The organism is Mesorhizobium sp. P2_F8, from assembly GCF_056403655.1.
Map to the genome: position 1 here is coordinate 1 of NZ_JBFUFB010000014.1, position 55,023 is coordinate 55,023.

The 55,023-nt window shown below is 64.2% G+C and carries 58 protein-coding genes, 1 tRNA gene and 1 riboswitch; of the genes, 33 read left to right on the forward strand and 26 right to left on the reverse strand.

What is annotated here, in order from left to right:
* Window positions 1-342: KUP/HAK/KT family potassium transporter (locus tag AC1DZP_RS28285; RefSeq protein WP_477306966.1), on the forward strand; the 342-nt coding region annotated here is incomplete at its 5' end.
* A 35-nt stretch (window positions 343-377) separates the two neighbouring features.
* Window positions 378-1,418 carry an SDR family oxidoreductase gene (locus AC1DZP_RS28290; RefSeq protein ID WP_477306967.1) on the forward strand — a complete coding sequence of 347 codons (1,041 nt, stop codon included), beginning with the start codon at window positions 378-380 and terminating at the stop codon, window positions 1,416-1,418.
* A 43-nt stretch (window positions 1,419-1,461) separates the two neighbouring features.
* Here the strand turns inward: AC1DZP_RS28290 and AC1DZP_RS28295 are convergent, their stop codons facing one another.
* Window positions 1,462-2,352, reverse strand: coding sequence for an SDR family oxidoreductase (locus AC1DZP_RS28295; protein ID WP_477306969.1), 891 nt, complete (start codon window positions 2,350-2,352; stop codon window positions 1,462-1,464).
* Between the two features lie 134 nt (window positions 2,353-2,486).
* Between AC1DZP_RS28295 and AC1DZP_RS28300 the strand changes: the two genes are divergently transcribed.
* Together AC1DZP_RS28300 and AC1DZP_RS28305 are read left to right on the forward strand one after the other, a co-directional pair.
* Window positions 2,487-2,897 carry a winged helix-turn-helix transcriptional regulator gene (locus AC1DZP_RS28300; protein ID WP_457150249.1) on the forward strand — a complete coding sequence of 137 codons (411 nt, stop codon included), beginning with the start codon at window positions 2,487-2,489 and terminating at the stop codon, window positions 2,895-2,897.
* Window positions 2,898-2,959: 62 nt separating this feature from the next.
* The gene (locus tag AC1DZP_RS28305; protein WP_477306971.1) at window positions 2,960-4,225 is read left to right on the forward strand and encodes an FAD-dependent oxidoreductase; all 1,266 of its coding nucleotides are present in this window, start codon (window positions 2,960-2,962) and stop codon (window positions 4,223-4,225) included.
* On the opposite strand, the gene AC1DZP_RS28310 is transcribed toward AC1DZP_RS28305, so the two are convergent.
* Window positions 4,188-4,901, reverse strand: coding sequence for a glutathione S-transferase family protein (locus tag AC1DZP_RS28310; RefSeq protein WP_477306973.1), 714 nt, complete (start codon window positions 4,899-4,901; stop codon window positions 4,188-4,190). The genes AC1DZP_RS28305 and AC1DZP_RS28310 overlap by 38 nt on opposite strands.
* Entirely contained in the window at window positions 4,898-5,206 is a 309-nt protein-coding gene (locus AC1DZP_RS28315) for a Rieske (2Fe-2S) protein (protein WP_477306975.1), read from the reverse strand. Before AC1DZP_RS28315 ends, AC1DZP_RS28310 begins: the two co-directional genes overlap by 4 nt.
* Window positions 5,207-5,302: 96 nt before the next feature.
* Here AC1DZP_RS28315 and AC1DZP_RS28320 point away from each other — a divergent pair, with 96 nt between their 5' ends.
* Window positions 5,303-5,761 carry a MarR family winged helix-turn-helix transcriptional regulator gene (locus AC1DZP_RS28320; protein ID WP_477306977.1) on the forward strand — a complete coding sequence of 153 codons (459 nt, stop codon included), beginning with the start codon at window positions 5,303-5,305 and terminating at the stop codon, window positions 5,759-5,761.
* Window positions 5,762-5,775: 14 nt separating this feature from the next.
* Here AC1DZP_RS28320 and AC1DZP_RS28325 read toward each other — a convergent pair whose 3' ends face one another.
* Window positions 5,776-6,210, reverse strand: a complete 435-nt coding sequence (locus AC1DZP_RS28325; RefSeq protein WP_477306979.1) for an anthrone oxygenase family protein — start codon at window positions 6,208-6,210, stop codon at window positions 5,776-5,778.
* A gap of 173 nt (window positions 6,211-6,383) precedes the next feature.
* Here AC1DZP_RS28325 and AC1DZP_RS28330 point away from each other — a divergent pair, with 173 nt between their 5' ends.
* Both AC1DZP_RS28330 and ilvC read left to right on the forward strand, forming a co-directional pair.
* On the forward strand, window positions 6,384-7,037 hold the full coding sequence (locus tag AC1DZP_RS28330) for a TetR/AcrR family transcriptional regulator (protein WP_477228785.1): 654 nt from the start codon (window positions 6,384-6,386) through the stop codon (window positions 7,035-7,037).
* Between the two features lie 24 nt (window positions 7,038-7,061).
* Window positions 7,062-8,081 (forward strand): ketol-acid reductoisomerase, encoded by a 1,020-nt coding sequence (gene ilvC, locus AC1DZP_RS28335; RefSeq protein ID WP_095087167.1) that lies wholly within the window; start codon window positions 7,062-7,064, stop codon window positions 8,079-8,081.
* 196 nt (window positions 8,082-8,277) lie between these two features.
* Here the strand turns inward: ilvC and AC1DZP_RS28340 are convergent, their stop codons facing one another.
* On the reverse strand, window positions 8,278-8,835 hold the full coding sequence (locus AC1DZP_RS28340) for a BA14K family protein (protein ID WP_457150243.1): 558 nt from the start codon (window positions 8,833-8,835) through the stop codon (window positions 8,278-8,280).
* Window positions 8,836-9,021: 186 nt separating this feature from the next.
* On the opposite strand from AC1DZP_RS28340, the gene AC1DZP_RS28345 reads away from it, so the two are divergent.
* On the forward strand, window positions 9,022-10,134 hold the full coding sequence (locus AC1DZP_RS28345) for an endonuclease/exonuclease/phosphatase family protein (RefSeq protein WP_477228784.1): 1,113 nt from the start codon (window positions 9,022-9,024) through the stop codon (window positions 10,132-10,134).
* 7 nt (window positions 10,135-10,141) lie between these two features.
* Window positions 10,142-10,858, forward strand: a complete 717-nt coding sequence (locus AC1DZP_RS28350; RefSeq protein WP_477228783.1) for a hypothetical protein — start codon at window positions 10,142-10,144, stop codon at window positions 10,856-10,858.
* On the opposite strand, the gene AC1DZP_RS28355 is transcribed toward AC1DZP_RS28350, so the two are convergent.
* Complete coding sequence (locus AC1DZP_RS28355) at window positions 10,855-11,097, reverse strand: hypothetical protein (protein ID WP_477228782.1); 243 nt, start codon at window positions 11,095-11,097, stop codon at window positions 10,855-10,857. The two genes, AC1DZP_RS28350 and AC1DZP_RS28355, sit on opposite strands and share 4 nt — an antisense overlap.
* A 166-nt stretch (window positions 11,098-11,263) precedes the next feature.
* Between AC1DZP_RS28355 and AC1DZP_RS28360 the strand changes: the two genes are divergently transcribed.
* Window positions 11,264-11,632, forward strand: a complete 369-nt coding sequence (locus AC1DZP_RS28360; protein WP_477228792.1) for an ArsR/SmtB family transcription factor — start codon at window positions 11,264-11,266, stop codon at window positions 11,630-11,632.
* 4 nt (window positions 11,633-11,636) lie between these two features.
* Window positions 11,637-12,125 carry an SRPBCC family protein gene (locus AC1DZP_RS28365; protein WP_477228781.1) on the forward strand — a complete coding sequence of 163 codons (489 nt, stop codon included), beginning with the start codon at window positions 11,637-11,639 and terminating at the stop codon, window positions 12,123-12,125.
* A 101-nt stretch (window positions 12,126-12,226) separates the two neighbouring features.
* Here the strand turns inward: AC1DZP_RS28365 and AC1DZP_RS28370 are convergent, their stop codons facing one another.
* From AC1DZP_RS28370 to AC1DZP_RS28380, 3 genes are read right to left on the reverse strand one after another with little or no spacing between them, the layout of a single operon-like run.
* Entirely contained in the window at window positions 12,227-13,444 is a 1,218-nt protein-coding gene (locus tag AC1DZP_RS28370; RefSeq protein WP_477228780.1) for an ABC transporter permease, read from the reverse strand.
* A gap of 2 nt (window positions 13,445-13,446) precedes the next feature.
* Window positions 13,447-14,154, reverse strand: coding sequence for an ABC transporter ATP-binding protein (locus AC1DZP_RS28375; RefSeq protein WP_477228779.1), 708 nt, complete (start codon window positions 14,152-14,154; stop codon window positions 13,447-13,449).
* Window positions 14,155-14,158: 4 nt separating this feature from the next.
* Entirely contained in the window at window positions 14,159-15,451 is a 1,293-nt protein-coding gene (locus tag AC1DZP_RS28380) for an efflux RND transporter periplasmic adaptor subunit (RefSeq protein WP_477306981.1), read from the reverse strand.
* Between the two features lie 101 nt (window positions 15,452-15,552).
* Here AC1DZP_RS28380 and AC1DZP_RS28385 point away from each other — a divergent pair, with 101 nt between their 5' ends.
* Entirely contained in the window at window positions 15,553-16,461 is a 909-nt protein-coding gene (locus AC1DZP_RS28385; RefSeq protein WP_477306983.1) for a PhzF family phenazine biosynthesis protein, read from the forward strand.
* Window positions 16,462-16,670: 209 nt separating this feature from the next.
* A tRNA-Lys gene (locus tag AC1DZP_RS28390) sits at window positions 16,671-16,746 on the forward strand.
* 147 nt (window positions 16,747-16,893) lie between these two features.
* On the opposite strand, the gene AC1DZP_RS28395 is transcribed toward AC1DZP_RS28390, so the two are convergent.
* From AC1DZP_RS28395 to cbiE, 8 genes are all read right to left on the reverse strand, one after another.
* Window positions 16,894-17,163, reverse strand: coding sequence for a hypothetical protein (locus AC1DZP_RS28395; RefSeq protein WP_477228776.1), 270 nt, complete (start codon window positions 17,161-17,163; stop codon window positions 16,894-16,896).
* Between the two features lie 92 nt (window positions 17,164-17,255).
* Complete coding sequence (cobT, locus tag AC1DZP_RS28400; protein ID WP_477306985.1) at window positions 17,256-18,266, reverse strand: nicotinate-nucleotide--dimethylbenzimidazole phosphoribosyltransferase; 1,011 nt, start codon at window positions 18,264-18,266, stop codon at window positions 17,256-17,258.
* Between the two features lie 40 nt (window positions 18,267-18,306).
* Complete coding sequence (locus tag AC1DZP_RS28405; protein WP_477306987.1) at window positions 18,307-19,125, reverse strand: adenosylcobinamide-GDP ribazoletransferase; 819 nt, start codon at window positions 19,123-19,125, stop codon at window positions 18,307-18,309.
* Between the two features lie 3 nt (window positions 19,126-19,128).
* Window positions 19,129-20,442: a cobyrinate a,c-diamide synthase gene (locus AC1DZP_RS28410; RefSeq protein ID WP_477306989.1), complete on the reverse strand. Its 1,314-nt coding sequence runs from the start codon at window positions 20,440-20,442 to the stop codon at window positions 19,129-19,131.
* Window positions 20,439-21,257 (reverse strand): uroporphyrinogen-III C-methyltransferase, encoded by an 819-nt coding sequence (gene cobA, locus AC1DZP_RS28415; RefSeq protein WP_477306991.1) that lies wholly within the window; start codon window positions 21,255-21,257, stop codon window positions 20,439-20,441. Before cobA ends, AC1DZP_RS28410 begins: the two co-directional genes overlap by 4 nt.
* A complete protein-coding gene (cobM, locus tag AC1DZP_RS28420) occupies window positions 21,254-22,018 on the reverse strand; it encodes a precorrin-4 C(11)-methyltransferase (RefSeq protein ID WP_477306993.1) in 765 nt (254 codons plus the stop codon). Before cobM ends, cobA begins: the two co-directional genes overlap by 4 nt.
* Entirely contained in the window at window positions 22,015-22,401 is a 387-nt protein-coding gene (locus AC1DZP_RS28425; protein ID WP_477306995.1) for a cobalamin biosynthesis protein, read from the reverse strand. Before AC1DZP_RS28425 ends, cobM begins: the two co-directional genes overlap by 4 nt.
* Window positions 22,398-23,639: a precorrin-6y C5,15-methyltransferase (decarboxylating) subunit CbiE gene (cbiE, locus tag AC1DZP_RS28430; RefSeq protein ID WP_477306997.1), complete on the reverse strand. Its 1,242-nt coding sequence runs from the start codon at window positions 23,637-23,639 to the stop codon at window positions 22,398-22,400. Before cbiE ends, AC1DZP_RS28425 begins: the two co-directional genes overlap by 4 nt.
* Window position 23,640: 1 nt before the next feature.
* Between cbiE and AC1DZP_RS28435 the strand changes: the two genes are divergently transcribed.
* Window positions 23,641-24,393 (forward strand): cobalt-precorrin-6A reductase, encoded by a 753-nt coding sequence (locus tag AC1DZP_RS28435; protein WP_477306999.1) that lies wholly within the window; start codon window positions 23,641-23,643, stop codon window positions 24,391-24,393.
* Here the strand turns inward: AC1DZP_RS28435 and AC1DZP_RS28440 are convergent.
* From AC1DZP_RS28440 to AC1DZP_RS28475, 8 genes are all read right to left on the reverse strand, one after another.
* Window positions 24,381-25,145 carry a precorrin-3B C(17)-methyltransferase gene (locus AC1DZP_RS28440; RefSeq protein WP_477307001.1) on the reverse strand — a complete coding sequence of 255 codons (765 nt, stop codon included), beginning with the start codon at window positions 25,143-25,145 and terminating at the stop codon, window positions 24,381-24,383. The two genes, AC1DZP_RS28435 and AC1DZP_RS28440, sit on opposite strands and share 13 nt — an antisense overlap.
* On the reverse strand, window positions 25,142-25,900 hold the full coding sequence (locus AC1DZP_RS28445; RefSeq protein ID WP_477307003.1) for a precorrin-2 C(20)-methyltransferase: 759 nt from the start codon (window positions 25,898-25,900) through the stop codon (window positions 25,142-25,144). The genes AC1DZP_RS28440 and AC1DZP_RS28445 overlap by 4 nt, the downstream gene beginning before the upstream one ends.
* Complete coding sequence (locus tag AC1DZP_RS28450) at window positions 25,897-26,529, reverse strand: precorrin-8X methylmutase (RefSeq protein ID WP_477307005.1); 633 nt, start codon at window positions 26,527-26,529, stop codon at window positions 25,897-25,899. Before AC1DZP_RS28450 ends, AC1DZP_RS28445 begins: the two co-directional genes overlap by 4 nt.
* Window positions 26,530-26,531: 2 nt before the next feature.
* Window positions 26,532-28,049, reverse strand: coding sequence for a precorrin-3B synthase (cobG, locus tag AC1DZP_RS28455; protein WP_477307007.1), 1,518 nt, complete (start codon window positions 28,047-28,049; stop codon window positions 26,532-26,534).
* Window positions 28,046-31,405, reverse strand: coding sequence for a cobaltochelatase subunit CobN (gene cobN, locus AC1DZP_RS28460; protein WP_477307009.1), 3,360 nt, complete (start codon window positions 31,403-31,405; stop codon window positions 28,046-28,048). The genes cobG and cobN overlap by 4 nt, the downstream gene beginning before the upstream one ends.
* Window positions 31,406-31,423: 18 nt before the next feature.
* On the reverse strand, window positions 31,424-32,461 hold the full coding sequence (gene cobW / locus AC1DZP_RS28465; RefSeq protein WP_477307011.1) for a cobalamin biosynthesis protein CobW: 1,038 nt from the start codon (window positions 32,459-32,461) through the stop codon (window positions 31,424-31,426).
* Between the two features lie 2 nt (window positions 32,462-32,463).
* Window positions 32,464-32,892 carry a DUF1636 family protein gene (locus AC1DZP_RS28470; protein WP_477307013.1) on the reverse strand — a complete coding sequence of 143 codons (429 nt, stop codon included), beginning with the start codon at window positions 32,890-32,892 and terminating at the stop codon, window positions 32,464-32,466.
* A gap of 39 nt (window positions 32,893-32,931) precedes the next feature.
* Window positions 32,932-33,137: riboswitch (cobalamin riboswitch) on the reverse strand.
* A gap of 29 nt (window positions 33,138-33,166) precedes the next feature.
* The gene (locus AC1DZP_RS28475; RefSeq protein WP_477307015.1) at window positions 33,167-34,366 is read right to left on the reverse strand and encodes a winged helix-turn-helix domain-containing protein; all 1,200 of its coding nucleotides are present in this window, start codon (window positions 34,364-34,366) and stop codon (window positions 33,167-33,169) included.
* Window positions 34,367-34,697: 331 nt separating this feature from the next.
* On the opposite strand from AC1DZP_RS28475, the gene AC1DZP_RS28480 reads away from it, so the two are divergent.
* From AC1DZP_RS28480 to AC1DZP_RS28560, 17 genes are all read left to right on the forward strand, one after another.
* Window positions 34,698-35,063, forward strand: a complete 366-nt coding sequence (locus AC1DZP_RS28480) for an NADH-quinone oxidoreductase subunit A (RefSeq protein WP_095087214.1) — start codon at window positions 34,698-34,700, stop codon at window positions 35,061-35,063.
* On the forward strand, window positions 35,054-35,635 hold the full coding sequence (locus AC1DZP_RS28485) for a NuoB/complex I 20 kDa subunit family protein (protein WP_095087216.1): 582 nt from the start codon (window positions 35,054-35,056) through the stop codon (window positions 35,633-35,635). Before AC1DZP_RS28480 ends, AC1DZP_RS28485 begins: the two co-directional genes overlap by 10 nt.
* A 4-nt stretch (window positions 35,636-35,639) precedes the next feature.
* Window positions 35,640-36,245 (forward strand): NADH-quinone oxidoreductase subunit C, encoded by a 606-nt coding sequence (locus AC1DZP_RS28490; protein ID WP_477307017.1) that lies wholly within the window; start codon window positions 35,640-35,642, stop codon window positions 36,243-36,245.
* A gap of 9 nt (window positions 36,246-36,254) precedes the next feature.
* Entirely contained in the window at window positions 36,255-37,445 is a 1,191-nt protein-coding gene (locus tag AC1DZP_RS28495; protein WP_477307019.1) for an NADH-quinone oxidoreductase subunit D, read from the forward strand.
* The gene (locus AC1DZP_RS28500) at window positions 37,446-38,729 is read left to right on the forward strand and encodes an NADH-quinone oxidoreductase subunit E (RefSeq protein ID WP_477307021.1); all 1,284 of its coding nucleotides are present in this window, start codon (window positions 37,446-37,448) and stop codon (window positions 38,727-38,729) included.
* Window positions 38,730-38,739: 10 nt separating this feature from the next.
* Window positions 38,740-40,044 carry an NADH-quinone oxidoreductase subunit NuoF gene (nuoF, locus tag AC1DZP_RS28505; RefSeq protein ID WP_477307023.1) on the forward strand — a complete coding sequence of 435 codons (1,305 nt, stop codon included), beginning with the start codon at window positions 38,740-38,742 and terminating at the stop codon, window positions 40,042-40,044.
* A 101-nt stretch (window positions 40,045-40,145) separates the two neighbouring features.
* Complete coding sequence (locus tag AC1DZP_RS28510; protein ID WP_477228762.1) at window positions 40,146-40,844, forward strand: NADH-ubiquinone dehydrogenase; 699 nt, start codon at window positions 40,146-40,148, stop codon at window positions 40,842-40,844.
* A 73-nt stretch (window positions 40,845-40,917) separates the two neighbouring features.
* Window positions 40,918-42,999: an NADH-quinone oxidoreductase subunit NuoG gene (gene nuoG, locus AC1DZP_RS28515; RefSeq protein ID WP_477307025.1), complete on the forward strand. Its 2,082-nt coding sequence runs from the start codon at window positions 40,918-40,920 to the stop codon at window positions 42,997-42,999.
* A gap of 2 nt (window positions 43,000-43,001) precedes the next feature.
* Window positions 43,002-44,045 (forward strand): NADH-quinone oxidoreductase subunit NuoH, encoded by a 1,044-nt coding sequence (gene nuoH / locus AC1DZP_RS28520; RefSeq protein ID WP_095087231.1) that lies wholly within the window; start codon window positions 43,002-43,004, stop codon window positions 44,043-44,045.
* Window positions 44,045-44,536 carry an NADH-quinone oxidoreductase subunit NuoI gene (gene nuoI / locus AC1DZP_RS28525; RefSeq protein WP_023812382.1) on the forward strand — a complete coding sequence of 164 codons (492 nt, stop codon included), beginning with the start codon at window positions 44,045-44,047 and terminating at the stop codon, window positions 44,534-44,536. The genes nuoH and nuoI overlap by 1 nt, the downstream gene beginning before the upstream one ends.
* Window positions 44,537-44,663: 127 nt before the next feature.
* A complete protein-coding gene (locus AC1DZP_RS28530) occupies window positions 44,664-45,284 on the forward strand; it encodes an NADH-quinone oxidoreductase subunit J (RefSeq protein WP_095087233.1) in 621 nt (206 codons plus the stop codon).
* Between the two features lies 1 nt (window position 45,285).
* The gene (gene nuoK, locus AC1DZP_RS28535) at window positions 45,286-45,594 is read left to right on the forward strand and encodes an NADH-quinone oxidoreductase subunit NuoK (RefSeq protein WP_023676620.1); all 309 of its coding nucleotides are present in this window, start codon (window positions 45,286-45,288) and stop codon (window positions 45,592-45,594) included.
* A 10-nt stretch (window positions 45,595-45,604) separates the two neighbouring features.
* Window positions 45,605-47,578, forward strand: a complete 1,974-nt coding sequence (nuoL, locus tag AC1DZP_RS28540) for an NADH-quinone oxidoreductase subunit L (protein WP_477307027.1) — start codon at window positions 45,605-45,607, stop codon at window positions 47,576-47,578.
* Window positions 47,578-49,083 (forward strand): NADH-quinone oxidoreductase subunit M, encoded by a 1,506-nt coding sequence (locus tag AC1DZP_RS28545; protein WP_095087237.1) that lies wholly within the window; start codon window positions 47,578-47,580, stop codon window positions 49,081-49,083. Before nuoL ends, AC1DZP_RS28545 begins: the two co-directional genes overlap by 1 nt.
* Window positions 49,084-49,102: 19 nt before the next feature.
* A complete protein-coding gene (gene nuoN / locus AC1DZP_RS28550) occupies window positions 49,103-50,539 on the forward strand; it encodes an NADH-quinone oxidoreductase subunit NuoN (protein WP_477307029.1) in 1,437 nt (478 codons plus the stop codon).
* A gap of 5 nt (window positions 50,540-50,544) precedes the next feature.
* On the forward strand, window positions 50,545-51,366 hold the full coding sequence (locus tag AC1DZP_RS28555; RefSeq protein WP_477307031.1) for a biotin--[acetyl-CoA-carboxylase] ligase: 822 nt from the start codon (window positions 50,545-50,547) through the stop codon (window positions 51,364-51,366).
* A gap of 33 nt (window positions 51,367-51,399) precedes the next feature.
* Complete coding sequence (locus AC1DZP_RS28560; protein ID WP_457153272.1) at window positions 51,400-53,070, forward strand: ribonuclease J; 1,671 nt, start codon at window positions 51,400-51,402, stop codon at window positions 53,068-53,070.
* Window positions 53,071-53,086: 16 nt separating this feature from the next.
* Here AC1DZP_RS28560 and AC1DZP_RS28565 read toward each other — a convergent pair whose 3' ends face one another.
* Window positions 53,087-53,881, reverse strand: a complete 795-nt coding sequence (locus AC1DZP_RS28565; RefSeq protein WP_477307033.1) for an MBL fold metallo-hydrolase — start codon at window positions 53,879-53,881, stop codon at window positions 53,087-53,089.
* 258 nt (window positions 53,882-54,139) lie between these two features.
* Here AC1DZP_RS28565 and mce point away from each other — a divergent pair, with 258 nt between their 5' ends.
* On the forward strand, window positions 54,140-54,544 hold the full coding sequence (mce, locus tag AC1DZP_RS28570; RefSeq protein ID WP_477307035.1) for a methylmalonyl-CoA epimerase: 405 nt from the start codon (window positions 54,140-54,142) through the stop codon (window positions 54,542-54,544).
* On the forward strand, window positions 54,541-54,825 hold the full coding sequence (locus tag AC1DZP_RS28575; protein ID WP_095087253.1) for a DUF1467 family protein: 285 nt from the start codon (window positions 54,541-54,543) through the stop codon (window positions 54,823-54,825). Before mce ends, AC1DZP_RS28575 begins: the two co-directional genes overlap by 4 nt.
* Window positions 54,826-55,023 lie beyond the last annotated feature (198 nt).

Consider the following 55,023-nt stretch of genomic DNA (forward strand, 5'->3'; position numbering starts at 1 on the left):
GTGGTGACCGCGCCGCAGCCGGTGGTGCCCGACAGCGAGCGGGTCAAGATGGAGACGGTCAACGAGCTGTTCATGCGGGTGACGCTGACCTTCGGCTACATGGAGCAGCCCAACATCCCGCGCGCGCTGGCGATCTGCCGCAAGCAGGGCTGGAAGTTCGACATCATGACGACCTCGTTCTTCCTGTCGCGACGTTCGCTCAAGGCCTCGCCCAATTCCGGCATGCCGGTTTGGCAGGACCGGTTGTTCATCGGCCTGGCGCGCACGGCGGCCGACGCGACCGAATATTTCCAGATCCCGACCGGCCGTGTGGTAGAGATCGGTACGCAGGTGGCGATCTGACGGGCCCTTGCCGATGAACGGTTGAGGAGACGGGAATGAGCGGCGAATTGGTGCTTGTTACCGGTGGCTCCGGCTTCCTCGGCGCGCATTGCATTCTCGAACTGCTGAACGCCGGCTACCGCGTGCGCACGACCGTGCGCTCTGCCAAGCGCGAAGCCGATGTTGTGGCCATGCTCAAGGCCGGCGGCACCGAGCCTGGGGCGGCGCTCTCGTTTGCCGTCGCCGATCTGATGGCCGATGCCGGCTGGCCGGATGCTGTGGCCGGCTGCGACTATGTGCTTCATGTCGCCTCGCCATTTCCGCCCGGCGTGCCGAAACATGAAGACGACCTGATCATCCCGGCCCGTGAGGGCGCGCTCAGGGTGTTGCGCGCGGCGCGGGTTGCGAACGTGAAGCGCGTCGTGCTGACCTCGTCCTTCGCGGCAATCGGTTATGGCAAGCTGCCGCCCGGCGGGCAGCCGTTCACCGAGGAGAGCTGGACCGATCCGACGGCCAAGGTCAGCGCCTATGTGAAATCGAAGACGCTCGCCGAACGCGCCGCCTGGGATTTCATTGCCGCGGAGGGTGGCAAACTGGAACTGGCGGTCGTCAATCCGGTCGGTATCTTCGGGCCGGTGCTCGGCCCGGACCATTCGACCTCCACCGAATTTGTCCAGCGTATGCTGAACGGTGCCATGCCGGGGCTGCCGCGCCTGTCCTTCGGCGTTGTCGACGTGCGCGACGTGGCGGACCTGCATGTGCGTGCCATGACCAATCCTGCCGCCAGGGGCAAGCGGTTCCTGGCGGTTGCCGGCGATTTCATGACCGTGCGGGAGATCGCGCAGACTTTGAAAACGCGGCTGGGCGATGCCGGGGCGCGCGTATCAACGCGGGAACTACCCGATTGGCTGGTGCGCATCGTGGGCCTGTTCAACCCGGAAGTCGCACAGTTGGTGCCGGAACTGGGAAAGGTCAAGAATGCAACCAAAGCAAGAGCCGTGCGCCTGCTAAGCTGGGCGCCGCGATCACGCGAGGACGCGCTGGTTGCCACCGGCGAAAGCCTGATCCGGCTCGGTCTGCTCAAAAAGGCGAAGTAGCGCCGGAAGCCGGGGTTAGGCTTCCGGGACCACTCACCGACCGTCAGCCTGCCAAGGCAGCCTTGTTGGTCTCGAGGAACTGCTTCAGCGACACCGACTTGCGGCCGGAGAGCTTTTCCACGGCGTCCGTCACCATGCCAAGACCGCCGCCCCGCGTGGTGGCGTCGAAGGACACCAGAAGCTTGGCGAAGGGCTCAGGCAGGCCGGCTGCCTTCATGCCCTCGGTTAGGGCGTCGTCGGAAAGCTGCACGACCTGGATGGGCTTGCCGGTGACTTCGGTGACGAGGGCCGCGACCTCGGCAGTCGTATAGGCCTGGGGTCCTGTCAGCGTGTAGGTCGCGCTCTCGTTGGTGCCGGAGGCGAGCCCCGCGGCGATCGCCGCCGCGAGATCGTCGCGCGCGCCATAGGAAATGCGGCCATCGCCCGCCGATGTGTACCATTGGCCCGTCGCCAGGATTTGCGGCGTTGCCATGAATAGGTTCTCGTCATACCAGCCATTGCGGAAGATCGTATAGGGAATGCCGCTCGCCTTGATCGCTTGTTCGGTGTCGTAGTGGTCGGGCGCGAAATGGACCGGTGAACCCGGCTCGGGGTTAGGCATCGAGGTGTAGAGCAGGTGGGCGACGCCAGCCTTGCTGGCCGCGGTCACGGCCGCGAGCTGCTGCTCACGGCGCTTTCCCTGCACCTCAAGTTCGTTGGTCGAGATGATGAGCGCCCGGCTGGCGCCCGCGAAGGCCTTGGCAAGCGATGCCGGATCGTTGAAGTCGGCGGCCCTGACGACAACGCCGCGCGCCGCCAGGTCGGCAAGGTTGGCAGGCGTGCGCGTGGTGGCGATGATCTGCGCCGCCGGGACGTTGAATGTGTCCAGCAGGTGGTTGATGACGCTGCGGCCGAGTTGGCCTGAAGCGCCGGTGACGAGGAGGGTTTTGCTCATTGGAGATCCTGGCATGGGTCGGAGAGGAGGGGCTAAAGGTGGTCTCAAAAAGAGACCAGCACTAAAATAGGAATTGACCCTTGGCCGTAAAGAAGGCAGTTTTTCGGGAGGTAGGCACAGCCAGGGAACCAGCCGTGGACAGCACCATCGTCAATCTCAGATCCAAGCTCGAGATCTACAAATCCTTGAGCGATGGCGGCAACATCGCCGATTGCCCGGTTCGCGACGTGATCCAGGGGCTGAACGGCAAATGGAGCTCACTGTTGATGGCGGCACTGGCCGAGCAGCCCTATCGCTTCGGCGAGCTGCGGCGGCTGGTGCCCGACATTTCACAGCGCATGCTTACCCAGACGCTCTACGACCTGCAGCGCGACGGCTATGTGCATCGCGAAGTGTTCCCGACCAAACCGCCGAGCGTTGAATACAGCCTTACCGACCTTGGACGCTCGATGTTCGGCGCCTTGCACCAGCTGATCCTGTGGGCCGAGCTCAACCACGACGCGGTGCGCAACGCGCGCGCCGGTTTTGATGCCGCCCAAGGGTGAGCCGGCCCGCGAAGCGGACAAAGCCAAGGGCTGCGGCTTGATTTAGTCCGCCCGCTGAAGGATTGTCCGGCCAGTTCGGCTTTGGGGGCATTGGCATTTCCTACGATATCGCGATTGCCGGGGCCGGCCCGGCGGGGCTCGCCGTGGCGCTCTATCTCAAGCGCGCCGGGCACAAGGTCACCATCTTCGAGCGCTTCGAGGAGCCGAAGCCGGTCGGTTCCGGGCTGATCCTGCAGCCGACCGGGCTGACGGTGTTGGCTGATCTCCGCCTACTGGACGAGATACTGGCGCTGGGCAGCCGCATCGACCGGTTGCATGGCGCCGATGCCACGACAGGCCGCACTGTTCTCGACGTCCGCTATGATGCCCAGCGCGGCCACCGCTTCGGGCTGGCGGTGCATCGGGCGGCTCTGTTCGGCGTGCTCTTTCGTGCTGTGCAGCGCGAAGCGATCGCCATCGAGACAGGTGTCGAGATCGAGACTCTGGAGACCGGCGAACGGGCAACGCTGGTCTGTGGCAACGGCCGCAGGGAAGGGCCGTTCGACTTCGTCGTCGACGCCAGCGGCTCACGCTCGAAGCTGCGGCAGTGCACGGGCAATGCAGGCGCGCCACGGCCGCTCACCTACGGCGCGTTCTGGGCCTCGCTGCGCTGGCACGATGAAGGTTTCGACGAGCACGCGCTATTGCAGCGCTACGACAAGGCCAGCGTGATGATCGGTGTGCTGCCGATCGGCCGGCCGCAGCCGGGCGCTGAAAAGATGGCGGCCTTCTTCTGGAGCCTGAAGCCGGCGGACGCCGATGAGGTGCACAACCGGGGCCTCGACGCCTGGAAGGAGAGGGTGGTTCGGTTGTGGCCCGAGAGCGAGGCATACACCAGCCAGATCGAGGATTTCGACCAGCTTTCGCTGGCGCGCTACGGCCACCACACGATGAAGCGGCCGGCCGGGCGGCGGCTGGCCGTCATCGGCGACGCCGCGCATTCGACCAGTCCGCAGCTGGGGCAAGGGGCGAACATGGCGCTGCTCGATGCGGCGGCGCTCAGCCATGCGCTGGCGCGGACGCCAAACGTCGAGGAGGCACTTGAAGCCTATGGGAAGGCACGGCGGTGGCACGTGCGTGTCTTCCAGGCGCTGTCGCTGGCGTTCACGCCCTTCTACCAGTCGGACTCCATGGCGCTGCCCTTCATCCGCGACAGGCTGGTGGCAACGGTGGCAAGAATCCCGCCGGCGCCACAGTTCCTTGCCTCGATGGTGGCCGGCACGGTGGTCGATCCGTTCAGGCGTATCGGGCTCAAGGAAGCGCGATGGCCAGATCGTTCCGCTGAATAATCGTCGAGAGTTGCGACGTCTTCGCCCGCAGAAAGGCATGCAGGCGCTGCGGGTAGTCCGGCGCGACGGCGTGCCTGATCGACGGGCGCTCCCTCAACGCCTGACGCCAGGCGCGGACGAACGGCTTGCCGTCCAGAATGCCGAAATCGCCGATCCGGTCGAAGACGTCGAGATATCTGAAAACAGGGCCGTGGACGGCGTCGGCAAGCGAGAAGTGCTCGCCGGCGAACCATGGTCCGTTCCGTTCGGTGTCCGCCAGCTCGGCTTCGAGACGATCGAACATCGCCGACAGCGCGCTGGTTTCGGCGAGGAAGCCGGGCTCCGTCGAGGCCGAATAGAACCGGCCGATGGCGTTGAGGATTGCCGAGCCGAACTCGATCCAGGCACGATGCCGGGCGCGGGCATAGGGGTCGGCGGGGTGGAGGGGATTGGCTTGTGTCTCTTCGAGGAATTCGAGAATGACTGCGGATTCGAAGATCACCATTTCCTCGCCATTTCGCTGCACGCGCAGCAGCGGCACCTTGCCGAGCGGCGAGATCGCTCTGAACCAGGCCGGCTTGTTGGCGAGGTCGATATCGACGCGCTCGAACGGCACGCCCTTTTCCGCCAGTGAAATTGCCGCGCGCTGCACATAGGGGCAGAGAGGATGGCTGACGAGAATGAGTTTGTCGGTCATCTCACTCCCCAGACATAGTTCAACGCGCCGTCCTCGACGCGCGTCGACAGGAACATCAGGCGGGAATCCTTTGGCGCCGGACCATCGACGCGATCACCACTGGCCATATCGAACGAGGCGCCGTGCCATTGGCAGACCAACCTGCCGTCCTTGCAGTCGAGCGGCCCACCGAAGTGCAGACAGACATTGGCGGCGGCGCGGATGCGCTCGCCGCTGCGGTAGACATGGACCTCGCGGCCGAAGAACGGGGCGATCAGGCTGCCCGTCTGCGGAATGTCGGCGACCTTGCAGATTTCGTGTTTCATGACGCGTCCTCAACATTAATGCAATTGCATCTATATAGATGCATCTGCATTGACTGTCAAGCTTGATGCAGTTGCATCTATCGCCTATGGTGGGCCATGACTGAGAAAGCCATGCCTTCACCCGAAGCCATCATGGCCTGGGCTCGCCTGATGCGCGTTTCGCGCCAGCTCGTGGAAAGTGCTGAAGACGCGCTGAAGGAAGGCGGCCTGCCACCGCTTGCCTGGTACGACGTGCTGCACGAACTCGCCGAGGCGGGTGAGGGCGGCTTGCGGCCGTTTCAACTGATCGAGCGCACTTTGTTTGCGCAATACAACGTCTCGCGGCTGCTGGCCCGGCTCGAGGCAGACGGGGTGGTCGAGAAACTGCCGGTGGCCGATGACGGCCGCGGCCAGACCATCCGTATCACGGCCAGGGGCCGCGAGATGCGTCGCCAGATGTGGGCTGTCTATGGGCGGTCGATCAGCGAACTGGTCGGCGCCAAACTCTCCGCGGATGAGCTGAACATGGTGTCGGCACTCCTGGGTCGATTGCGCCATCCGCCCGTTGTGGACTGACGTTTTAGCGCCGGTCAGGCCGAATGACTGCCCCAGAGAAAGGCCAGTGTCGCCAGCACGCCAAGGGCCACGCGAACCCGGTGCAGATCGCCCCACTTGACGATCAGGGACCGGGCTTGCGGATTGCCGGCGCCTGCGTCCATCGCCTCCAGCACCCTGTTGGTCGGCATCATGGCGATCAGCGTCCACGGCCAGGGCAGGATGATCAGCACCGCGCCGACCAGAAAGGCGAAACCGCCAGTCTGCCACCAGGCAATGAGACCCAGAACGCAAGCAACAATGGCAATCGACGCCTGCATGGCGGCGCCCCGCTTGTAGGAAGGTTGCCATTCCTGCAGCAGCGCCTTGTCGTCGAGACGAAGCCGCGCCGGTTGCTCGGCGACACTGACGTAGATCGCGGCGCCAGAGAATACGGCGGCAACCATCAAGGCCAACAATCCGATCAGCATCTTCGTTCCCCGCGCAGGCGTCCGGCACGACGCCATGTGGATAGAAATAGGACTTGCATGGATCGGGACAATACGCCATAGAAGTGCCGAACCGTAACGTACGGTACGGCTTGCCGGAAATAACCGGCCGGCCTTGCCTGCCGAGACCGGCCTTTGCCTGCCGAGAGAAGAGCGTGTTGGACATCGTGCCCGAGATCGACACCAGCGAAGCGCTGACGGAGCGGCAGAAAGCCGTGCTCGACGCAGCGCTGCGCCTGCTCGTCGAGGAGGGCGATCAGCTGACCATGACCGCCGTGGCGCGTCGGGCAAGCTGCTCCAAGGAAACGCTCTACAAATGGTTCGGCGACCGTGACGGGCTGCTGACGGCGACGGTGCAGTGGCAGGCGTCCAAGGTGCGGGTGGCGCAGGTCGATGGCAAAGGGCTCGATCTTGTGTCGCTGATAGCAAGCCTCGAACGCTTCGCTTCCGACTGGCTGAAGGTTATTTCGAGCGACACTTCGATCGCGCTCAACCGCGTAGCGGTCAGTCATGCTGGTTCCGGCAAGGATAACCTTGGCGCCGTGGTGCTGGAGAATGGCCGCTTCGCTTTGGCTAAGCGGCTGAAGCCGCTGCTTGAGGCCGGACGACAGGCTGGACTGCTCGACTTTGCGGATGCCGAGACGGCGTTCCGAACCTTTTTCGGGCTGGTCGCCCGCGACGTGCAGATCCGTCTGCTGCTCGGCGACCGGCTGGAATTGACTGAGGCGGCGATCGGCGGCGATGCCGCGCGGGCGACGCAGCAGTTTCTCGCTCTTTTCAAGAGCAACAACCGGCCGCAAGGCCTCTGATTCATAACCGGGAAGGAAGACAAAATGCGTGTCTATTACGATCGCGATGCCGATCTCAATCTGATCAAGGGCAAGAAGGTCGCTATCATCGGCTATGGCAGCCAGGGCAGGGCGCACGCGCTCAACCTCAAGGATTCGGGCGCCAAGGACATCGCCATCGGCCTCAAGGCCGGCTCGGCGACCGCCAAGAAGGTCGAGGCCGACGGTCTCAAGGTGATGAGCGTGGCGGACGCGGCCAAATGGGCCGACCTGATGATGATGGCGACGCCTGACGAGCTGCAAGCCGACATCTATCGCAACGAGATCGCGCCGAACATTCGTGACGGCGCTGCAATCGCCTTCGCGCACGGCCTCAACGTGCATTTCGGCCTGATCGAGCCGAAGGCCTCGGTCGACGTCGTCATGATCGCGCCGAAGGGCCCTGGCCACACGGTGCGCGGCGAATACCAGAAGGGCGGCGGCGTGCCGTGCCTGGTCGCGGTCAACCAGGACGCTTCGGGCAATGCGCTTGACCTGGCGCTGTCCTATGCCTGCGGCGTCGGCGGCGGCCGTTCGGGCATCATCGAGACCAATTTCCGTGAGGAGTGCGAGACCGACTTGTTCGGCGAGCAGGTCGTGCTTTGCGGCGGCCTGGTCGAGCTGATCCGCGCCGGCTTCGAGACGCTGGTGGAAGCCGGCTACGCGCCGGAAATGGCCTATTTCGAATGCCTGCACGAGGTCAAGCTGATCGTCGACCTGATCTATGAAGGCGGCATCGCCAACATGAACTATTCGATCTCGAACACCGCCGAATGGGGCGAATATGTCTCGGGCCCGCGCATCATCACCGCCGAGACCAAGGCCGAGATGAAGCGCGTCCTGAAGGATATCCAGACCGGAAAATTCACTTCGGAATGGATGCAGGAATATCGCGCCGGCATGTCGCGCTTCAAGGGCATTCGCCGCAACAATGACAGCCACCAGATCGAGGAAGTCGGCGCCAAGCTGCGCGCGATGATGCCGTGGATTTCCAAGAACAAGCTGGTCGACAAGGCCAAGAACTAAGTTAAATCCACGTTCTTGCCTTTGCGTGTCCTCGGGCTTCGCCCTGCGGGCACGCGGGGATTTCCAAGAACAAGCTGGTCGACAAGGCCAAGAACTGAACCTTGCGCTCGAAGTCCTTGGGTTCGAAGAGCTGAAAATGAAAAACGGCGCCACATGGCGCCGTTTTTCATGTCAGGGCTCCGCTACAGCTAGCTCGTCAATAGGGCGAGTAGCACTGCTGACGCGGGCCGCCATAGGGCTGGAACGTGTTGTCCCAGGCGCGATACGACCGGTAGCGGTTATAGCACCATTGGACATGGGCGCTCGAAACCCGCGTGCGGTAGTAGCGGCGCGGTGGCGCGTCGTAGTAATTGTAGTTGTTGTACATGCTGCCGATGCCGAGCCCAAGGCCAAGGCCTAGAAGGGCAGCCGCGCCGTCATCGTAGTAGCCGCCGCCGTGATAATGATGGCGACCATGGCGCCAACGCCAATTGTCTCCATTGTTCCAGTTTCCGCCGCCGCCATTCCAGTGTCCGTGGCCACCGTTCCAGTGTCCGTTTCCGCCATTCCAATTGCCCGACCGGCGCCATCTCCAATTGCCGCCATTGTTGCCGCCCGCCCAGCCTTCGCGAACCACCATCGGCGCCGCAGTGCTGGCGGGGATCGACACGTCGGGCTGCATCATCGGCCCTGCGGCGGACGGCGCCGTGACGCCGGACAGGATACCGAGGGCAATCAGCCCGGATTTGACCGTGGAAGAAAAGAGCGAGTTCATTGCACTCTCCAAGAGATACAGGCCCCACGCCTATTTTAGGGGGCCTATTGTGGATGTTTGCATCTGAACGGCGGATGAACGGAAAGGTTCCGTCAACCATGGCGCGAGTGGCGTCAGGACCGATCGATCTCCGCTGGCGGTCCTGCGACCTTGTTTTCCGCCGCGCTTGCGGGCAAAGGTCATGACATGTCGCTGCGCCTCGCCACCTTCAATGTCGAGAACCTGATGAACAGGTTCGATTTTTCCGGCTATCGCAACCAGCTCAACGAGGATCGCACGCTGGCGCTGTTCGATATCCAGAGCGAGGCGGAATACAAGATGCTGGAGCAGGCGCGCGCCATAGCCCAGTCCGACGATACGCGCCAGCTGACGGCGCTGGCGATCGCGGCAACCCGCGCCGACATCATCTGCATGCAGGAGGTCGACAACATCGAGGCGCTGAAGGCCTTCGAATATGGCTATCTGTTCAAGATGGTGGGGCAGGGCTACCGGCAGAAGTACACCACATCGGGCAATGATTCTCGTGGCATCGACGTTGCCGTGATGATGCGCAACGAGACCGCGCAGGGCCAGGCGATCGAATTCGTGCGCATGACCAGCCATGCCTACGTCACCTACGAACAGTTCGGGCTGCACACGCCGGAGCTCGAGGCACTCGGCAACCAGGCCAATGAGCGCATCTTCCGGCGCGACTGCCTGGAAGTCGACGTGACCGTGGGCGGCGTGCCGCTGACGCTTTATCTGGTGCACTTCAAGTCGATGGGCTCGCCCCGCAACGGGCTCGACGGACGCGAAGCGACGATGCCGGTGCGCATCGCCGAGGCTCAAGCCGTGCGCCGGATCATCGAGGAGCGCTTCGGCAAGGACCACGCTGCCGACAAGCGATGGGCGGTCTGCGGTGACATGAATGATTACCGGCAACGCGTGAAGATCGCCGGCGACGCGATCGACGGCCACCGCTTCGAGGTGGTCAACGAGAACCAGTCCTGCATCAACGTGCTGACAGAAGGCGGCTTCTGCGAAAACGTCGTCGAGCGGCGGCCGGAGATGAACCGCTGGAGTTTCTACCACACGCGCGGACCGGAAGAACGGCATCTGTGCCAGCTCGACTACATCCTGTTGTCGAAAGGGCTCGCCGCCAGCAATGCGACGGCTGTTCCAGACATCATCCGCAACGGCCAGCCCTGGCGCACGATTTTCCCGCCCGGCCAGGAGGTCGACCGGTTTCCGCGCGCCGGCTGGGACCGGCCGAAGGCATCCGATCACTGTCCCGTGGCGATCACCTTGGACATGACTTGAGACGCCGATGAGTTTCGACCTGCCGCGCAATGTCATCCTGCCGGTCGATGCCGTCGACGTGCGGCTCGATCCCAGCACGCACCCGTTCGCACTGGATAATGCGGAGGCAATCGTCGAGAACTGGCAGCGCGAGCTGGCAGCCAAGCCGGCGCTGTTCGACGGCACGGTGGTGCTGCTGTCGCAACTCACCTATCGCGACAACCGTCTTGTCGGCCGCTGCCATGCGGTCAACTACTCCACCTTCATGCTTTGGCGTAAGCGGCGCGAGAATTCGGGCGCCGAACATGCCTATGCCCATGCCGTGCTGGTGGCCGGCGACAATGCGCTGGTGGCGATCCGCATGGGCTCGCACACGGTCAATGCCGGGCGCGTCTATTTCGCCGCCGGCTCGTTCGAGCCCATCGACTTTCGCGACGGCCAGGTCGACGTCGATTTCAACATGATCCGCGAGGTGCGCGAGGAGACCGGTCTGGATCTGTCGGACGCGCCACGCGGCAAGCGCTACCACGTCCTGTCGACGGCCAGCGGTACGGTGATCTTCCGCCGCTATCGCGAGACCGCGCCGGCCGACGAACTTGCCCGGCGAATCTCAGCCTTCGTCGCCACAGAGACCGAGCCGGAAATCGAGGGGCCGGTCATCATCCGCCACGCCGCCGACCTGCCGGACGGGTTGGCGGCACATATGAAGCCGCTGGTCGAGTGGCATTTTGCGGGCGTGGACTAACGACGCGTCTTGTCCTGCGCCGCCTTGCGATCGTTGCGGGCGGCGACGAAGAACAAGATAAAGCCAAGACCCAGCAAGCCGCCCATCGCCATTCCCATGGTCTGTCCGACGACTGCCTGGAAATCGGCGGCGACCCGATCGGGATTGGCCATGCCGAAGCGGGCGAGATACCACCAGATGCCTGCAAGGACTGCTTCGATGACGACCATCGCCAGGATCAGTCGTGTCTTCTTGCTCATGCTTTGTTCGCCCCCGACCAGAGATATCTTGCCTTAGGGCGTGGAGATCGCCGAGTCGATCGAATCTCATCGAAATGAGGTCGATTTGGGAGTGAAGGCGGCGGCACGCAACGCGCGGCCCCCCCCCCTTGCATGCCGCCAATCCGCCTGCTACATACTGAACCATATGGTTCAGTATTATTCTCAGACCCGCTTGGATGCCTCGTTTGCCGCGCTCTCGGACGCCACCCGACGCGGCGTTCTGGAGCAGCTCGGGCGTACAGACGCTTCGATCACGGAGCTTGCCGAGAAGTTCCACATGACCCTCACGGGCATGAAGAAGCACGTCGGCGTCTTGGAGCAGGCCGGGCTCGTCACCACGGAGAAGGTTGGGCGCGTGCGGACCTGCAAGCTCGGCCTACGCGGACTGGAGGAAGAGACGGCTTGGATCGAGGGGTACCGCCAGCTCTGGGACGCACGCTTCAACGAGTTGGACCAGATTGTCGAGAAATTGAAACGGAAGGAGAAAGCCGATGGACAAAAGAAGCGAGAGTGAGCCCATGAACAACCGTACGACGGTCGAACGGAAGTCCGACCGAGAGCTGGTCGTTACGCGAACCGTCAACGGCCCGGCGCGCATCGTGTTCGAGGCGTGGACCAAGCCCGAACTGTTCAAGCAGTGGTGGGCGCCGAAGTCGATGGGCATGTTCCTGCGTTCCTGTGAGATGGATGTTCGTACCGGTGGCACCTACCGTCTGGTGTTCGGCCACGATGCCTCAAACTCTGACGAGTTCTTCGGCAGGTATATCGAAGTGACACCACACTCGCGCCTCGTCTGGACCAATGACGAAGGTGGTGACGTTGGACCCGTCACCACGGTGACCTTCGAGGAAAAGGGTGGCAAGACGCTGCTGGTCCTGCACGAACTCTATCCCTCGAAGGAAGCTCTCGACGCTGCCGGGACCGGGGCGGCGGATGCGATGGGCGAGCAGTTCGAGCAACTGGACGAGCTTCTCGTCGCCCTGGGCGCGGTCGGGGGACGGTCATGAGGTTGTCCGCGCATGGAGTAGCGTCGACCGGTCGTTGATCGGACGGCGACAGCAAACATCCCAAGCTTGTGGATGGAGGTCCCCGTCGGGCTGGCCCGGGCTTACTCGTGCCGCAGCGCGTCGATCGGGTCGAGCCTGGCGCCACGCAGGGCCGGGAAGAAGCCGAACACCATGCCGATCAGTGCCGAGAAACCGACGGCGAGGAGGATGACCGCCGGGCTCGGTGCGAAGGGTATCGTCAGCGTCACCGCGGCAAGGCCGGCCAGCGCTAGGCCAATCAGGATGCCGATGATGCCGCCGAGCAGCGACAGCACCGTCGCCTCGACCAGGAACTGGATGAGGATGTGCTTTTCATGCGCGCCGATGGCGAGCCGGATGCCGATCTCGCGCGTGCGCTCGGTGACCGAGACCAGCATGATGTTCATGATGCCGATACCGCCGACCAGCAGGCTGACGCCGGCGACAGCACCCAGCATGCCGGTCATGGTGGTGGTGGCGCTGGCCATGGCGTCGGCGATCTGGGTCATGTCGCGGATGGCGAAATCGCTCTCGCGGTCGGGGGTGACGCGCCTGATATCGCGCAAGATATCCTCGACGCGCGGCTGCAGTTCGCTGGTCGGCGTCGTGTCGTCGGCGGCGATGTAGATGTTGTCGATGTCGCGGTTGCCGGCGATGCGGCGTTGATAGGCATGCAGCGGCATCAGCACCACATTGTCCTGGTCCTGGCCGAAGCCGGTATAGCCCTTGGGCTCGAGCAGCCCGATGATCTTGCAGGAGGTGCGGTTGACGCGGATGAACTCACCTTCCGGGTCACCGGCGCCGAAGAATTGCTGGCGCACCGTCTCGCCGATCAGGCAGACGCCGGTGCCGGAGCGGGTTTCGGAATCGCTGAACGGACGGCCGGAAACCAGCTTCCAGTCGCGCGCATCGAGATATGCGCTGTCGGTGCCGGTGACGCCCGAGGTCAGGCTTTCGGTGCCGAAGATGACGCGGACCTGCTTTTGCGAGGCCGGCGAAATGGCGCGCGCGCCGGTTAGATGCGCGACCAGTGCCGCGAGGTCCTTTTCGGCCAGCGGACGGACCACCTGGTCGAGCCCGCCCGGACCGCCGGGCCCAGCCGGGCGGCCGGAGCGGACGACCAGCAGGTTGCTGCCGAGCTTGGAGATGTCGGCCTTGACCTTTTGCGTGGTGCCGGAGCCGATGGTGAGCATGGCAATGACGGCGGCAACGCCAATGACGATGCCGAGCAATGTCAGGAACGAACGCAGCACGTTGCGGCGGATCGAGCGCAAGGAGAGGCGGACAGTTTCCCAGATCATGGTTACGCCGTCTCCAGCTTCATGGAATCGGAAGCGACGTGGCCGTCGAGGAAGCGAATGGTGCGCTCGGCATAGCCGGCGACGTCGGCCTCATGCGTGACCATGGCGATGGTCAGGCCAAGTTCAGTGTTGAGCTGCGTCAGCAACTCCATGATCTCGTGCGTGCGCGCGGTGTCGAGATTGCCGGTCGGCTCGTCGGCGACGAGCAGCGTCGGCCTTGTGACGATGGCGCGCGCGATCGCCACGCGCTGCTGCTGGCCGCCGGACAGTTCGGCAGGCGTGTGGTGCTCGCGGCCGACAAGGCCGACCTGGGACAGCGCCTGCATGGCAAGATCGCGGCGCTCGTGAGCGGCAACGCCGCGATAGATCAGCGGCAGTTCGACATTTTCCGCCGCCGTGGTGCGGGCCAACAGATTGTAGCCCTGGAAGACGAAGCCGACATAGAGGTTGCGCAGCATGGCGCGGCGGTTGCGGTCGAGCCGGCCGGCGTCGATGCCCATGAAGGAATAGGTGCCGGCCGTCGGCGTGTCGAGGCAACCGATGATGTTCATCGCCGTCGACTTGCCGGAGCCGGATGGGCCCATGATGGCGACGAATTCGCCGCGCCGGATGGCAAGATCGACGCCGGCCAGCGCATGGACCTTGGCTTCGCCCTGGCCGTAGCTCTTCCAGACCTTGTCGAAGGTGATGAGGGCAGCACCGGCAGCCACGGCCTCAGCTCCGCTGCTGCGATGCGGTGATGACCTCAGCGCCTTCCTTGAGGCCCGAGGTGATCTCGGTCAGTTCGCCATCGGTTGAGCCGATCCTGACGTTGACCGGATGCGGCCGCCCATTCTCCAGCACATAAAGCGTGCGCGAGCCGTCGGTGGGCGTCGTCGCGGCCTGGCGCTGGCGGTTGCCGCCGGGGCGACCCATGCGGCCAGTGAACAGGTCGCTGAGGCTCCAGCCACGGGCCGCCTGCTGGACCGGGCGATAACGGAAGGCGGTGGCGGGTACAGTGAGCACGTCCTTGGCCTGCCGTGTGACGACCGAAACGGTTGCGGTCATGCCGGGCCGCAGCAACAGCTCGTTGTTGTCGACCTCAAGCCGTGCATTGTAGGTGACGACGCCGTCGGTGGTGACCGAGGCATAGGAAATGTCGCGGATCTCGGCGTCGAACGGCCGGTCCGGGAAGGCATCGACGGTGAAACGGGCATGCTGGCCGGTCTTGACCGCGCCGATGTCGGCCTCGTCGACCGCCGCCACCAGCTCCATGTTTCTGAGATCGGCTGCGATGATGAACAGCACCGGCGCCTGCAGCGAGGAGGCGACCGTCTGGCCGGGGTCGACCGAGCGCGTCAGCACGATGCCGTCGATCGGCGCATAGATGGTGCTGTTGGCGAGGTCGGTCTGCTGTGATTTCAGATCGGCATTGGCGATGGCGAGATTGGCCTCAGCGCTGTCGAGTGCCGCCTTGGAGCGGTCGCGCGTCGCGGTCGCCGCCTCGAGCGACTGGTCGGTCGCCATGCCACGATTGGTCAGCGAGGCCGCGCGGACAAGCGCCTTCTCATTCTCGGCGAGCGTCACCGTGGCGTCCTCGACATTGGCGGCCGCTCCCTTGGCGGACGCCTGCGCCCGCTCGATCTGGACCTGCAGCTTGGCGGTGTCGAGGGCGGCCAGCACATCGCCCTTCTTGACCTGCTGGTTCTCCTCGACGGACACCGAACGGATGATGCCGGACAACTGGCTGGAAATGTCTACCTGGGTGAGCGGCTGCAGAGTGCCGGTCGCCGATACGGCGACGGTGAGATCGGCCTTGGCGGCCGGCACGGTGGTGTAGTCGATCTTGGCCGGCGAGCCGGCATACCACTGATAAAGGCCAAGCCCGGCGGCAAGCACGATCAGTGTCAGCAGCGCATAGAGCCAGCCACGCCGGCGCGTCTTGCGCAGACCTCGCGTGTCGAGCCCGAGCGCCGTCTCGATGGCGGAATCCGATTCCGTCTTTGGCAGATTGACAATCTGGTCCACGTCGGACCCCTATGATGCGCAATGTCCCTATCTGTGCACAGATCAGGCTGACTGGTTCAAATATCAAATTAAATTTCGCCCATGTTGGGATTGAGGCAGGCATGCAAACCCGGAATTACTTACTTTACGACGTGTTTACGACCGAGCGACTGGCCGGCAACCCGCTGGCCGTGGTGTTGGATTGCAAAGGTCTGGACACGGCCGCGATGCAGGCCATCGCGCGTGAGTTCAATCTGTCCGAATCGGTCTTCGTGTTGCCGCCGGACAATCCCAAGCACAAAAACCGCATCCGGATCTTCACCCCCGACTATGAAATGCCGTTCGCCGGCCATCCGACAGTGGGTTCGGCGATCGCGCTGGCCGAACTGGCGGGAGATGGCGGCGCTGGCATCTTCGTGCTGGAAGAAAACATCGGTCCGGTGCGTTGCGCCGTCAGCAAGCATGATGGCGACACCTTCGCCGAATTCGATCTGGCGAAGCTGCCGGAGCCGCTGAAGCTCGAAGCCGATCCGGAGGCGATCGGCGCGGCCCTTGGGCTGGCGCCGCATGAGATCGGCTTCGAGAATCACCGCGTCTCGTTCTGGTCGGCGGGTGTGCCCTATGTCACCATCCCGGTTGCCAATCTCGAAGCGGCGGGCCGAATCCGGCTGGACAACCAGGCGTGGTCGGAACTGGCGCCGCGCAAGAGCGAGTGGGCCTTTGCCAGCCCCTATGTCTATTGCCGCGAGACGGTGAACCACGAAAGCGCGTTCCATGTCCGCATGATCGTGCCGGGCACGCCGTCCTATGAGGATCCGGCGACCGGCTCGGCGGCGGCCGCCTTCGCCGGCGCGATTATACATTTCGACGCGCCGACCGACGGTGTTTCGCAACTGTGGATCGAGCAGGGGCTGGAGATGCACCGGCCGTCGCGCATCCGCCTCGAACTGACCGTGCAAGGCGGAAAACTGGCCTCGGCACGCATCGGCGGCAACGCGGTCAAGGTGGCGGAAGGCAGACTGTTCGTCTAACCGCAGACGGGCACTTCGAGCCTGTTCCATCCCGATAAAATCGGGATGGGGCTCGGTCTTTTTGTATGAGCATGATCTCTTCCGAAAACCGGATTCCACTTTTCGGGATCATGCTCCAGGCGATTTGTCGGGAAATGATTCCGGCAGGGCTGGACAGGACCGATGGTGGCGGCTATATGCCCGCCAACGCCGGTTTTCGCCGGCCGAGTGGGTGCGTAGCTCAGTTGGTAGAGCAGCTGACTCTTAATCAGCGGGTCCACAGTTCAATCCTGTGCGCACCCACCAAATTCTTCAAAGACTTGGTGGAAAAGACCTGAAAACGAGACGCGTTGACGCGTCTCGGGCATGGGCCAGTTATGGTGCGGTCTTCCCAAGACTGGCTTTGAACCTGGCCCTCATGGCGATTTGACCGGCGGCGCCCTCAACGGGGCATCAAAGGCTGCGATTGCCGCGCCGAAAAATGCGGTTCAGAAACCTGCCGAGCCGAAATGCGATGCCGTCGTCCGCACTTTGATGGCCATCGGCATCAATGCTGGCCTTGCCGCCTGAAAAATCACTGATGAGCCACCAGAAGAAAACCAGGAAAACCGCCAGAATCGCAGTGTCGATCGGGCCGTAACTTGAATATCCATTACGCCGAAGCACAACTGCAAGCAGCACGGCGATAGTCACAGCAGCGGCGGCAGGATGAAGCTTTTTCATCCACCAGACCTATTCGAGAATCGCTACAATTGAAAGATACCGCCCTTGCTGTGATGCCTGTGGCTTGTCCGATCTATACGGGAAGTCGGCGTTTACTTCTCCGACACACCAGCTTCGGCAAAACTTGCCATGCGGGTGTGGCACTCCAGCGCCGAGCGGACGATGTTGACGGCGAGGCAGGCGCCGGAGCCTTCGCCGAGCCGCATGCCGAGATCGAGCAGCGGGGGCAGGCCGAGCGCTTCGAGCAAGCCGCGATGGCCCGATTCGGCCGAGACGTGTGCAGCGATCGTATGGGCAAGGCCTGCCGGGTGCAGCCTTGCCAGTGGGGCGGCGGCGGCGGTGCAGACGAAGCCATCGAGCAGCACGGGTATGCCCAGATGGCGGGCGGCGAGCRTGGCACCGAAGATGGCGGCGAGTTCGCGCCCGCCGAGTGCAGCGGCAACCCCCAGCGGATCGGAAAGGGCGGCGGCATGGCGCTTTAGGCCGGCCTCGATGGCGACCACCTTGCGCTTGAGGCCAGCGTCGTCGACGCCGGTGCCGCGCCCGGTCCATTTTTCAGCGCCGCCCCCGAACAGAGCCGCTGAAATGGCGGCGGCCGGCGTGGTGTTGCCGATACCCATTTCGCCAAAGCAGATAAGGTCGAGGTCCTTCGTCACCGCGTCATAGCCGGCCGACACGGCGGCGAGAAACGCCTTGTCGTCCATCGCCGGCCCTTGCGTGAAATCGCCCGTAGGATGGTCGAGATCGAGCGGGATGACATCGAGGTCGGCGCCGGCGATGCGGGCCAACTGGTTGATGGCGGCACCGCCACCGGCGAAATTCGCCACCATTTGCACCGTGACTTCGGAAGGATAGGCCGACACCCCTTGCGCGGTGACACCGTGGTTGCCGGCGAAGACAAAGACCTTCACCCGATCAAGCCTTGGCATATCGCGACCCTGCCAGCGTGCCAGCCATGCTGCGATTGTTTCCAGTCGGCCGAGGCTGCCTTGCGGCTTGGTCAGTGTGTCCTGGCGGCGGGCGACCGCACTGGCGGCGGCATCGCTTCCGGCGGGTAGGTCGACGCAGGCGGTGCGCAGTTCATCGAGCGATTTGAAGGGCATGGGGGCAAAGTCTCCAAAAGGGAATCAGGCCAAGGGGGAATCAGGAGAGAGCTACGGAAGCGACGAGCAGCACGGCGATTTCACTCAACTGCTGCAAAGCGCCGATCGTGTCGCCGGTCTGGCCATCGATCTGGTTGAGGCAAAGGGCGCGGAAGGCGGCAAACAGCAGGCCAAGCAGGACGAGCGCGACAATGGCGCCGCCGAGCCCGAGCAAAAGCAGCGGTACCGCGCCGAGCACGGCACCGGCGATGGCGGTTTCAAACGAAACCGTGCCGGAATCGGCCGAGAGACCATCGGACCGGGCCGGGGGCAAAAGGTGCATGAAGACGCCCAGCACGCCGCGCGAGGCGGCATGTGCGGCCACGAGCGCGAAGAGGGCCTGCGTGGGTTCGACGAATTCCTGCAGCGCGCTCCAGCGGATCAGCAGCGACAGAGCGAGCGCTGCGGCACCATAGGCGCCGATGCGGCTGTCGCGCATGATGTCGAGTTTGCGGCCGCGCGATTTGCCGCCACCAAAGCCGTCGGCGACATCGGAGAGCCCATCCTCATGCAGGCAGCCAGTGGTGAACAGGGTTGCGACAAGGGCAAGGGCCGCCGCCGGGCCCATGGCGAGGCCAAACCGTTCCGCCGTGGCAAAGACGATGGCGCCGATCAGGCCGACGACAAGGCCGGCGACCGGGGCGGCCCAGATCGCGGCGGCAAGGCTGCGACCGCGAAAGTCGAAGACGGGCAGCGGCAGCCGGGTGAAGAAGACCAGGCAAAGCGCGATATCGCTGGGGATTTGCCGGGGCGAACGGCCGAAGTTCTGGAATTTGAGCCGGATTTCTTCCCAAAACCGACTGCCATTTTTCGGGATCATGCTCTAGCCCCTCGCAATGGCGTGGAAGAAGGTGCCGCTGACATGGCCGCGCCGGTAACCCGAGGCGCCAATGGGGTTGCCCTGGCCGTCGGCGAGGTCGGCCAGCGGCTCGTCATTGCCCGTCGCGATCATCTGCGCATAGTGGAATTCGTGGCCGCGGATCAGTGCACCTTGCGCGCCCAGCGGACAATCGGCGCGCAGCCGCGCCTCGCGGTAACCGAGATTCATCTTGCGTTTGGCAAAGCTGGTGGAATGGCCGAGCAGGCCGAGCATTCCATGCTTTTCGCCCGACGCGTCCTCCAGAGCTTCGCCCAGCACCATGAAGCCACCGCACTCGCCATGGATGGGCTTCGTCGCGGCGAATCTCGTCATTCCGGCGCGGAAATTTGTCGCTGCGGCGAGCTTACCGGCATGGAGTTCGGGATAGCCGCCGGGCAGCCAGCAGACATCGCAGCCTTCGTCGGGTCCGTCGTCGGCGAGCGGCGAGAACGGGACGATCTCGGCGCCGGCCTTGCGCCAATAGGCCGCCACATGCGGATAGAGGAAGGTGAAAGCGGCATCTTCAGCCAGTGCAATGCGTTGGCCGGGCGGCGAAAGCGCGTCGTCAAAGCCCCCGGGCGCCGGGGTGAGGGGTGTCGCCAAGGCCATGATGGCATCGAGATCGAGCGACTTTTCCGCCATGTCGGCCAGCCGGTCGAGATGCGCCATCAGGTCGTCATATTCGCCGGCCTGGACGAGGCCGAGATGGCGCTCGGGCAGGTTCAGCGTCGGGTCGCGCAGGATGGCGCCGACGACGGGCAGGCCGATCGCCTCGATCGCGTCGCCGGAGAGCCGGCGGTGGCGCTCGCTGCCCAGCCTGTTGAGCACGACGCCGGCCATGCGCACATCGGGATCGTAAGTGGCAAACCCCTTGGCGACAGCGGCCGCCGTGGTCGACTGGCCGGAAACGTCGAGCACCAGCAGCACCGGCAGGCCATAGAGGCGGGCGAGGTCGGCTGCGGAGCCGGTGCGGCCGGGAGCCGCAGGAATGCCGTCGAACAGGCCCATGGCGCTTTCGAGGATGACGAAGTCGGTGTCGTCAGCCGCTTGCGCGGCCAGTGCGTTGAGCAGCGATGGCGGCATCGCCCAGCTGTCGAGATTGACGCCGGACAGACCGGTAGCGGCGGTGTGGAAGCCGGGATCGATATAGTCGGGGCCGGACTTGGCGCCGCGCACTTTCAAGCCCCGCCGGGTGAGCGCGCGCAGGATGCCGATGGTGACGCTGGTCTTGCCAGAGCCGGAACGCGGCGCGCCGATGATGATGGCGCGGGCGCTCACGGGTTGCCCGCCAGTGCCGCGCGCATGGCAACGATGCCGCCAACGACGATCAGCGCCGGCGAGGTCAGCCCGGCGGCGGCGGCTTGCTCGGCAATGGTGGCGAGCGTGGCGACGACGGTCTGTTCCTGCGGCGTCGTCGCGGCAACGATGACTGCCGCCGGCGTCGACGGCGCCAGCCCACCGTCGAGCAGCGCGGCGGCGATGAGGGGGAGATTGGCCATGCCCATGTAGACCACGACCGGCTGGCCGGTGCGGGCGATTGCGCCCCAGTCGATATCGTCATCGGAACCGGCGGCATGGCCGGTGGCCAGGATCACCGCCTTGTTGATGCCGCGCATGGTGGCGGGGATGCCGGTCGCGGCCAGCGCGCTCAGCCCCGATGTCAGGCCGGGCAGCACGCGGAACGGGATATGCTCCCGCGCCAGCGCCAAGGCTTCTTCACCGCCACGACCGAAAATATAGGGATCGCCGCCCTTCAGCCTGACGACGCGGCGACCTTCGCGCGCCAGCCGGACCAGCAGGGCGGTGATGTCGTCCTGCTTCATCGACGGTTTCCCGCCGCGCTTGCCGGCGAAGAAAAGCTCGGCGTTTGCGGCAACGGCGACGACATCGGAGGAGACCAGCGCGTCGTAGACCAGGGCATCCGCCTCGGCCAAGGCCGCCAGCACCTCCAGGGTCAGGCAGCCGGGGTCGCCCGGGCCGGCGCCGGCCAGCCAGACATGGCCGGGCTCTAGCCGGCGCGGCTTGAAATTCAGCCGGGACAACGCCTGCTCGAGCGTGGCGTTCTCGCCCTTGTTCCTGGTGCTGCCGCTCACAATCCGTCCCGTCCGCGAAAACGCCGCTGGTAATGGGCGTCGTATAATGAACTCTCGCCAAAGCCCTCCGCCGCCAGCGAACGGCCGACGAAGATGATCGCCGTGCGCTCCATCGGATCGGCAGCGAGTTGTGCCTCGATTGTTTCCAGCGTGCCAGTCAGCACGCGCTCGTCCGGCCAGGAGGCGCGGAAGACGATCGCCACCGGGCAATCCCCGCCGTAGTGCGGCGTCAGCTCGGCGACGACGCGGTCGATGGCGTGGATGGCAAGGTGAATGGCGAGCGTGGCGCCGGTGCGGCCGAAACCGGCCAGCGTTTCACCGGGCGGCATCTTTGAGGCGCGGCCGGAGATGCGGGTCAGCACCAGGCTTTGTGCGACTTCGGGAATGGTCAATTCGCGGCGAAGGGCTGCGGCCGCGGCGGCGAAGGAGGGGACGCCCGGCGTCAGCGTGTAGGGAATGCCGTGCTTTTCCAGCCGCCGGATCTGCTCGGCAACCGCGCTCCACACCGACAGGTCGCCGGAATGCAGACGGGCGACATCGTGGCCGGCCTTGTGCGCCTCGAGATACGCGGCCTCGATTTCGTCGAGCGACATCGGCGCGGTGTCGATCAGTTTTGTCCCAGGCGCACAGTGCTGCAGCAATTCGGGCGCGACGATCGAACCGGCATGCAGGCAGACCGGGCAGCTTGCCAGCAACCTGGCGCCACGCAGCGTGATGAGATCGGCGGCGCCTGGACCGGCACCGATGAAATGCACGGTCATGGCGCGTCTCCGCTGATGGCGATGGCGCAGGTCACGGGGCCGAGCACTGTACGGGCTCCGAGCAGCCTCGCGCCCTTGCCGGCGACGGCAAGCGCGGATGCTTCGGAAACCGATGGCGTGCCAGCCAGATCCTGCGAGAGAACGGAATGGCTGAGCGTGGCCGACGAGGCGGCCTCGATCGCGGCCGCATCGGCGACGATGACCGGAAGATTGAGCTGATGTCCGGCGGCGAAAACAGCGTTCTCGTCCTGCTTCAGGGGAGCGGTCGCCAAGGCGGACAACGCCGTCATGGTCAGTCCGTGCGTCTCCAGCGCGGTTTCAATCGCCGCAAGCACGTCCTCGACGCTCACGCCTTTTCGGCTGCCGATGCCTGCGACCATCATGGCTTCACCCAATTCCATTGGGTGACCGGCATGGCCGGCCGCCAGGCTTGCATCGAGCCGACCGGCGAGGCGCGGGCTATGTTTATGCGGGTAAGGTCGCCGCCGAGCGAGACGTGGCGCGCGAGAAGCAGGGTTTCCATCTCCAGCGTCACCGCGTTGGCGACGAGACGGCCGCCGGCGCGCAGGGCTTTGAAGGCAGCGTTCAACACGCCGGTATCGCTGCCGCCACCACCAATGAAAATCGCGTCCGGTGTATCCAGCTTGGCAAGCGCCTTGGGCACGCTGCCTTGCACCACGATCAGGCCTGGAACGCCACAGGCGGCAGCGTTGCGGCCAATGCGGGCGGCGCGGATCGGGTCCGCCTCGATGGCGATGGCACGCATCGAAGGATGGGCGAGCATCCATTCGATGCCGATGGAGCCGGAGCCGGCGCCGATGTCCCACAGCAACTCGCCGCGACGTGGCGCCAGCGCCGACAGGGTGATAGCGCGGATTTCGCGCTTGGTGATCTGGCCGTCATGGTCGAACAGATGATCGGCAAGGCCAACCGTGAGCGGCAGGATGCGCGCATCAGGACCCGATTCAACGTCGATCGCCAAAACATTGAGCGGATTGATGTTTTCGAGGTCAAAGGCATCGGCGCGGGCCGAGCGCGATATCTCCTTTGGTCCGCCCAAGGCCTCAAGAACGGTCAGCCGCGATGCGCCGAAGTCGAGTTCGGTCAGCAGGCGCGCGATTGCAGCAGGCGCTGCGGCGTCCGACGTCAGCGCCAAGATGCGCGCGTTCGGCTGCAGCAGCGGCCGGATCAGGTCGAGCGGCCGGCCATGTAGCGACACGGTCTCGATATCCGGCAGCGGCCAGCCAAGGCGGGCCGCTGCCAGCGAAACGGCCGATGGTGCCGGGATGACATGCATCTCCTGCGCCTTCACCTTGCGGGCGAGAGTGGCGCCAACCCCATGGAAGAACGGATCGCCGGAGGCGAGCACACAGACGTTTCTGCCGGCAAGCGCAAGCACATCAGCCATCTCGGCATCGAAAGGAACCGGCCATGGGCGCGCCTCGCCCTTGGCGAAGGAGGCGACAAGGGCGAGGTGCCGCTTCCCACCGAAGATGATCTCCGCCTTGGCGATCAGCCGCTTGGCCTCGTCGCCGAGACCCGCTAAACCGTCCTCGCCGATGCCGACGACTGTAAGCCATCTTGAGTTGAGCTTGGCGCCGCGCGGACCCTCAGCAGGCATGATGACCCACCGCATTCTGATCCTCGGCGGAACCACGGAAGCCCGGCAGCTGGCTGGAAAACTGGCGGCGCGTGCCTCGGTCACGCTGTCGCTGGCCGGCCGTACCGAAAGCCCGGTTGCGCAAGGGGTGCCTGTGCGAACCGGAGGGTTCGGCGGCGCCGATGGACTGGCTGCCTATCTGCGGGACACGCGCACCGACCTTCTGATCGACGCCACCCATCCCTACGCAGCGCGAATCTCGGCCAATGCCGCGCAAGCCGCACACGTGGCCGGCGTGCCTATTTTGGCCCTGAGGCGGCCGGGTTGGGAGCCTGTCGAAGGCGACCGCTGGACGCAGGTCGACACCGTCGGCGACGCCGTGCACGCGCTGGGTCCGGCGCCTCGTCGCGCCTTTCTGGCTCTGGGCCGGCAAGAGGTTGCCGCTTTCGAAGCAGCGCCCCAGCATCACTTTCTCATCCGCAGCGTCGATGCGATCGAGCCGAAGCTGGCTGTTCCCGATGCTTACTATCTTTTGGCCCGGGGGCCGTTCCGCGAGGCGGAAGAACGTACGCTGCTCGAAACACATCGCATCGATGTCGTGGTGTCCAAGAACAGCGGCGGTGACGCAACTTATGGCAAGATCGCCGCTGCGCGAGCACTTGGCATCGAGGTGGTCATGGTTCGCAGGCCGGCCTTGCCGGATGTCCGCTCGGCTGAAACCGTCGAAGCGCTGGCCGCCATTGTCAACCAGTTCGGGGCCGATCATCTTCTCTGACCCGTGGACGAGCGCGGCGTGTAGACCAGCGCAGGTCTGTCGTCGCGCTTGATGATCCTGGTTTCTGGCGAGCCGATGATGATGCAGGTCGCCATGTCGGCTTTTTGTGCGTCGACATCGGCCAGTAGGAACACGTCGATGCGCTCGTCCGGACGGCCGGCGGCACGGCCGAAAATCACCGGCGTGGTGCCGGGCAGGATCGCGGTCAGGCATTCGAAGGCGCGGCCGAGCTGCCAGGGGCGCGCCTTGCTGATCGGATTGTAGAGCGCGATGACGAAGCCGGCGCCGGCTGCCGCCAGCAGGCGCAGCTCGATCAATTCCCACGGCTTTAGATTGTCGGACAGCGAAATGGCGCAGAAATCATGGCCGAGCGGGGCACCGATGCGGGCGGCAACGGCGAGCATGGCGGTGATGCCGGGCACCACATTGATATCGACCGCACGCCATTCGGTCGGGCCGGCCTCGATCGCCTCGCAGACGGCAGCCGCCATGGCGAACACGCCGGGATCGCCACCGGAAACGACGGCGACGTCATGGCCTTCGGCGGCTTTGGTCAGGGCGTCCTTGGAGCGGGAGAGTTCCTCGCGGTTGTCGGAGGCAACGCGCGTCTGGTCCGGGCGCAAGTCAAGCCGGTCGAGATAGGGCTTATAGCCATAGAAGAACGCTGCCTGCGCCACGGCGCGGCTGGCCTCGGGCGTCACCTGATCGGCATTGCCAGGCCCGAGCCCGATGACGGTGAGACGGCCGCTCATGCCTGCGCTCCCAAGACGCCGGGCCGGCCGGACCAGCCGGCGACCAGCACGATGGCAAAATAGGGCGCCTTGTCGTCCTGCTTGTCGGCAAGTCGCATCGAGACGCTGCCGGCCATGGTGCCGCGCTCGACATAGACGGCGCGGGCCAGCTTGCCGGTTGCCTCAAGCGCCCGCCTGATCTTGGGCAGGTTGCGGCCGACCTTCATGATGACGGCGGCGTCGGTGTCGGCCAGCCGCCGGGTGAGTTCGAACTCGCTCATCGTGCCCGGCAACACCGTCAGCACATCGTCGCCTTGGACGATTGGCAAACCGGTCGCCGACCAGCAGCCGGACATGGCGGTGACGCCGGGAATGACCTCGGTCGGGAAACGATGGGCGAGCCGCACATGCAGGTGCATGTACGAGCCGTAGAACAGCGGGTCGCCCTCGGACAGCACCGCAACCACTTTGCCTGCTTCAAGGTGTTCGGCAACCTTCTCTGCAGATTCCTCGTAGAAACCGGCGATCTGCGAACGGTAGTCGTCGTGATCCTTGTCGATTTCGGTGGTGACGGGATAGAGCAGCGGCAGTTCCGTCATGCCCGGGCGAAATTGGGCTTCGACGATGGCGCGCGCGTTGCTGTTGTTGCCGCGCTTGGCGAAATACGCCACGACATCGGCCTCGGCCAAGGCTCGAGCGGCCTTCAGCGTCAACAGTTCGGGGTCGCCGGGACCGGTGCCGACGCCGACGAGACGGCCTTTGGGGAGCGCGTTCACAGGCCAGGCCTCGCCAAGGCGTTGACTGCGGCGGCAGTCATGGCGCTGCCGCCAAGCCGGCCGCGCACGATGGCATAGGGCACGCCATAGGAATTCTCGGCCAACGCATCCTTGGATTCGGCCGCGCCGACGAAGCCGACCGGCATGCCGATGATCGCCGCCGGCTTCGGCGCACCGTCGCGCAGTTTTTCCAGCAAATAGAAGAGCGCGGTCGGCGCATTGCCGATGGCGACCACCGAACCGGCCATGCGCTCTCCCCACAGGTCGATGGCGGCCGCGGAGCGGGTGTTGCCGATCTCGCTCGCAATTTCGTGTGTGCGCGGGTCGCGCAAGGTGCAGATCACCTCGTTGCCGGCCGGCAGCCTGGCGCGGGTGACGCCATGCGAAACCATCTCGGCGTCGCAGAAGATCGGCGCACCAGCCGAAAGTGCCGTGCGCGCGGCGGCAACGAAATCCGTCGCAAAGACAAAATGGCTGGCAGCTTCGACCTGACCGCAGGCATGGATCATGCGGATGGCGACATCGGCCTCTGCTTCGGAGAAGCGCGACAGGTCGGCCTCGGCGCGAATGATGGCGAAGGAGCGCTCGTAGATCGCCGTGCCGTCGTGGATGTAGTCGTAGGCGGCCATGCTCATTCCTGTCGGTAAGCCTCGGCGATGCCGGCCGCGCCAAGCCTTGTCAGGCAAGCGGCGGCGGATTCGCCGGGAAGTCGTGCGCTGCGGATCGCTGCCGCGACGCGGCTGATGCCGCGCGCGGCGTCATAGCCCGGCCTGTAGCCGGCAGGAAGGCCCTTTGCCGTCGCGTTCACGACAAGTCCGGCTCCGTTTTCGCCGCCGACCAAGGTGAGCGCTGCTTTGCCCGGATGGGCGCAGCCCTTGGCGCAGCCGGAAATGTGCAGGGTGAAGTCGAGGATGTCGGCATTTTCAGCGGCAATCGTCTCGGCAATGTCGCGCGTGGCGATCCGGCCGGAAGCGCAGGCCGGCGTGCCGGGGCAAGCGGCGATGCGTGTGCGCGGATCGGCTGCGTCGGTGACGAATCCGAGGGTGGTTGCGGTGTCCTGAAGGGGCCGGTTGGCGGCCGCCGGCTGACCGAGGAAGAGCAGCGCGCGGCCGGGGGCGAGGCGGATTTCTGACGTGCCGAGGGCGAGGGCGCTTTGGGCAAGGTCGATGATCTTATCCGCTGGCATGCTGCCATAGGGCAGGGCAATGGCGAGGGCGACGCCAGAGGCGGCGAGGTCGAAAGTTCCGATGGGAGAGCGAGTCGATGGCGCAGGAAGGCGATCCTTCCCACCCCCCTCTGTCCTGCCGGACATCTCCCCCGCAAGGGGGGAGATCGGCAGTTTTGCTGCTGCCTCTTCTTTTGCGATCTCAACGATTGGTCGCGGGCTTCTAAATGGCGAAAACAGTGATGATGGCGCAATCTCCCCCCTTGCGGGGGAGATGTCCGGCAGGACAGAGGGGGGTGGGACGGAGTGCCAACTTGCAAGAGAAGCTAGCTGCCTCTCCGTCAAATCCCTTGTATGAGCCTCACGACCCTTCTCGGCAACCATCCTGAGCACGGCAACGGCAATATCGCGTGCTTCATCATCCTCCACCGTGACCAGCGGTCTCGCATTCCGCCCATCACCCGCGACAGACACCTGCCACCGAACTCCCGCATCGGTGCGCGTTGCGGCAAGCCGCACATCGGCCGTTACCGAATCCAGTAGAAGCTGCCCGCCGCCGTCGATAGCGACCGAGACCTTCGGGCCAAGCCGTTGCGTGAGCCCGGCTTCTTCGACCGCTGTCCTGATCCGTTCAGCCAACGGCTGGGGATCGGCAATCTCCTGTGGATCGATGCCCGCCAGCGGCCCGGTCTCGACCGGCACGCCGGTCCGCACCGCGATATCAAGCGCATCGACCTCGGTCGCCAGCAGCGGCGCGCTTTCCGATGTCAGGCCGCGTATCTGCAGACTGCCGCGCGCGGTGACTTCCATGATGCCGTTGCCGTGCCGCAGGGCCGATTCGGCGAGTGCGATCAAAAGCTTTGGCGACAATCCTCCAGAAGATCGGCCTCCAGCAAGGGGGTTGAGCCGCACCAGCAGGCCATCGCCGGTCTGCATGGGGGCTGCCAGAGCCGGGCAGGCGCCGCGACGCGAAAAGGCGTTCATGCCGCAACCCCAAGCGCTTCAGCCTCGGCAATCAGGGCGGCGAGATCGTCGTCGATGGAATTGCGCAAGGGATGCCAGAGCCCGCGCCGCCGCGCCGCCTGGAAGCGCTCGGCGATGACTTTGGCGGCGGCAGGGTTCTCGCGCAGGATGAAGGCGCGCACCAGGGGATCGCCGAGATAGGCGTCATGCACCGCCTCGATCAGCGTGCCTGATATCGCGAGGGTGGTTTCGGCAAAGCCGACCAGCCGGTCAACGGTTTCGGCGAATTCGGAGGCGCCGCGCGGGCCGTGGCGCATCTGCCCTGATATGAAGCGGGCATTGACGGCGCGGGCCCGCACGACGCGGGCCACCGCATCACCAAGCGAACGCGGCTTCGGCTTTTGCGGATCGGTGGTGTCGAGCACGATGACATCGGCATTCCTGCCAAGCGCCGCCAGGGCCGCCGAAAATCCGCCGATGAAGGCGACGTCGGCGGAGCCTTCGAGAATATCGCGGCCGGGATCGTCGCCGGTGTGGACGAGAAGATCGGCTTCGGCGATGCGGCCCTCGAAGGCGCCGGGTGCCGAGACGCCTTCGCCCCCGGCGCCGCCATAGGCATGCGAGGTGGCGTCGAGATAGGCGCGGCCGATCTCTTCGCGCGCCGCCCAGTCGCCGCTCGACAGCAAGTCCTCGACGCCGGCACCGTAAGTGCCGGGCGAGGTGCCGAAGATGCGCGGGCTGATCTTGCCATCCGCGCGGGTCTTGGCCGCCAGCGGGTTTTCCGAATCCTCCTCGTCGCGGGCGGCAACGGCGTTGGCCGCGGCATCGATCAGCGCGATCTGGGTGGGGAACATGTCTCGGAACAGGCCGGAAATGCGCCAGGTGACGTCGACGCGTGGTCGGCCGACGGTTGCCGGCGGTAGCACCTCGATGCCGGTGATGCGGCCGGTCGCGGCATCCCATTGCGGCCGGCAGCCCATCAGCGCCAGGCCTTGTGCAATCTCCTCGCCGCCGGTGCGCAGCGAGGCCGAGCCCCAGAGGTCGATGACCAGCGAACGCGGCCAGTCGCCATGCGACTGCATATAGCCACGCACCACTTCCTCCGCTGCCGCTTTGCCGAGGTCATAGGCGGTCGGCGTCGGCATGGTGCGCGGGTCCGACGTGAACAGGTTGCGGCCGGTGGGCAATACATCGGCGCGGCCGCGCGCCGGCGCCCCTGCCGGGCCGGCCTTGACGTGACGGCCATCGAGTGCGGCCAGCAATGCCGTCTTCTCGGCTTCAGCGCTTTGACGCCGCATGGCGTCAGGCTCGTCCTCGGAGGCGCGGCCGTAGATATGCAGCCCGTCCTTGATGGCGAAATCCTTGAGGTCGCAAAGCCAGGCGTCGATGCGGCGCAACGCCTCGTCGGGCGCGTCGGTTTTGGCAACGCCGGCTTCTGAGGCGAGGCCGGTCTTCTGCGCGGTGTCGACGATCAGCTTTGCCAGGCGGTCGCGGCGGCGGCGGTCGAGCCCGTCGGCCTGGGCATATTCGTCGACCAGGCGTTCGAGCTTGTGCTGGTCCTCATCGAGGCCGGCACCGGTCAGCGGTGGCGGCAGATGGCCAAGGGTGACGGCGGCGATGCGCCGCTTGGCCTGTGCCGCTTCGCCGGGGTTGGAGACGATGAAGGGATAGATCACGGGCAAGGGGCCGGTGACGATCTCGGGAAAACAGTCTTGGCTGAGCGCAACCGTCTTGCCGGGCAGCCATTCCAGCGTGCCGTGGGCGCCGACATGGACAAGCGCATGAGCGCCGAGCGATTTGCGCAGCCACAGGCCGAAGGCGATCAGCGCATGCCGCGGCGGCAGCGTCGGGTCGTGATAGTCGGCGCGCCGATCCACTGACCGGCCGCGGTCGGGAGCAAGCGCCACCGTGACGTTGCCGAAGGTGGCGGCGCGGAAGGGGAATTTTGCGGAGGTTAGCGCCTCGCGCAAACCTGTTTCATCTTTCGCCTTACCCCAGGCGGCTTCTACGGCAGCTATCGCCGCCCTCGGCAGTTCGGTTGAGAAGCACAGATAGTCTTCAAACTTCAGCCCGTGGTTTGAACTTTCCAGAAAATCCAGCAGCGCACGCGGCGTTTGCGGAATCCCGTCAACGGCATAGCCCTGTCCCTTGAGGTCCTGCAGCATCGCCAGCACGCTGGACGGCACGTCGAGGCCGACGGCATAGCCGGTGCGGCCCGGGGCACTCGGGTAATCCGGGATCAGGATGGCCAGCTTGCGCTCGGCGCTCGGCGTTTCTTGCAACCTGATGAAGGCTGCGACACGGTCCGCGACTTGCGCCACACGATCGGGCTCCGGCCGGTTGGCGAAGGCGCGGTGACCAAGTGCGGGATCGACCTCGCTCTCGCCCTTGAAGGAAATGGCGCCGGCAAGGATGCGGCCGTCGAGTTCGGGCAGCACGACATGCATTGCGAGGTCGGCGGGCGCCAGCCCGCGCTGGTTGTTTTCCCAGATGTCGCGGCGGGTGGTGGCAACGATGACCTGGAGGACCGGCACGCCGGCACGATCGAACAGGGTTTCGACGCCGGGTTCGGCGCCGGACGCGAAGGCGGTCGCGGTGACGATGGCGGCAGGTTTCAACGAGGCCAGCGCGGTTTCGACGAACGCCAGCGATACCGGGTCCTTGAGGCTGGAGACGAAGATGGGGACCGGCGTCATACGGCGCTGCCGCAGCGCCCCAAAAAGGGCGTCGATCGGTGCGACATCGGCGGCGAGCAGCATCGAGCGGTAGAACAGGATAGGGATCACAGCATTTCCCTGCCCCTCGAGGGGAAGGGGGACGACGCCGCGGCCCGGCTCATAGTAGCCGGCCTTCGGTACCGCGACAGGCGCCGAAATTGTTGCTTCAGACCCTGCCAGCCGCGCCAGCTTCTGCACCAGCGCGCTCATATTGGCCGGACCGCCCTCGCGAAAATAGTCGAGCAGGCCGTCCAGTTCCTCGCGCGGCAGTGTCGAGGCTTCGATCAGGCGCAGATCCTCGTCTCGGCATTCGCCGGGCAGCAGCGCCAGTTTTATGCCGCGCGCGCGGGCGGTCGAGGCAAGCTGGTCGCAGCCGTAGCGCCACCAGTCGTAGCCGCCGAGGATGCGCACGAGGATGACTCTGGCATGGCGGGCGACGCTGTCGATCCAGAGGTCGACGGACATCGGATGACGCAGGTCGCGCAAGGCCGCCAGCCGCATCGAGGGCAGGCGCTCGGCATCGGCCTTCCATGCCGCCGCCAGTCCGGCGAGATCGCTGTCGGTGAAGGACAGGGCCACGATATCCGCCGGCGTCTGCCGCAGATCGACCGGCTCGGCGAGATCGTCGAGCGAGGCGGAGGTCGTGGTGAGGATGTGCATCGCCGCCCGTGGTTTGCGTCAGCCGGCGAGTATACGCTCGATCGCCGGGCGGTTCAGCCCCTTCAGGCCGATGACGACGAGGCGCGAGCGGCGGTCATCCCCGGCCGTCCAGGCCCGGTCGTAGTAGTGATTGACGCGCGGTCCTACGGCCTGCAGCAAGAGCCGCATCGGCTTGCCGCCGACCTCGACGAAGCCTTTAACGCGCAGCACGTTTTCTTCCTCGGCGGCGGTGGCGACGCGCTTTGCCAACTCGTCCGGACTGGCGACCGAGGCAATGTCGATGACGAAAGAATCGAAGTCGTCGTGCTCGTGGTCGAGTTCGTCGTCGTGGTGGGTCTTGCGGTTCTCGATATCGTCCTCGACGGCAAGGCCAAGACCAAGCAGCACCGACGGATCGACCTTGCCTTGCGAAGTCGGCACGATCTTCACGGCGCGAGCGATGTGCTCGTTGATGATGGCGTTGGCGCGGGTGGACCCAGCCGCGTCCATCAGGTCACTCTTCGACAGGATGATCAGGTCGGCGCAGGCGATCTGGTCCTCGAACACTTCCTCGACCGGGTCGTCGTGATCGAGCGTCTCATCCTGGGCGCGCTGTGCCTGAAGTGCGTCCATGTCATTGGCGACGCGGCCCTCGGCGAGTGCGGGACCGTCGACGACGGCGATGACACCATCGACCGTCACGCGGCTCTTCACCGTCGGCCACTGAAAGGCCTGGACCAGTGGCTTGGGCAGAGCCAGGCCCGAGGTCTCGATCAGGATGTGGTCGACCTTCGGCGTCAGCGACAGGATCTGGTCGAGCGCCGGCACGAAATCGTCGGCAACGGTGCAGCAGATGCAGCCATTGGCCAGTTCGACGATGTTTTCCTCGGGGCAGGTGTCGATGCCGCAGCCCTTCAGGATTTCGCCGTCGATGCCGATGTCACCGAACTCATTGACGATGATGGCGATCCGCTTGCCGCCGGCGTTTTCCAGGAGATGGCGGATCAGCGTCGTCTTGCCGGCGCCGAGGAAGCCGGTGACGACGGTGCAGGGGACGCGGGAGACGGAGGCAGTCATGATCAGTCCTTCAGCAGGTCGAGGGGAGGGATGCGGGCCACGAGGCCGCGCTTGAGGCTATCGGGACGGCCGCGCCACGGGATCAGGCCGTCGGTCGAGGTGGCGAAGAGTTTTGCGCCGGTGACGAGGTCGGCGCCGCTGGTCGCAGTCAGGTCGCCGAAGACGTAGCTCCAGCAACCATCGCGCAGGATGGCGGCACTGAGCCGGCGCTTGCAATTGCCGAGGCATTCGACGCTGCGGACGCGGATGTCTTCGCCAGAGGCGGCGCGGCGCGTGTCGTCCGCAAGCAGTTCGCCGGCGCGGGGATGGGCATCTGAACCGGTTTCATCGCGACAGGAGGCACAGACGATCACGGTCACGCCGGCAAGGGCATCGTTCTCGCCGGACGAATTGTCCGCTTTGCCAGCGGAAAAACTGCTGTCGTGGTCCAAAAATCGGGCTCCTTGCCCGGAAACCCGCCGGGCGATCGGATTCTACAGTCGCAGACGGCAGGTCTCCTGGCTCGCGGGTCATCGCCTTGGGTAGCCGCCTTCCCGGGAATACCCCAGTGGCTTTCGGCCTTGGCTCTTCGCTTACAGTTGCGGGGACAGCCGCGGATTTGAAATCGGAATTTCGCACCGCATTCCCTCTTGGCTCCTCTCGTTGAAGAGAAGAGACCGTCTGCAGCGGATTTAGGCTTTTGCGGGCAGTGGTGTCAACGTGGGCTTACGACACGCTCAGGTCGGCCAGCGCCGGACCCAAATCGCCGGCTGATGTCACCTCTATACGTTCAAGGCCGAGCCAGCCCTGCATCTGCTTCAATTCATCGAAGAGTTCTGCAGCGGTTTCAGGCGGCGCGCCCGGCTCGGCGTAGGCCGCATGGACGCGCAGAACACTGGCGGGGCGATCGGCCTTGAGGTCGACGCGGCCGACGATCCGGTCGCCGAGCAGGAACGGCAGCACGTAGTAGCCATACTGGCGTTTATCGGCCGGGGTATAGATCTCGATGCGATAGTGGAAATCGAACAGCCGCTCCGTGCGCGACCGTTCGAAGACGACCGGATCGAACGGCGCCAGCAAAGCGCGGGCCTCGATTTTTCGTGGCAAACGCGCGTCTTTATGAAGATAGGCCGGCTTGTCCCAGCCTTCGACACGCACAGGCAGCAGTTCGCCTGTTTCAACCAGTTCCTCCAGTCGGCCCTTCATGTCGGCGGGCGACAGGCGGAAATAGTCGCGCAGGTCGCCTGATGTCGCGATGCCGTGGGCTCGGGCGGAAATGCGCAGCAATTCGCGGTGCGCGTCCTCGGCGGCGGGCACCGGCAGGTCGAGGATCGCTTGCGGCAGCACGCGCTCCGGCAGATCGTAGAACCGCTCGAAACCGCGACGGTGCGCCGTTGTGATGCGTCCGGCCCAGAACAGCCATTCGAAGGCGTGCTTGGCATGGCTCCAGCCCCACCAGCCGCCCGAGCCTTTCTGGCCTTCGAGCGCGGAAGCGGCGATCGGCCCGCGCTCGACGACCTCGCGATAGATCTGTTCGATGTAGCCAGCGTGTTCGCGGCCCCATTTGGCGAGGCCGAGATACATTTCGTCGCCGCGCTCGGCCCGCTGCATGCGCCAGCGCATCAGCGGGTAGGTCTCGACCGGCAGGAAGGAGGCTTCGTGTGCCCAGTATTCAAACACCGTGCGTTTGCGCGTCACGGCGGCGTTGTCGAGCAGAGCGAAGGGGTAGGGGCCAAGGCGCGAATAGAGCGGCATATAGTGGGCGCGCACCACCGCACTGACGGAATCGATCTGCAGCAGGCCGATGCGGGAGAGAACGCGGGCGAAATGGCGGCGGTCGGGCGTACCGGCGGGGCGGGGATCGAGAAACCCCTGGGCGGCGAGCGCGATGCGCCGGGCCATGGCAAGCGAGAACTTTTCCTTCATGCAGGTATCACTCTGAGGGTGTTTGGCCGAAGTTCCGATGGGTGATTCCGGCCCATGCTAGCAGGGTTTTGGCGGCAACCATGTCAGGAGACAAAAGTGGAGTAAAAACCGAAGGAAATCAAACAGGAGCGGATCGGACCAGTTTCCTCGGATATGCCGTCCAGCACCGCGTTTTGAACAAGGTTTGACTTGCTTCGCTGGAAGTGCTGCGCTAACCCTCGCCGCGTTGCAGCATAGGCCCTTAAAACGGTTCAGCGGTTAAACTGTCACGCTTCCGCATTAGGGTCCGGTGCTGTAATCAACTTGGATTGGCGCCAACGGAAAGCCGAGCATGAACGCACTTCTAGGTTCATACCTGCCCATCGTCCTGTTCATCGGCGTGGCCCTGGTCGTCGGCCTGGCGCTGCTGGCCGCCCCCTTCCTGGTCGCCTACCGCAATCCCGATCCCGAGAAGCTTTCCGCCTACGAGTGCGGTTTCAACTCGTTCGACGACGCCCGCATGAAATTCGACATCCGTTTCTACCTGGTGTCGATCCTGTTCATCATCTTCGATCTGGAAGTGGCCTTCCTGTTTCCGTGGGCAGTTTCGTTCTCGAAGATCGGCATGCTCGGCTTCTGGTCGATGATGGTCTTCCTGGCGGTGCTGACAATCGGCTTTGCCTATGAATGGAAAAAAGGAGCGCTGGAATGGGATTGAACGACAGTTCCGGCACGCTCGTCGCGCCGAAGCCCAAGGGCCTGATCGATCCTAACACCGGCAGGCCGGTAGGGTCCGACGATCCTTTCTTCCTCGAGATCAACAACGAACTGGCCGACAAGGGCTTTCTCGTCACCTCGACTGAGGCGCTGATCACCTGGGCGCGCAGCGGTTCGCTGATGTTCATGACGTTCGGCCTCGCCTGCTGCGCGGTCGAGATGATCCATACTTCGATGCCGCGCTACGATTCGGAGCGGTTCGGCGTTGCCCCGCGCGCGTCTCCGCGCCAGTCCGACATCATGATCGTCGCCGGCACGCTGACCAACAAGATGGCGCCGGCGCTGCGCAAGGTCTACGACCAGATGCCGGAGCCCCGCTACGTCATCTCGATGGGCTCCTGCGCCAATGGCGGCGGCTACTATCACTATTCCTATTCGGTGGTGCGCGGCTGCGACCGCGTCGTGCCGGTCGACATCTATGTGCCCGGCTGCCCGCCGAGCGCCGAAGCGCTGCTTTACGGCATTCTTCTGTTGCAGAAGAAGATCCGCCGCACCGGCACGATCGAACGGTAAATCCATGACCGCATCCCTGAGCGAACTGTCGACCTATCTCGGCGAGAAGCTGATCGGCCGCGTGAATGACGCTGCGATCGCCTATGGTGAACTCACCGTCCATGTCGAGCCGCGCAATTTGGTCGAGGTGATGACTTTCCTGCGCGACGATGCGCGCTGCCAGTTCATCTCGATCATCGATGTCTGCGGCGCCGACTATCCGTCGCGGGCCAAGCGCTTCGACGTCGTCTATCACCTGTTGTCGCCGAAGCAGAACGTGCGCATCCGCGTCAAGGTGCAGGCCGACGAGGAGACGATGGTGCCGTCGATCACCGGCGTCTATCCCGGCGCCGACTGGTTCGAGCGCGAGACCTACGATCTCTACGGTGTGCTTTTCTCCGGGCATCCGGACCTGCGGCGCCTGTTGACGGATTACGGTTTCGAAGGCCATCCGCTGCGCAAGGATTTCCCGCTGACCGGCTTCGTCGAAGTGCGCTACGACGACGAGGCCAAGCGCGTCATCTATGAGCCGGTCGAGCTCAAGCAGGAATTTCGCAATTTCGATTTTCTCTCCCCTTGGGAAGGCACGGACTACGTGCTGCCCGGGGATGAAAAAGCCAAGACGAATTGAGGCGCCAGAATGGCTGAAACCTCCGTCCGCAACTTCAACATCAATTTCGGCCCGCAACACCCCGCGGCGCACGGCGTTTTGCGCCTCGTGCTGGAGCTGGACGGCGAAGTCGTCGATCGCGTCGATCCGCATATCGGACTGCTGCATCGCGGCACGGAAAAGCTGATCGAGGCCAAAACCTACCTGCAGGCGGTGCCTTATCTCGACCGGCTCGACTATTGCGCGCCGATGAACCAGGAGCATGCCTTTGCCCTGGCCGCCGAGCGCCTGCTCGGCATCGAAGTGCCGAAGCGTGGCCAGCTGATCCGCGTGCTCTACTGCGAGATCGGCCGCATCATGTCGCACATCCTCAATGTGACGACGCAAGCGATGGACGTCGGCGCGCTGACGCCGCCGCTGTGGGGCTTCGTCGAGCGCGAAAAGCTGATGGTGTTCTATGAACGCGCCTCCGGTTCGCGCATGCATGCCGCCTATTTCCGCCCCGGCGGCGTCCATCAGGACCTGCCGCAGAAGCTGGTCGAGGACATCGGCAAGTGGATCGACCCGTTCCTGAAGTCGATCGACGACCTCGATCAGTTGCTCACCGGCAACCGCATCTTCAAGCAGCGCAATGTCGACATCGGCGTCGTCTCCCTGGCCGATGCCTGGGCCTGGGGCTTCTCGGGCGTGATGATACGTGGTTCGGGCGCGCCCTGGGACTTGCGCAAGTCGCAGCCCTATGAATGCTATTCGGAAATGGATTTCGACATTCCGATCGGCAAGAACGGCGACTGTTTCGACCGCTACCTCGTGCGCATGGAAGAAATGCGCCAGTCGGCGAAGATCATGCGCCAGTGCATCGACCTCTTGCTCGGCAAGGAGAGCACCGGCCCTGTGTCGAACCTCGATGGCAAGGTGGTGCCACCGAAGCGCCAGGCGATGAAGCGCTCGATGGAAGCGCTCATCCATCACTTCAAGCTCTACACCGAGGGCTACCGCGTGCCGGCCGGCGAGGTCTATGCGGCGGTTGAAGCGCCGAAAGGCGAGTTCGGCGTGTATCTCGTCTCCGACGGCTCCAACAAGCCCTACCGCTGTAAGCTGCGCGCCCCCGGTTTCGCGCATCTGCAGGCCATGGATTTCCTCTGCCGCGGCCACATGCTGGCCGACGTCACCGCCGTTCTCGGCTCCCTCGACATCGTGTTTGGTGAGGTCGATCGCTAAATGTCAGTCCGCCGTCTCGCAGAAGCCAGCGTCCAGCCAGCATCCTTCGCCTTCAACCGGGCGAATGCGGCAGCGGCGAAGCAATGGCTTAAGAAATATCCCAAGGGCCGCGAACAGTCGGCGATCATTCCGCTTTTGATGCTGGCGCAGGAGCAGGAAGGCTGGGTAACGAAGGCGGCCATCGAGACGATTTCGGACATGCTCGGCATGCCCCGTATCAGGGGGCTGGAAGTCGCCACCTTCTACACGCAGTACCAGTTGAGCCCGGTCGGCACCCGCGCCCACATCCAGGTTTGCGGCACCACGCCCTGCATGCTGCGCGGCTCGGAAGCGCTGATGGATGTGTGCCGCTCAAAAATCCATCACGACCAGTTCCACACCAACGACAAGGGCACCTTGTCGTGGGAAGAGGTCGAGTGCCTTGGCGCCTGCGTCAACGCGCCGATGGTGATGATCTTCAAGGACACGTTCGAGGATCTGACGCCCGGGCGTCTGGCCGAGATCATCGATCTCTACGGCGCCGGCAAGGGCGCCTCGGTGGCGCCAGGGCCCCAGGACGGCCGCACCGGTTCGGAGCCAGCCTCCGGCCTCACGACCCTGAAGAGCGAAAAGGCGATCCTCAAGTCGACCCGCGACAGGGAAGCCAGGGAGGCGGCCAAGGCCGCGAAGGCGGTGCCCGAAGCGATAATCGCCACGGTCGCGCCCGCTGCCGCTCCTGTCGCACCGTCCAATGCCAGCAAGCCGAAGACCGATGCGCTTGAAACCAGCCCGGCCTTGAAGACGCCTTCAAAGACCAAGGTCGCGCCGGCAGCTGAAAAGGCGGCGAGCGTTTCGGCCCCACTGCATTCGGCCGCCAATGCCAACAAGGCGGCCCCCGAAGTCGAGCAGGTTTCCAAGCCGCGCAACGGTCCAAGGACCAAGGCCGAGCCAGCAGCCGCCTTCAAGGCGCCGGAGGTCAAGGCGCCAGCCGCGAAGGCTGACAAGCCGGCCAAGCCGTCGCTCGAGGATAAGAACCGCCCGGCCGGCATCGACAGGCCGGCGCTGGTCGACGACCTCAAGTTGATCTCTGGTGTCGGCCCAAAGATCGAGGGCGTCCTGCATTCCCTGGGCATTTTCACCTTCGCGCAGGTTGCTTCCTGGAAGAAGGCCGAGCGCGAGTGGGTGGACGGTTATCTCGCTTTCCACGGCCGCATCGATCGCGACGACTGGGTCAAGCAGGCCAAGGCGCTCGCCAAGGGTGGCGTCGCCGAATATATCCGCGTCTTCGGCAAGAAGCCGGTCTGAGGGACGAAAAATGCTTCAGGACAAAGACCGCATCTTCAACAACATCTACGGCCTCTTCGACAAGTCGCTGGCCGGCGCGATGGCGCGTGGCGCCTGGGACAGCACGCCCGGCATCGTCGCCAAGGGGCGCGAGTGGATCGTCAACGAGATGAAGGCATCCGGCCTGCGCGGGCGCGGCGGCGCCGGCTTTCCGACGGGCCTGAAATGGTCGTTCATGCCCAAGCAGAGCGACGGCCGGCCGAGCTACCTCGTCATCAATGCCGACGAATCCGAGCCCGGCACCTGCAAGGATCGCGACATCCTGCGCAATGACCCGCACACGCTGGTCGAGGGCGCGCTGCTTGCAGGCTTCGCCATGGGTGCGATTGCCGCCTACATCTATGTTCGCGGCGAGTTCATCCGCGAGCGCGAGGCGCTGCAGCGGGCCATCGACGAGGCCTACGAAGCCAAGCTGATCGGCAAGAACAACACGTCCGGCTACGACTTCGACATCTACATGCACCATGGCGCCGGCGCCTATATCTGCGGCGAGGAGACGGCGCTGCTCGAAAGCCTCGAAGGCAAGAAGGGCCAGCCGCGGCTGAAGCCGCCATTTCCGGCCAATGTCGGCTTGTATGGTTGCCCGACAACCGTGAACAATGTCGAATCCATCGCCGTTGCGCCGACCATCCTGCGCCGCGGTGCCGCCTGGTTCTCGTCCTTCGGCCGGCCCAACAATGTCGGTACCAAGCTGTTTTGCGTGTCCGGCCACGTCAACAACCCGTGCACGGTCGAAGAGGCGATGTCGATCCCGTTCCGCGAACTGATCGAGACGCATTGCGGCGGCATTCGTGGCGGCTGGGACAATCTCCTGGCGGTCATCCCGGGCGGCGCTTCGGTGCCACTGGTGCCGGCAGAGCAGATCATCGATACGCCGATGGATTTCGACGCGCTGCGCGACCTCAAATCCGGCCTCGGCACGGCGGCTGTCATCGTCATGGACAAGTCGACCGATATCGTGAAGGCGATCGCGCGGCTTTCCTACTTCTACAAGCACGAGAGCTGCGGCCAGTGCACGCCGTGCCGTGAAGGCACCGGCTGGATGTGGCGGGTGATGGAACGGCTGGTGCGCGGCGAAGCGCAGAAGCGCGAGATCGACATGCTGCTCGACGTCACCAAGCAGGTCGAGGGCCACACGATCTGCGCGCTGGGCGACGCGGCGGCATGGCCGATCCAGGGTCTGATGCGGCATTTCCGCGGCGAGGTGGAACGGCGCATCGACGAGTTTTCGCGCAATGCGCACCGGGCCGAGCCGGTGATGGTGGCGGCGGAATAGAGACTTTGTGAATTCGGGCGAAAGCCCGGAGCGGAATGCGGGCAAGTGCCCGATTTGAGACAACCGGGGCGGGCGAACGAAGAAACGACCAGGAGATATCTATGGCGCCGTATTCGACACCCTACTCATTGATGCCCAATTTGGACCAGTTCGAGAAGATGAACCAGGATCTGACCAGGATGATGCCGAAGGAGATGGCGAGCGCCGTCAACCTTCTCGCGCATCCAGTGGCGGGTGCCGCGGCGATGTCGGCGCTCGGTATCGGGCTGGCGAACCACGCCTTCGGCGTCTGGCTGGGCGCACTCTCGGGGGCTGCCGAAGCCTCGCAACGGCTGCTGCAGCCGATCGTCGATGATTTCGAGGCGCGCACCGAGCGCTTCCCGGAGACGGAAAAGAGCGCCTCCAAGGCCGCCCGCGCGGCGACCAAGACCTTGATTGCCGAAGCGCAATCCTTCGCGCAGGACGTGACTGACATGGTTGCCAGGGAGGCAGCCGACGCAGTGCCGGTCGCCGATGCCGGCCCAGCAGCAGGCCCGGCTCCGGCCGGGTTGATGCCGGAGGATTTCAGGCAGCCGAAGGCTATGGACAAGCCGGCGGAGCCGTCGGACCTCAAGGCGATATCGGGCATCGGTCCGAAGCTGGAGAAGGTTCTCAATGGCCTGGGGATCTGGACATATGCCCAGATCGCCGCATGGGTGCCGGAAGAGGTTGCCTGGGTCGAAGATTATTTGTCGCTCACCGGCCGTATCGTCCGTGACGATTGGACTGCCCAGGCGTCGGCACTCGCCGTCGGGAAATGAATGAAATGCCGGGTGCGGTTTTGACCGTGCCCGGGACAAGAGATTGCGGGAAATCCGCAGGGGTTTGAGGCGAATGGCAAAGCTCAAGGTCGACGGGAAAGAGATCACTGTACCCGACCACTACACGCTGCTGCAGGCGGCGGAAGACGCTGGCGCGGAAGTGCCGCGTTTCTGCTTCCATGAGCGGCTGTCGATCGCCGGCAATTGCCGCATGTGCCTGATCGAGGTGAAGGGCGGACCGCCCAAGCCGCAGGCCTCCTGCGCCATGGGCGTGCGCGACCTGCGCCCCGGCCCGAATGGCGAGGCGCCGGAAATCTTTACCAACACGCCGATGGTCAAGAAGGCCCGCGAGGGCGTGATGGAATTCCTGCTGATCAACCATCCGCTGGATTGCCCGATCTGCGACCAGGGCGGCGAATGCGACCTGCAGGACCAGGCGATGGCCTTCGGCGTCGATTCCTCGCGCTATCACGAGAACAAGCGCGCGGTCGAAGACAAGTATATCGGCCCGCTGGTCAAGACGGTGATGAACCGCTGCATCCATTGCACGCGCTGCGTCCGCTTCACCACCGAAGTCGCCGGCATTTCCGAACTCGGCCTGATCGGCCGTGGCGAGGACGCCGAGATCACCACCTATCTCGAACAGGCGATGACCTCGGAGCTGCAGGGCAATGTCATCGACCTTTGCCCGGTCGGCGCGCTGACTTCGAAGCCGTTCGCCTTCCAGGCGCGGCCGTGGGAACTGACCAAGACCGAATCCATCGACGTGATGGACGCCGTCGGGTCGGCGATCCGCGTCGACAGCCGCGGCCGCGAAGTGATGCGCATCCTGCCGCGCGTCAACGAGCAGGTGAACGAGGAGTGGATCTCCGACAAGACCCGCTTCATCTGGGACGGTCTGCGCACGCAGCGCCTCGACCGCCCCTATGTGCGCAAGGATGGCAGGCTGGCACCGGCAAGCTGGCCCGAGGCCTTTGCCGCGATCAAGGATGCGGTGTCGAAGACAACACCAGAAAAGATCGGCGCCATTGCAGGCGATCTCGCAGCGGTCGAGGAAATCTACGCGCTGAAGCTGCTGATGGCTTCGCTCGGTTCGAAGAACACCGACTGCCGTCAGGACGGCGCCGCACTCGATCCGGCGCTCGGCCGGGCCAGCTATATCTTCAACCCGACCATCGAGGGCATCGAGCAGGCCGACGCGGTGCTGATCATCGGCGCCAATCCGCGCTATGAAGCCTCGGTGCTCAACGCCCGCATCCGCAAGCGTTGGCGGATCGGCAATCTGCCGGTCGGCGTCATCGGCGATGTCGGCGACACGCGCTACGACTACGAACAACTGGGCGCCGGACCGGATTCGCTGAAGGATCTGGCCGACGGCAACGGCAAGTTCTTCCAGACGCTGAAGAAGGCGACGCATCCGCTGATCATCGTCGGCCAGGGCGCACTGGCGCGCGCCGATGGTGCGGCCGTGCTCGGCCAGGCGGCAAAGCTAGCCGCCGCGGTCAACGCCGCAAGGGCGGACTGGAACGGCTTTGCAGTGCTGCACAATGCGGCGGGTCGCGTCGGCGGCCTCGATCTCGGCTTCGTGCCGGGCGAGGGCGGCAAGGACGTCGCCGGCATGCTGGGCGAGATGGAACTACTGTTCCTGCTTGGCGCTGACGAAATCGACATGGCCAAGACCGGCGGCGCCTTCGTCGTCTATATCGGCACGCATGGCGACCAGGGCGCGCACCGTGCCAATGTCATCCTGCCGGCGGCAGCCTACACCGAAAAGTCGGCCACCTATGTCAACACGGAAGGGCGCGTGCAGCAGACCAACCGCGCCGGCTTCGCGCCGGGCGATGCGCGCGAGGACTGGGCGATCCTGCGGGCGCTGTCGGATGTGCTGGGCAAGAAGCTGCCGTTCGATTCGCTGCCGCAGCTGCGTGCGAAGCTCTATGGCGAATTCCCGCATCTGGCCCGCATCGACCAGGTCGCGGCCGGCAATGCCGAGGACATCGCCAAGGTGGCGAAGCTCGGCGGGCGGCTGAACAAGGGCACCTTCACCTCGCCGGTCACGGACTTCTACCTGACCAACCCGATCGCGCGGGCATCGGCCGTGATGGCGGAATGCTCGGCACTGGCCAAGAGCGGCTTCAAGCAGGCGGCGGAATAAGCATGGACACTTTCTTCTCCTTCTACGTGCTGCCGGCGCTGCTGATCCTTCTCAAGTCGGTCGTTCTGATCGTCGTGCTTTTGATCTTCGTCGCCTATATCCTTTACGCCGACCGCAAGATCTGGGCTGCGGTACAGCTGCGCCGCGGCCCGAACGTCGTCGGCCCGTGGGGCACGCTGCAGGCCTTCGCCGATCTTTTGAAGTTCGTCTTCAAGGAACCGGTCATCCCGTCCGGCGCCAACAAGGGCGTTTTTCTCCTGGCGCCGCTGGTTTCTGCCGTGCTGGCGATCTCGGCCTGGGCGGTCATTCCGGTCAACCAGGGCTGGGCGATCGCCAACGTCAATGTCGGCATCCTCTATGTCTTCGCGATCTCTTCGCTCGAGGTCTATGGCGTGATCATGGGCGGCTGGGCGTCCAACTCGAAATATCCGTTCCTCGGTGCGCTTCGCTCGGCCGCACAGATGGTGTCCTATGAAGTCTCGATCGGCTTCGTCATCGTCACCGTGCTTTTGTGCGCCGGTTCGCTCAACCTGTCCGATATCGTGCTGTCGCAGCAGGATGGGCTGGGCACCAAGCTCGGCCTGCCCAACACCTTCCTCGACTGGCACTGGTTGTCGCTGTTCCCGATGTTCGTCATCTTCTTCATCTCGGCGCTGGCCGAGACGAACCGGCCGCCTTTCGACCTGGTGGAAGCCGAATCGGAACTGGTCGCCGGCCACATGGTCGAATACTCGTCGACGCCGTTCCTGCTGTTCTTCCTCGGTGAGTATGTCGCCATCGTGCTGATGTGCGCGCTGGCCACCATCCTGTTCCTCGGCGGCTGGCTGCCGCCCTTCGACTTCGCGCCGTTCACCTGGGTGCCGGGCGTCATCTGGTTCGTGCTGAAGGTCTGCTTCGTGTTCTTCGGCATCTCCATGGTGAAGGCCTTCGTGCCGCGCTACCGCTACGACCAGCTGATGCGGCTCGGCTGGAAGGTGTTCCTGCCTATCTCGCTGTTCATGGTGGTCGCCACCGCCGCCTTCCTCAAGATCACGGGGTTTGCGTGATGTCCGCTCTATCCCAAGCCGCAAAATCGCTGCTGCTGCAGGATTTCGTCAGCGCTTTCTTCCTGTCGATGCGCCAGTTCTTCGCACCGAAGGAGACGATCAACTATCCGCACGAGAAGGGGCCGACCAGCCCGCGCTTCCGTGGCGAGCATGCGTTGCGCCGCTATCCCAACGGCGAGGAGCGCTGCATTGCGTGCAAGCTGTGCGAGGCGATCTGCCCAGCGCAGGCGATCACCATCGAAGCCGGCCCGCGCCGCAATGACGGCACGCGCCGCACGGTGCGTTACGACATCGACATGGTGAAGTGCATCTATTGCGGCTTCTGCCAGGAAGCCTGCCCGGTCGACGCCATCGTCGAGGGGCCGAATTTCGAATTCGCGACGGAGACGCGTGAAGAGCTCTACTACGACAAGGACAAGCTTTTGGCGAATGGCGACCGGTGGGAGCGCGAACTGGCGCGCAACATCTCGCTGGACTCGCCGTATCGCTGATATTTGACGCATGGACGGGGCGAGGGGCCTCGTCTAAGGACAACGCGACTTGGGAACCGGAGGCGGTACCAAGCCACAGAAGCGGACATGGCGAGAGCCGGTCCGGACAGGAACCCGGGGGAACCCCATGCTGAGTGGACTAGAGGCGGCCTTTTTCTACCTCTTCGCCTTTGTCGCGGTGGCGTCGGCGTTCATGGTCATTTCGTCGCGCAACCCCGTGCATTCGGTGCTGTTCCTGATCTTGACCTTCTTCAACGCGGCCGGCCTGTTCATGCTGACCGGCGCCGAGTTCCTGGCGATGATCCTGCTCGTCGTCTATGTCGGCGCGGTCATGGTGCTGTTCCTGTTCGTCGTCATGATGCTCGACGTCGATTTCGCGGAGATGAAGGAAGGCGCGCTGCAGTATGCGCCGATCGGCGCGCTGGTCGGGCTGATCCTGGCGGCGGAGCTTATTGTCGTGCTGGGCGGTTACACATTCGCACCGCAGCTCGCCTCGACGGTCTCCAAGCCCATTCCGGACCTCGCCACGCGCTCGAATACGGCAGCACTCGGCGACATCCTCTATACGGACTACCTCTACTACTTCCAGATCGCCGGCCTCGTGCTCTTGGTCGCCATGATCGGCGCCATCGTCTTGACGCTGCGCCACAAGGAAGGGGTCAAGCGGCAGTCGATCGCAGCCCAGGTCGGCCGCACCGCGGCGACCGGCATGGAAATCCGCAAGGTCAAGTCGGGCGAAGGAGTCTGAGATGGTCGTCGGCATCGCACATTATCTGACCGTATCGGCGATCCTGTTCACGCTCGGCGTGTTCGGCATCTTTTTGAACCGTAGGAACGTCATCGTCATCCTGATGTCGATCGAGCTGATCCTGCTCGCGGTCAACATCAACTTCGTCGCTTTCTCGGCGGCACTCGGCGATCTGGTCGGCCAGGTGTTCGCGCTGTTCGTGCTGACGGTCGCGGCGGCCGAGGCTGCCATCGGACTTGCCATTCTCGTCGTCTTCTTCCGCAACCGCGGCTCGATCGCGGTCGAAGACGTGAACATGATGAAGGGTTGACGGAACCACCATGTATCAGGCCATCGTCTTCCTTCCCCTGCTCGGCTTCCTGATCGTCGGCCTGTTCGGCACGTCGCTCGGCGCCAAGGCGTCCGAATACATCACCTCAGGCTTCCTGGTGATCGCGGCGGTGCTGTCGTGGGTTGCGTTCTTCAGCGTCGGCTTCGGCCATGGCGAGGTGTTCACCGTGCCGGTGCTGCGCTGGATCCAGTCGGGCGGATTGGAAGCGTCCTGGGCACTCCGGATCGACACGCTGACGGTGGTGATGCTGGTGGTGGTCAACACTGTGTCGGCGCTGGTCCACATCTATTCGATCGGCTACATGCACCACGATCCGAACCGGCCGCGCTTCTTCGCCTATCTGTCGCTGTTCACCTTCGCCATGCTGATGCTGGTGACCGCCGACAATCTGGTGCAGATGTTCTTCGGCTGGGAAGGGGTGGGTCTCGCGTCCTACCTGCTGATCGGCTTCTGGTACAAGAAGCCGTCGGCCAACGCCGCCGCGATCAAGGCCTTCGTCGTCAACCGAGTCGGCGATTTCGGCTTCGCGCTCGGCATTTTCGGTCTGTTCGTGCTGTTCGGTTCGGTCAATCTGGGCACCATCTTCGCCAATGCGGCGACGTTCATTCCCGCTGAAGGCGCGCCGCAAGGTGCCGCCGTGCTGACCTTCCTCGGGCACGCGCTCGACAAGCAGTCGGCAATGACGATCGTCTGCCTGCTGCTGTTCATGGGCGCCATGGGCAAGTCGGCGCAGGTGCCGCTGCACACCTGGCTGCCGGACGCCATGGAGGGCCCGACGCCGGTCTCCGCACTCATCCACGCCGCCACCATGGTGACGGCGGGCGTGTTCATGCTGGCGCGGTTGTCGCCGCTGTTCGAACTGTCGCATTCGGCGCTGACGGTCGTGACCTTCATCGGCGCCTTCACCGCCTTCTTCGCGGCAACCGTCGGCCTCGTCCAGAACGACATCAAGCGCGTCATCGCCTATTCGACCTGTTCGCAGCTCGGCTACATGTTCGTGGCGCTCGGCGTCGGCGCCTACGGTGCCGCGATCTTCCACCTCTTCACGCATGCCTTCTTCAAGGCGCTGCTCTTCCTCGGCTCGGGCTCGGTCATCCACGCCGTCTCCGACGAGCAGGACATGCGCAACATGGGCGGCCTGCGCAAGCTGATCCCGACCACCTACTGGATGATGGTGATCGGCACGCTGGCGCTGACCGGTGTCGGCATTCCGGTGACGGTCATCGGCACCGCCGGCTTCTTCTCCAAGGACGCCATCATCGAAAGCGCCTTTGCCGGCCACAATTCGGTTGCCGGCCTCGCCTTTGTGCTTTTGGTCATCGCCGCCTGCTTCACCTCCTTCTATTCCTGGCGGCTGATCTTCATGACCTTCCATGGCGAGCCGCGGGCGAGCCATGAGGTGATGCACCACGTCCATGAATCGCCGCCGGTGATGCTGGTGCCGCTGTTCATCCTGGCCGCTGGCGCGCTGTTCGCCGGCATCATCTTCCACGGCGCCTTCATCGGCGAGGGCTATGCCGAGTTCTGGAAGGCATCGCTGTTCACACTGCCGGACAACCACATCCTGCACGAAATCCACGAACTGCCGCTGTGGGTCGAGCTCTCGCCCTTCATCGCTATGCTGATCGGCTTCGCGCTGGCCTGGAAGTTCTACATCCGCTCGCCGGAATTGCCGCGAAGCGTCGCCGCCAACCACCGCTTGCTCTACGCCTTCCTGCTCAACAAGTGGTATTTCGACGAGCAGTACGACTTCCTGTTCGTGCGGCCGGCCAAGCGGCTCGGTCGTTTCCTGTGGAAGACCGGCGACGGCACCATCATCGACGGTCTTGGTCCTGACGGCATCTCGGCGCGCGTCATCGATGTCACCGACCGCGTCGTCAAGCTGCAGACCGGCTACCTCTACCACTATGCCTTCGCCATGCTGATCGGCGTTGCCGCACTCGTCACCTGGATGATGCTCTGATGACCGCCTGGCCAATCCTCTCGCTGGTCACCTTCCTGCCGCTGGTTGGTGTGCTGCTCATCCTGTTCATCAATGATGACAGTGAAAACGCGCGCCGCAACATCCGCGCCATCGCGCTGTTGACGACGACGTTCACGTTCATCATCTCGCTGTTCATCTGGACCGGCTTTGACAATTCGCAAGCGGGTTTCCAGTTCGTCGAGAAGGTTGCCTGGCTCGACTCCGGCATCTCCTACCATATGGGCGTCGACGGCATTTCAATGCTGTTCGTCATCCTGACGACGTTCCTGATGCCGCTCTGCATCCTGGCCTCGTGGGAAGCGATCGAGAAGCGCGTCAAGGCCTACATGATCGCCTTCCTGCTGCTCGAAACGCTGATGATCGGCGTGTTCTGCGCGCTGGACATCGTGCTGTTCTACGTCTTCTTCGAGGCCGGCCTGATCCCGATGTTCATCATCATCGGCGTCTGGGGCGGCAAGCGGCGCGTCTATGCCTCGTTCAAGTTCTTCCTCTACACGCTGGCCGGCTCGGTGCTGATGCTGCTCGCCATCATGGCGATGTTCTATCAGTCCGGCACGACCGACATCCCGACGCTTTTGACGCACAATTTCCCGGCCAACATGCAGACCTGGTTGTGGCTCGCCTTCTTCGCCTCCTTCGCGGTGAAGATGCCGATGTGGCCGGTGCACACCTGGCTGCCTGACGCGCATGTCGAAGCGCCGACAGCGGGCTCGGTGATCTTGGCCGCAATCCTGCTCAAGATGGGCGGGTACGGCTTCCTGCGCTTCTCGCTGCCGATGTTCCCGCTGGCGTCGGAAATGTTCGCGCCGCTGGTGTTCACGCTGTCGGTCGTCGCCATCATCTACACCTCGCTGGTGGCGCTGATGCAGGAGGACATGAAAAAGCTGATCGCCTATTCTTCGGTCGCCCATATGGGCTTCGTGACCATGGGCATCTTTGCCATGAACCAGGAAGGCGTGCAGGGCGCGATCTTCCAGATGCTCAGCCACGGCCTTGTCTCGGGCGCGCTGTTCCTGTGCGTCGGCGTTATCTACGACCGCATGCACACGCGCGAGATCGACGCCTATGGCGGGCTGGTCAACAACATGCCGAAATACGCCACCGTGTTCATGGTCTTCACCATGGCCAATGTCGGCCTGCCCGGCACCAGCGGCTTCGTCGGCGAGTTCCTGACCATGCTCGGCGTCTTCCGGGTCAACACCTGGGTGGCGTTCTTCGCAGCCACCGGCGTCATCCTGTCGGCAGCCTATGCGCTGTGGCTCTATCGCCGGGTGATTTTCGGCGCGCTGACCAAGGACAGCCTGAAGGGCCTGCTCGATCTGTCGCCGCGCGAGAAGGTGATCATCTACCCGCTGGTTGTGCTGGTCATATTCTTCGGCGTCTATCCGGCGCCCGTCTTCGACGCGACGGCCCAATCGGTCAAGTCGCTCGTCACCAATGTCACTGCATCCATCGGCGCCGCGCAGACCGCGGCGGCGAATTAACCCAAGGGTTTTGCGAACCATGACGCCGGACCTTCTCTCCAGCCTGTCGCTCTCGACGCCAGAGCTGATCCTCGCCATCGGCGCGCTGGCGCTGCTGATGGTCGGCGCTTATTCGCGCGCCAACACCGCCAATACGGTGACCGGTCTCGCCGTCGCCGTGCTGGTGGTATCAGGCGCCTGGCTGGTTTTCCGCACGGGGCAGGGCAGCGCCTATGGCAATGCCTTCATCCAAGATTCCTTCGCCCATTTCATGAAGGTGCTGGCGCTGATCGGCTCGGCGGTGACGCTGGTGATGTCGATGCGCTTTGCCAAAGCGGAGCATTTCGATAAATTCGAATATCCGGTGCTGATCCTGCTTTGCACGCTCGGCATGATGCTGATGATCTCGGCCAACAGCATGATCGGGCTCTATCTCGGCCTCGAACTGCAGTCGCTGGCGATCTACGTGCTGGCGGCGATCAACCGCGACAATCTGCGTTCGACCGAGGCCGGCCTGAAGTATTTCGTCCTCGGCGCACTGTCGTCGGGCATGCTCCTCTATGGCATCAGCCTGGTTTACGGCTACACCGGCAACACCGGCTTCCAGGAGATCGCCACGGCGCTGGGCAGCGGCGAGCGCCAGCTTGGCCTGGTTTTCGGTCTGGTCTTCGTGCTGGCCGGCCTTGCCTTCAAGATCTCGGCGGTGCCGTTCCACATGTGGACGCCCGACGTCTATGAAGGCGCGCCGACACCGGTGACGGCCTTCCTGGCGGCTGCTCCCAAGATGGCGGCGATGGCGCTGATGGTGCGCGTCACCATGGGCGCGTTCAAGCCGATCGCCTCGGACTGGCAGCAGATCATCGTCTTCATCTCGATCGCCTCAATGGCGCTCGGCGCCTTCGCGGCGATCGGCCAGACCAACATCAAGCGACTGATGGCCTATTCCTCGATCGGCCACATGGGCTACGCGCTGGTCGGCCTTGCCGCCAACAGCCAGGCGGGCGTGCGTGGCGTCGCCATCTACATGCTGATCTACCTGGTGATGACGCTCGGCACCTTCGCCTTCATCCTCGCCATGCGGCGCAAGGAAGGCAATGTCGAGTTGATCAGTGATCTGGCCGGCCTGTCGTCGACCAACCCGATCATGGCGACGATCCTGACCATCTTGATGTTCTCGCTGGCCGGCATTCCGCCGCTCGCCGGCTTCTGGGGGAAATGGTACGTCTTCCTCGCCGCCATCAACGCCAACCTCTACGCGCTGGCGATCATCGGCGTGCTGGCCTCGGTGGTGGGTGCTTATTACTATCTACGCATCATCAAGATCATGTGGTTCGACGAACCGGTTGGCGGCTTTGTGCCGATGGCGAGTGAACTGCGCCTGGTGCTCGGCGTCAGTGGCGCCTTCGTGCTGTTCTACGTGCTGATCGGCGGGCCGATCGGCACCTATGCCGAAGCCGCCGCCAAGACATTTTTCTAAACGGCATGGCGTTTCGGCTGGCTCCTACCTCGGCGTCGGAAGGGTTCCGGCTCGAGGCACATGACAGCGTCGGCTCCACCAATGCGCTGGCGCTGGACCATGCCCGCGCCGGCGACCCCGGCAGATTGTGGGTCGTTTCCAAGAAGCAGGAAAGCGGGCGCGGGCGGCGCGGCCGTGTCTGGGCGACGCCGGAAGGCAACCTCGCGGCGACGCTGCTTGTCATCACCACTGCCGAACTTCGCCTTGCCGCGACGCTTGGCTTCGTGGCCGGGCTGGCGCTGGCCGATGCACTCGACGCGGTCGTGCCGAAGGGCCGGATCGCCATAGGCCTCGACGGCGCAAGTGCGGGCAAAAACCGTTTCGAGCTGAAATGGCCGAACGACGTGCTTGCCGCCGGCGCCAAGCTGGCCGGCATCCTGCTGGAATCGGCGATCCTGGACGGCGGCCGTTTCGCGGTGGCTGTCGGCATCGGCGTCAATGTTGTGGCATATCCCGAGGATTTGCCTTATCCGGCAACTTCACTGCGCGCGCTGGGCGCGACATGCGATGCGGAAACATTGTTTCTGGCGCTGTCGGATGCCTGGAGCGAGAATGCCCGGTTGTGGGATGAGGGGCGCGGACTTGCCGCCGTCAGGCAACGCTGGCTGGCACGGGCTGCGGGGCTTGGCGGCGAGGTTGCTGTCAGAATTGACGGTAATGTGGTGCGCGGCGTGTTTGAAACCATTGACGAGGACTGCCGTTTCGTGATCCGCGACGATGAAGGTTCTATTCTGACGATCGCCGCCGGCGACGTGCATTTCGGCGCGGTGGCGTCTGCCCGCGTCTAACGGGCTGGCCTGAGGGCCAGGAAGGGAAAGATCATGGCGAAAGCGGAAAACGCCGAACTCGTCTTCGTGCCGCTCGGCGGCGTCGGCGAGATCGGCATGAACTTCGCCCTCTACGGCTACGGCCCGCCGAGCGCGCGCGAGTGGATCGTCATCGATGTCGGCGTCACTTTCCCCGACGCCAGCCTGCCCGGCGTCGACCTGGTGCTGCCCGACACGCGCTTCATAGAGGAGAACCTCGCCAATCTGCGCGGCATCATCATCACGCATGCGCATGAAGACCATTACGGCGCGCTGCTCGACACCTGGCCGAAGCTGAAGGCCCCGGTCTGGATGACGCCGTTCAGCGCCGGCCTGCTCGAAGCCAAGCGGCAGGGTGAGCAGGGCGCGCCGAAGATCCCGCTGACCATTTACCGGGCGGGCGAGAAATTCACCGTCGGCCCGTTCGAGATCGAAGCCATTCCCGTCGCGCATTCCATCCCCGAGCCAATGTCGCTGGCGATCACGTCGCCGGCCGGCACCGTCATCCACACCGGTGACTGGAAGATCGATCCGGAACCGACGATCGGACCCAAGACCGACGAAGCGCGGTTCCGCGCCTATGGTGACAAGGGTGTTCTGGCGCTGATCTGCGATTCGACCAATGCGCTGCGAGAAGGCGAGTCGCCTTCGGAAGTCGCCGTGGGCGAGGGCCTCAAGGGCGTCATCCAGGCCGCCAAGGGGCGCGTCGCCGTCACCACTTTCTCCTCTAATGTCGGCCGCATCGTCTCCATTGCCAAGGCGGCGCGCGATGCCGGACGCCAGTGCCTGGTGCTCGGCCGTTCGCTGAAGCGGGTGATCGATGTGGCTGATGAACTCGGCTACATGGATGGGCTGCCCGAGTTCATCGCCGAAGAGGATTTTGGCTTCATACCGCGCGAAAACCTGGTGATCATCTGCACTGGCAGCCAGGGCGAGCCTTTGGCGGCGCTGGCCAAGTTGTCGCGCGAAGAAATGAAATCGGTGTCGCTGACGGCCGGCGATACAGTGGTGTTTTCATCGCGCACGATCCCCGGCAATGAAAAGGCGATCCTTGAGATCAAGAACCGCCTGATCGACCTCGGCATCAAGATCATCGAGGACGGCGACGCGCTGGTGCATGTTTCCGGCCACCCGCGGCGCAGCGAATTGCGCAAGATGTACGAATGGGTGCGGCCGCAGATCGGCGTTCCCGTGCATGGCGAGGCGGCGCATCTGGTGGCGCAGGGGTCGCTGATGTCGACCTCCGGCATCGGCCAGGTGGCGCAGGTGCGAGACGGCGACATGCTCAGGCTCGCTCCCGGCCCCGCCACCATCATCGACCAGGTGCCGTTCGGGCGCATCTACAAGGACGGCAGTCTGATCGGCACCGATCAGGCGATGGGCATTCGCGACCGGCGCAAGCTGTCCTTTGCCGGCCATGTCGCGGTCAATGTCGTGCTCGACGACAAATATGAGCTTGCCGGCGATCCCGATCTGGTTGCCATCGGCGTCGCCGAGGCCGATGCAAGCGGTGAGACGCTCGAGGATCTGATGATCGATGCGGCAGTCGGCGCCGTGGATTCGATCCCCCGCCAGCGGCGAAAAGACCTCGACCTGGTGCAAGAGGCGGTACGGCGCGCCGTGCGCGGCGCTGCCAACGAAGCCTGGGGCAAGAAACCGCTGGTGACGGTGTTCGTCACCCGGTGAGGGGTGGCAGCGTTCCCTACACGTTCAGCTGATAGCTGACGGGAAGCCAGCGAAAAGAACCGTCCACCTGCTCGACATAGCCCAGACCTGGAAATGGCATGTGATGGCCCGCGACCAGCAGGCGCTGTTCCGCCGCCATCTTCAGAAGTCGCCTGCGGGTCTCGATCGCCAGGTCTTTGTCATCATCCAGATCGGCACGCCAATCTGGCCGCTGGATGGACACGACATAGTGCAGGAAGGCGTCCGACCAGATGAGCAATTGCTGTCCGTCGCTTTCGACGAGAAACGCCAGCAGCCCGGGAGAATGACCGGCTGCGTCGATGGCGGTAATGCCAGGCGCAACCTTGTCTCCTGGCGCTATGAATGCTGCCTGGTCGGCCAGGTTGCTGCAACTGCGCCTGAATAGATCACGATTTTTCAATCTGGCCTCGCGCACCGCATTTCCCTCGGACCAGAAGCTGAATTCCGCCGCGCCGAATACATAGCGTGCCCGCCTGAAAACGGGTTCGCCATCCTTCACAAGTCCTCCGATGTGATCCGGGTGCCCGTGTGTGATGATCACCACGTCAATGTCATCAGGCCCGAGCCCAAGGTCCTGCAGACAATCCAAAAGCGAACTGTCCGCATCTCCGCATCCGGTGTCGAACAGGATCTTTTCGGAACCGGTGTCGATCAGCGTCGGGATGAAACAGTGCTCGTAGCGATCGCGGTCGATGAAGTTCGAGTCAGCGAGTTCGTGCACCTCGGTTGGGGACTGTCCAGGCGCCAGGGCCGATGCAAGATTGTCGCGAACATCGACGGCATCAAGCAAAGCGGCAACCTTGAATGAGCCAACGCTGAATGTGAAAACGCGTGGGCGAGAAGGGTGGGCATCGGACATTGCCGTTTGTACTTCGCAGTTGCCGATTGGAACAGCCTGGGCGGCTATTTTTGAAACTCTCGGCCGGTTCAACGGCGTTCGAGGACGGCTCATCGAAGTGCGACAGTGCGCGCCTGGTGAAAGGCTGTTGATATCAGTCGATTTGACGTATGACGCCAGCCATCGGGATCCAGGAGAGAAAGCTCGGATATGCTCGGACGCCTGAACCATGTCGCGCTTGCGGTGCCGGATCTGGCTGCGGCCGTCGCCGCCTATCGCAACACGCTCGGCGCCGAAGTGACGGAGCCGCAGGCACTGCCGGAGCACGGTGTGACCGTGGTGTTCGTCAATGTCGGCAACACCAAGATCGAACTTCTGGAGCCGCTGGGCGAGGGCTCGCCGATCGCCGCCTTCCTGGAGAAGAACCCGTCCGGCGGCATGCACCATCTTTGCTACGAGGTCGACGACATCCTGGCCGCGCGCGACCAGCTCAAGGCCGCAGGTGCGCGCGTGCTGGGTGACGGCAATCCGAAGACCGGTGCGCATGGCAAGCCGGTGCTGTTCCTGCATCCGAAGGATTTCTTCGGTACGCTGATCGAACTGGAGCAATCATGAGCTGGGTATCGTTCACCGCACTTTTCTTCGCCACCTGGTGGATCGTGCTGTTCGTCGTGCTGCCGTTCAGCGTCAGGACACAGGACGACGATCACGACGTGACGCTGGGCACGGTTCCAAGTGCGCCGCGCGGCCCGCATATGCTGCGCGCCATCTTGCGAACCACCGTCGCCACGGCGGTTCTCATGGGCATTTTCTACGGCCTGACGAAAGGGTTGGGATACAGCCTCGACGAGGTGCCGCACATCATTCCGGAATTCAGTCAGACGCCAACGAAATAGGCCGTTTTCAGGCCGCGTTTCAGCCGATTCGAGATCGACACGATATCGCCTGGAGGCCATGGCGATTCTGGCCTTGTGCCGGTTGACGCACGGTCATCCAGTATATCAATCTCTGCTGCTAACCAGATGTTTGCACAAAAAAAATGCAAGGCACAAGGCCTTGCAATTTAAACGCGTCCGATCTGTTTCCGGTTTCCG

What these genes read in the sequence shown, in the direction of transcription:
- cobM (WP_477306993.1), bottom strand. Translation starts at nt 22,018, where the DNA reads ATGACCGTGCATTTCATCGGTGCCGGTCCAGGCGCCGCCGATCTCATC.
- AC1DZP_RS28545 (WP_095087237.1), top strand. Translation starts at nt 47,578, where the DNA reads ATGACCGCCTGGCCAATCCTCTCGCTGGTCACCTTCCTGCCGCTGGTT.
- AC1DZP_RS28385 (WP_477306983.1), top strand. Translation starts at nt 15,553, where the DNA reads ATGCAAACCCGGAATTACTTACTTTACGACGTGTTTACGACCGAGCGA.
- AC1DZP_RS28490 (WP_477307017.1), top strand. Translation starts at nt 35,640, where the DNA reads ATGACCGCATCCCTGAGCGAACTGTCGACCTATCTCGGCGAGAAGCTG.
- AC1DZP_RS28310 (WP_477306973.1), bottom strand. Translation starts at nt 4,901, where the DNA reads ATGACCGACAAACTCATTCTCGTCAGCCATCCTCTCTGCCCCTATGTG.
- AC1DZP_RS28320 (WP_477306977.1), top strand. Translation starts at nt 5,303, where the DNA reads ATGACTGAGAAAGCCATGCCTTCACCCGAAGCCATCATGGCCTGGGCT.
- AC1DZP_RS28355 (WP_477228782.1), bottom strand. Translation starts at nt 11,097, where the DNA reads ATGAGCAAGAAGACACGACTGATCCTGGCGATGGTCGTCATCGAAGCA.
- nuoF (WP_477307023.1), top strand. Translation starts at nt 38,740, where the DNA reads ATGCTTCAGGACAAAGACCGCATCTTCAACAACATCTACGGCCTCTTC.
- cobG (WP_477307007.1), bottom strand. Translation starts at nt 28,049, where the DNA reads ATGAACGCCTTTTCGCGTCGCGGCGCCTGCCCGGCTCTGGCAGCCCCC.
- cobW (WP_477307011.1), bottom strand. Translation starts at nt 32,461, where the DNA reads ATGACTGCCTCCGTCTCCCGCGTCCCCTGCACCGTCGTCACCGGCTTC.
- AC1DZP_RS28350 (WP_477228783.1), top strand. Translation starts at nt 10,142, where the DNA reads ATGAGTTTCGACCTGCCGCGCAATGTCATCCTGCCGGTCGATGCCGTC.
- AC1DZP_RS28500 (WP_477307021.1), top strand. Translation starts at nt 37,446, where the DNA reads ATGTCAGTCCGCCGTCTCGCAGAAGCCAGCGTCCAGCCAGCATCCTTC.
- AC1DZP_RS28495 (WP_477307019.1), top strand. Translation starts at nt 36,255, where the DNA reads ATGGCTGAAACCTCCGTCCGCAACTTCAACATCAATTTCGGCCCGCAA.
- AC1DZP_RS28370 (WP_477228780.1), bottom strand. Translation starts at nt 13,444, where the DNA reads ATGATCTGGGAAACTGTCCGCCTCTCCTTGCGCTCGATCCGCCGCAAC.
- AC1DZP_RS28365 (WP_477228781.1), top strand. Translation starts at nt 11,637, where the DNA reads ATGAACAACCGTACGACGGTCGAACGGAAGTCCGACCGAGAGCTGGTC.
- nuoH (WP_095087231.1), top strand. Translation starts at nt 43,002, where the DNA reads ATGGACACTTTCTTCTCCTTCTACGTGCTGCCGGCGCTGCTGATCCTT.
- AC1DZP_RS28560 (WP_457153272.1), top strand. Translation starts at nt 51,400, where the DNA reads ATGGCGAAAGCGGAAAACGCCGAACTCGTCTTCGTGCCGCTCGGCGGC.
- AC1DZP_RS28555 (WP_477307031.1), top strand. Translation starts at nt 50,545, where the DNA reads ATGGCGTTTCGGCTGGCTCCTACCTCGGCGTCGGAAGGGTTCCGGCTC.
- AC1DZP_RS28485 (WP_095087216.1), top strand. Translation starts at nt 35,054, where the DNA reads ATGGGATTGAACGACAGTTCCGGCACGCTCGTCGCGCCGAAGCCCAAG.
- nuoG (WP_477307025.1), top strand. Translation starts at nt 40,918, where the DNA reads ATGGCAAAGCTCAAGGTCGACGGGAAAGAGATCACTGTACCCGACCAC.
- AC1DZP_RS28510 (WP_477228762.1), top strand. Translation starts at nt 40,146, where the DNA reads ATGGCGCCGTATTCGACACCCTACTCATTGATGCCCAATTTGGACCAG.
- AC1DZP_RS28295 (WP_477306969.1), bottom strand. Translation starts at nt 2,352, where the DNA reads ATGAGCAAAACCCTCCTCGTCACCGGCGCTTCAGGCCAACTCGGCCGC.
- AC1DZP_RS28575 (WP_095087253.1), top strand. Translation starts at nt 54,541, where the DNA reads ATGAGCTGGGTATCGTTCACCGCACTTTTCTTCGCCACCTGGTGGATC.
- AC1DZP_RS28475 (WP_477307015.1), bottom strand. Translation starts at nt 34,366, where the DNA reads ATGAAGGAAAAGTTCTCGCTTGCCATGGCCCGGCGCATCGCGCTCGCC.
- nuoK (WP_023676620.1), top strand. Translation starts at nt 45,286, where the DNA reads ATGGTCGTCGGCATCGCACATTATCTGACCGTATCGGCGATCCTGTTC.
- nuoN (WP_477307029.1), top strand. Translation starts at nt 49,103, where the DNA reads ATGACGCCGGACCTTCTCTCCAGCCTGTCGCTCTCGACGCCAGAGCTG.
- AC1DZP_RS28530 (WP_095087233.1), top strand. Translation starts at nt 44,664, where the DNA reads ATGCTGAGTGGACTAGAGGCGGCCTTTTTCTACCTCTTCGCCTTTGTC.
- nuoL (WP_477307027.1), top strand. Translation starts at nt 45,605, where the DNA reads ATGTATCAGGCCATCGTCTTCCTTCCCCTGCTCGGCTTCCTGATCGTC.
- AC1DZP_RS28315 (WP_477306975.1), bottom strand. Translation starts at nt 5,206, where the DNA reads ATGAAACACGAAATCTGCAAGGTCGCCGACATTCCGCAGACGGGCAGC.
- AC1DZP_RS28405 (WP_477306987.1), bottom strand. Translation starts at nt 19,125, where the DNA reads ATGATCCCGAAAAATGGCAGTCGGTTTTGGGAAGAAATCCGGCTCAAA.
- AC1DZP_RS28340 (WP_457150243.1), bottom strand. Translation starts at nt 8,835, where the DNA reads ATGAACTCGCTCTTTTCTTCCACGGTCAAATCCGGGCTGATTGCCCTC.
- AC1DZP_RS28480 (WP_095087214.1), top strand. Translation starts at nt 34,698, where the DNA reads ATGAACGCACTTCTAGGTTCATACCTGCCCATCGTCCTGTTCATCGGC.
- mce (WP_477307035.1), top strand. Translation starts at nt 54,140, where the DNA reads ATGCTCGGACGCCTGAACCATGTCGCGCTTGCGGTGCCGGATCTGGCT.
- cobN (WP_477307009.1), bottom strand. Translation starts at nt 31,405, where the DNA reads ATGCACATCCTCACCACGACCTCCGCCTCGCTCGACGATCTCGCCGAG.
- AC1DZP_RS28425 (WP_477306995.1), bottom strand. Translation starts at nt 22,401, where the DNA reads ATGATGGTCGCAGGCATCGGCAGCCGAAAAGGCGTGAGCGTCGAGGAC.
- AC1DZP_RS28450 (WP_477307005.1), bottom strand. Translation starts at nt 26,529, where the DNA reads ATGGCCGCCTACGACTACATCCACGACGGCACGGCGATCTACGAGCGC.
- AC1DZP_RS28325 (WP_477306979.1), bottom strand. Translation starts at nt 6,210, where the DNA reads ATGCTGATCGGATTGTTGGCCTTGATGGTTGCCGCCGTATTCTCTGGC.
- nuoI (WP_023812382.1), top strand. Translation starts at nt 44,045, where the DNA reads ATGTCCGCTCTATCCCAAGCCGCAAAATCGCTGCTGCTGCAGGATTTC.
- ilvC (WP_095087167.1), top strand. Translation starts at nt 7,062, where the DNA reads ATGCGTGTCTATTACGATCGCGATGCCGATCTCAATCTGATCAAGGGC.
- AC1DZP_RS28395 (WP_477228776.1), bottom strand. Translation starts at nt 17,163, where the DNA reads ATGAAAAAGCTTCATCCTGCCGCCGCTGCTGTGACTATCGCCGTGCTG.
- AC1DZP_RS28345 (WP_477228784.1), top strand. Translation starts at nt 9,022, where the DNA reads ATGTCGCTGCGCCTCGCCACCTTCAATGTCGAGAACCTGATGAACAGG.
- cbiE (WP_477306997.1), bottom strand. Translation starts at nt 23,639, where the DNA reads ATGCCTGCTGAGGGTCCGCGCGGCGCCAAGCTCAACTCAAGATGGCTT.
- AC1DZP_RS28360 (WP_477228792.1), top strand. Translation starts at nt 11,264, where the DNA reads ATGGTTCAGTATTATTCTCAGACCCGCTTGGATGCCTCGTTTGCCGCG.
- AC1DZP_RS28435 (WP_477306999.1), top strand. Translation starts at nt 23,641, where the DNA reads ATGACCCACCGCATTCTGATCCTCGGCGGAACCACGGAAGCCCGGCAG.
- AC1DZP_RS28290 (WP_477306967.1), top strand. Translation starts at nt 378, where the DNA reads ATGAGCGGCGAATTGGTGCTTGTTACCGGTGGCTCCGGCTTCCTCGGC.
- AC1DZP_RS28440 (WP_477307001.1), bottom strand. Translation starts at nt 25,145, where the DNA reads ATGAGCGGCCGTCTCACCGTCATCGGGCTCGGGCCTGGCAATGCCGAT.